This is a genomic window from Variovorax sp. PCZ-1, from assembly GCF_018413605.1.
In the GTDB taxonomy this organism is placed as follows: Bacteria; Pseudomonadota; Gammaproteobacteria; order Burkholderiales; family Burkholderiaceae_C; genus JANMDU01.
Map to the genome: position 1 here is coordinate 115089 of NZ_JAHCDN010000002.1, position 56459 is coordinate 171547.

53 protein-coding genes (2 of these 53 cut by a window edge) are annotated in these 56459 nt (G+C 55.7%); 29 read left to right on the forward strand and 24 right to left on the reverse strand.

From position 1 onward, the window contains the following. The 6 genes from KIH26_RS10660 to KIH26_RS10685 all read right to left on the reverse strand — a co-directional run. A protein-coding gene (locus KIH26_RS10660) for a TRAP transporter substrate-binding protein (RefSeq protein WP_213445059.1) crosses the window boundary here: on the reverse strand, window positions 1-674 show its 5' portion. Its footprint begins 427 nt before the window's first position; the window shows 674 of its 1101 coding nt (coding positions 1-674); it begins with the start codon at window positions 672-674; its stop codon lies beyond the left edge, outside the window. A gap of 95 nt (window positions 675-769) precedes the next feature. Continuing rightward, window positions 770-2104 (reverse strand): TRAP transporter large permease, encoded by a 1335-nt coding sequence (locus tag KIH26_RS10665; protein WP_213445061.1) that lies wholly within the window; start codon window positions 2102-2104, stop codon window positions 770-772. Then, complete coding sequence (locus tag KIH26_RS10670; RefSeq protein ID WP_213445063.1) at window positions 2101-2598, reverse strand: TRAP transporter small permease; 498 nt, start codon at window positions 2596-2598, stop codon at window positions 2101-2103. Before KIH26_RS10670 ends, KIH26_RS10665 begins: the two co-directional genes overlap by 4 nt. Before the next feature lie 100 nt (window positions 2599-2698). Further along, window positions 2699-3394 carry a fumarylacetoacetate hydrolase family protein gene (locus KIH26_RS10675; protein ID WP_213445065.1) on the reverse strand — a complete coding sequence of 232 codons (696 nt, stop codon included), beginning with the start codon at window positions 3392-3394 and terminating at the stop codon, window positions 2699-2701. After that, on the reverse strand, window positions 3391-4446 hold the full coding sequence (gene gtdA / locus KIH26_RS10680; protein ID WP_213445067.1) for a gentisate 1,2-dioxygenase: 1056 nt from the start codon (window positions 4444-4446) through the stop codon (window positions 3391-3393). The genes KIH26_RS10675 and gtdA overlap by 4 nt, the downstream gene beginning before the upstream one ends. A gap of 11 nt (window positions 4447-4457) precedes the next feature. Further along, window positions 4458-5660, reverse strand: a complete 1203-nt coding sequence (locus KIH26_RS10685) for a 3-hydroxybenzoate 6-monooxygenase (protein WP_249661160.1) — start codon at window positions 5658-5660, stop codon at window positions 4458-4460. A gap of 117 nt (window positions 5661-5777) precedes the next feature. Here KIH26_RS10685 and KIH26_RS10690 point away from each other — a divergent pair, with 117 nt between their 5' ends. The 6 genes from KIH26_RS10690 to KIH26_RS10715 all read left to right on the forward strand — a co-directional run bounded on the left by KIH26_RS10690 (window position 5778) and on the right by KIH26_RS10715 (window position 10771). Further along, window positions 5778-6209, forward strand: a complete 432-nt coding sequence (locus KIH26_RS10690; RefSeq protein ID WP_213445069.1) for a MarR family winged helix-turn-helix transcriptional regulator — start codon at window positions 5778-5780, stop codon at window positions 6207-6209. Between the two features lie 9 nt (window positions 6210-6218). Further along, on the forward strand, window positions 6219-6755 hold the full coding sequence (locus KIH26_RS10695; protein WP_249661161.1) for a hypothetical protein: 537 nt from the start codon (window positions 6219-6221) through the stop codon (window positions 6753-6755). Window positions 6756-6864: 109 nt separating this feature from the next. Continuing rightward, complete coding sequence (gene miaB, locus KIH26_RS10700) at window positions 6865-8235, forward strand: tRNA (N6-isopentenyl adenosine(37)-C2)-methylthiotransferase MiaB (RefSeq protein WP_213445071.1); 1371 nt, start codon at window positions 6865-6867, stop codon at window positions 8233-8235. Window positions 8236-8250: 15 nt separating this feature from the next. Further along, window positions 8251-9348, forward strand: coding sequence for an elongation factor P maturation arginine rhamnosyltransferase EarP (gene earP, locus KIH26_RS10705; RefSeq protein WP_213445073.1), 1098 nt, complete (start codon window positions 8251-8253; stop codon window positions 9346-9348). A 110-nt stretch (window positions 9349-9458) separates the two neighbouring features. Continuing rightward, complete coding sequence (gene efp / locus KIH26_RS10710; protein ID WP_213445075.1) at window positions 9459-10013, forward strand: elongation factor P; 555 nt, start codon at window positions 9459-9461, stop codon at window positions 10011-10013. A 140-nt stretch (window positions 10014-10153) separates the two neighbouring features. Continuing rightward, window positions 10154-10771, forward strand: coding sequence for a hypothetical protein (locus KIH26_RS10715; RefSeq protein WP_213445078.1), 618 nt, complete (start codon window positions 10154-10156; stop codon window positions 10769-10771). 25 nt (window positions 10772-10796) lie between these two features. Here KIH26_RS10715 and KIH26_RS10720 read toward each other — a convergent pair whose 3' ends face one another. The 12 genes from KIH26_RS10720 to rpiA form a co-directional block, all read right to left on the reverse strand. Next, a complete protein-coding gene (locus KIH26_RS10720; protein ID WP_213445080.1) occupies window positions 10797-11663 on the reverse strand; it encodes an LOG family protein in 867 nt (288 codons plus the stop codon). Window positions 11664-11665: 2 nt separating this feature from the next. Then, complete coding sequence (locus tag KIH26_RS10725; RefSeq protein ID WP_213445082.1) at window positions 11666-12976, reverse strand: dihydroorotase; 1311 nt, start codon at window positions 12974-12976, stop codon at window positions 11666-11668. Continuing rightward, on the reverse strand, window positions 12973-13935 hold the full coding sequence (locus KIH26_RS10730) for an aspartate carbamoyltransferase catalytic subunit (RefSeq protein ID WP_213445084.1): 963 nt from the start codon (window positions 13933-13935) through the stop codon (window positions 12973-12975). The genes KIH26_RS10725 and KIH26_RS10730 overlap by 4 nt, the downstream gene beginning before the upstream one ends. After that, window positions 13935-14432 (reverse strand): bifunctional pyr operon transcriptional regulator/uracil phosphoribosyltransferase PyrR, encoded by a 498-nt coding sequence (pyrR, locus tag KIH26_RS10735; protein WP_213445086.1) that lies wholly within the window; start codon window positions 14430-14432, stop codon window positions 13935-13937. The genes KIH26_RS10730 and pyrR overlap by 1 nt, the downstream gene beginning before the upstream one ends. Then, window positions 14429-14857, reverse strand: a complete 429-nt coding sequence (gene ruvX / locus KIH26_RS10740; RefSeq protein WP_213445088.1) for a Holliday junction resolvase RuvX — start codon at window positions 14855-14857, stop codon at window positions 14429-14431. Before ruvX ends, pyrR begins: the two co-directional genes overlap by 4 nt. Next, window positions 14854-15621, reverse strand: a complete 768-nt coding sequence (locus KIH26_RS10745; RefSeq protein WP_249661162.1) for a YqgE/AlgH family protein — start codon at window positions 15619-15621, stop codon at window positions 14854-14856. The genes ruvX and KIH26_RS10745 overlap by 4 nt, the downstream gene beginning before the upstream one ends. Before the next feature lie 9 nt (window positions 15622-15630). Then, a complete protein-coding gene (guaD, locus tag KIH26_RS10750) occupies window positions 15631-16923 on the reverse strand; it encodes a guanine deaminase (RefSeq protein ID WP_213445996.1) in 1293 nt (430 codons plus the stop codon). 28 nt (window positions 16924-16951) lie between these two features. Further along, a complete protein-coding gene (locus KIH26_RS10755; protein ID WP_213445089.1) occupies window positions 16952-18037 on the reverse strand; it encodes a BMP family ABC transporter substrate-binding protein in 1086 nt (361 codons plus the stop codon). Between the two features lie 142 nt (window positions 18038-18179). Further along, window positions 18180-19025, reverse strand: coding sequence for a pantoate--beta-alanine ligase (gene panC, locus KIH26_RS10760; RefSeq protein WP_213445091.1), 846 nt, complete (start codon window positions 19023-19025; stop codon window positions 18180-18182). Between the two features lie 109 nt (window positions 19026-19134). Beyond that, window positions 19135-19506: a hypothetical protein gene (locus KIH26_RS10765; RefSeq protein WP_213445093.1), complete on the reverse strand. Its 372-nt coding sequence runs from the start codon at window positions 19504-19506 to the stop codon at window positions 19135-19137. Between the two features lie 108 nt (window positions 19507-19614). After that, a complete protein-coding gene (panB, locus tag KIH26_RS10770; RefSeq protein WP_213445095.1) occupies window positions 19615-20505 on the reverse strand; it encodes a 3-methyl-2-oxobutanoate hydroxymethyltransferase in 891 nt (296 codons plus the stop codon). Window positions 20506-20657: 152 nt separating this feature from the next. After that, entirely contained in the window at window positions 20658-21329 is a 672-nt protein-coding gene (gene rpiA / locus KIH26_RS10775) for a ribose-5-phosphate isomerase RpiA (protein WP_213445097.1), read from the reverse strand. 18 nt (window positions 21330-21347) lie between these two features. Between rpiA and KIH26_RS10780 the strand changes: the two genes are divergently transcribed. Together KIH26_RS10780 and KIH26_RS10785 are read left to right on the forward strand one after the other, a co-directional pair. Further along, complete coding sequence (locus tag KIH26_RS10780) at window positions 21348-22427, forward strand: quinone-dependent dihydroorotate dehydrogenase (RefSeq protein ID WP_213445099.1); 1080 nt, start codon at window positions 21348-21350, stop codon at window positions 22425-22427. 9 nt (window positions 22428-22436) lie between these two features. After that, window positions 22437-22850, forward strand: coding sequence for a YkgJ family cysteine cluster protein (locus KIH26_RS10785; protein WP_213445101.1), 414 nt, complete (start codon window positions 22437-22439; stop codon window positions 22848-22850). 156 nt (window positions 22851-23006) lie between these two features. Here KIH26_RS10785 and KIH26_RS10790 read toward each other — a convergent pair whose 3' ends face one another. Beyond that, complete coding sequence (locus KIH26_RS10790; RefSeq protein WP_213445102.1) at window positions 23007-23420, reverse strand: rhodanese-like domain-containing protein; 414 nt, start codon at window positions 23418-23420, stop codon at window positions 23007-23009. A 33-nt stretch (window positions 23421-23453) separates the two neighbouring features. On the opposite strand from KIH26_RS10790, the gene KIH26_RS10795 reads away from it, so the two are divergent. The 5 genes from KIH26_RS10795 to KIH26_RS10815 all read left to right on the forward strand — a co-directional run bounded on the left by KIH26_RS10795 (window position 23454) and on the right by KIH26_RS10815 (window position 29063). Next, window positions 23454-23864 (forward strand): YeeE/YedE family protein, encoded by a 411-nt coding sequence (locus tag KIH26_RS10795; RefSeq protein WP_213445104.1) that lies wholly within the window; start codon window positions 23454-23456, stop codon window positions 23862-23864. 55 nt (window positions 23865-23919) lie between these two features. After that, window positions 23920-24366, forward strand: a complete 447-nt coding sequence (locus tag KIH26_RS10800; RefSeq protein WP_213445106.1) for a DUF6691 family protein — start codon at window positions 23920-23922, stop codon at window positions 24364-24366. A 386-nt stretch (window positions 24367-24752) separates the two neighbouring features. Beyond that, window positions 24753-28049: a fused isobutyryl-CoA mutase/GTPase IcmF gene (gene icmF, locus KIH26_RS10805; protein WP_213445108.1), complete on the forward strand. Its 3297-nt coding sequence runs from the start codon at window positions 24753-24755 to the stop codon at window positions 28047-28049. After that, window positions 28049-28438, forward strand: coding sequence for a hypothetical protein (locus tag KIH26_RS10810; RefSeq protein ID WP_213445109.1), 390 nt, complete (start codon window positions 28049-28051; stop codon window positions 28436-28438). Before icmF ends, KIH26_RS10810 begins: the two co-directional genes overlap by 1 nt. A 61-nt stretch (window positions 28439-28499) precedes the next feature. Further along, window positions 28500-29063, forward strand: a complete 564-nt coding sequence (locus KIH26_RS10815) for a GNAT family N-acetyltransferase (RefSeq protein ID WP_213445111.1) — start codon at window positions 28500-28502, stop codon at window positions 29061-29063. Between the two features lie 14 nt (window positions 29064-29077). Here the strand turns inward: KIH26_RS10815 and KIH26_RS10820 are convergent, their stop codons facing one another. The 3 genes from KIH26_RS10820 to KIH26_RS10830 all read right to left on the reverse strand — a co-directional run bounded on the left by KIH26_RS10820 (window position 29078) and on the right by KIH26_RS10830 (window position 33792). After that, window positions 29078-30118 carry a DUF6352 family protein gene (locus tag KIH26_RS10820; protein ID WP_213445113.1) on the reverse strand — a complete coding sequence of 347 codons (1041 nt, stop codon included), beginning with the start codon at window positions 30116-30118 and terminating at the stop codon, window positions 29078-29080. A 105-nt stretch (window positions 30119-30223) separates the two neighbouring features. Beyond that, entirely contained in the window at window positions 30224-32131 is a 1908-nt protein-coding gene (locus tag KIH26_RS10825) for an ATP-binding cassette domain-containing protein (RefSeq protein WP_213445115.1), read from the reverse strand. A gap of 182 nt (window positions 32132-32313) precedes the next feature. Continuing rightward, window positions 32314-33792 (reverse strand): aldehyde dehydrogenase family protein, encoded by a 1479-nt coding sequence (locus KIH26_RS10830; protein ID WP_249661163.1) that lies wholly within the window; start codon window positions 33790-33792, stop codon window positions 32314-32316. A gap of 188 nt (window positions 33793-33980) precedes the next feature. On the opposite strand from KIH26_RS10830, the gene KIH26_RS10835 reads away from it, so the two are divergent. The 13 genes from KIH26_RS10835 to htpG all read left to right on the forward strand — a co-directional run bounded on the left by KIH26_RS10835 (window position 33981) and on the right by htpG (window position 51390). Further along, the gene (locus tag KIH26_RS10835; RefSeq protein WP_213445117.1) at window positions 33981-34475 is read left to right on the forward strand and encodes a (2Fe-2S)-binding protein; all 495 of its coding nucleotides are present in this window, start codon (window positions 33981-33983) and stop codon (window positions 34473-34475) included. 11 nt (window positions 34476-34486) lie between these two features. Next, window positions 34487-36751, forward strand: a complete 2265-nt coding sequence (locus KIH26_RS10840; RefSeq protein WP_213445119.1) for a xanthine dehydrogenase family protein molybdopterin-binding subunit — start codon at window positions 34487-34489, stop codon at window positions 36749-36751. A 33-nt stretch (window positions 36752-36784) separates the two neighbouring features. After that, window positions 36785-38416, forward strand: a complete 1632-nt coding sequence (gene lnt / locus KIH26_RS10845) for an apolipoprotein N-acyltransferase (RefSeq protein ID WP_213445121.1) — start codon at window positions 36785-36787, stop codon at window positions 38414-38416. An 83-nt stretch (window positions 38417-38499) separates the two neighbouring features. Then, window positions 38500-39660 (forward strand): response regulator transcription factor, encoded by a 1161-nt coding sequence (locus KIH26_RS10850; protein ID WP_213445123.1) that lies wholly within the window; start codon window positions 38500-38502, stop codon window positions 39658-39660. A gap of 106 nt (window positions 39661-39766) precedes the next feature. After that, window positions 39767-40672 (forward strand): glycine--tRNA ligase subunit alpha, encoded by a 906-nt coding sequence (gene glyQ, locus KIH26_RS10855; RefSeq protein WP_213445125.1) that lies wholly within the window; start codon window positions 39767-39769, stop codon window positions 40670-40672. Between the two features lie 8 nt (window positions 40673-40680). Continuing rightward, window positions 40681-42825, forward strand: coding sequence for a glycine--tRNA ligase subunit beta (gene glyS, locus KIH26_RS10860; RefSeq protein ID WP_213445127.1), 2145 nt, complete (start codon window positions 40681-40683; stop codon window positions 42823-42825). 9 nt (window positions 42826-42834) lie between these two features. After that, complete coding sequence (gmhB, locus tag KIH26_RS10865) at window positions 42835-43461, forward strand: D-glycero-beta-D-manno-heptose 1,7-bisphosphate 7-phosphatase (RefSeq protein WP_213445128.1); 627 nt, start codon at window positions 42835-42837, stop codon at window positions 43459-43461. A gap of 3 nt (window positions 43462-43464) precedes the next feature. Then, window positions 43465-44211, forward strand: coding sequence for a lysophospholipid acyltransferase family protein (locus KIH26_RS10870; RefSeq protein WP_249661166.1), 747 nt, complete (start codon window positions 43465-43467; stop codon window positions 44209-44211). A gap of 75 nt (window positions 44212-44286) precedes the next feature. Then, the gene (locus tag KIH26_RS10875) at window positions 44287-46398 is read left to right on the forward strand and encodes a DUF4139 domain-containing protein (protein ID WP_213445130.1); all 2112 of its coding nucleotides are present in this window, start codon (window positions 44287-44289) and stop codon (window positions 46396-46398) included. Window positions 46399-46513: 115 nt separating this feature from the next. Next, window positions 46514-47770, forward strand: a complete 1257-nt coding sequence (locus KIH26_RS10880; protein WP_213445132.1) for a DNA polymerase Y family protein — start codon at window positions 46514-46516, stop codon at window positions 47768-47770. Window positions 47771-47906: 136 nt separating this feature from the next. Beyond that, complete coding sequence (locus KIH26_RS10885; RefSeq protein WP_213445134.1) at window positions 47907-48845, forward strand: adenylate/guanylate cyclase domain-containing protein; 939 nt, start codon at window positions 47907-47909, stop codon at window positions 48843-48845. Window positions 48846-48921: 76 nt separating this feature from the next. After that, on the forward strand, window positions 48922-49314 hold the full coding sequence (locus KIH26_RS10890) for a rhodanese-like domain-containing protein (protein WP_213445136.1): 393 nt from the start codon (window positions 48922-48924) through the stop codon (window positions 49312-49314). 84 nt (window positions 49315-49398) lie between these two features. Further along, on the forward strand, window positions 49399-51390 hold the full coding sequence (gene htpG, locus KIH26_RS10895; protein ID WP_213445138.1) for a molecular chaperone HtpG: 1992 nt from the start codon (window positions 49399-49401) through the stop codon (window positions 51388-51390). A gap of 40 nt (window positions 51391-51430) precedes the next feature. Here htpG and KIH26_RS10900 read toward each other — a convergent pair whose 3' ends face one another. Beyond that, a complete protein-coding gene (locus KIH26_RS10900) occupies window positions 51431-52045 on the reverse strand; it encodes a gamma-glutamylcyclotransferase (protein WP_213445140.1) in 615 nt (204 codons plus the stop codon). A gap of 45 nt (window positions 52046-52090) precedes the next feature. On the opposite strand from KIH26_RS10900, the gene KIH26_RS10905 reads away from it, so the two are divergent. From KIH26_RS10905 to eda, 3 genes are all read left to right on the forward strand, one after another. After that, window positions 52091-52612 (forward strand): OmpA family protein, encoded by a 522-nt coding sequence (locus KIH26_RS10905; RefSeq protein WP_213445142.1) that lies wholly within the window; start codon window positions 52091-52093, stop codon window positions 52610-52612. A 129-nt stretch (window positions 52613-52741) separates the two neighbouring features. After that, window positions 52742-54562: a phosphogluconate dehydratase gene (gene edd / locus KIH26_RS10910; RefSeq protein WP_213445144.1), complete on the forward strand. Its 1821-nt coding sequence runs from the start codon at window positions 52742-52744 to the stop codon at window positions 54560-54562. Further along, window positions 54553-55209, forward strand: a complete 657-nt coding sequence (gene eda, locus KIH26_RS10915) for a bifunctional 4-hydroxy-2-oxoglutarate aldolase/2-dehydro-3-deoxy-phosphogluconate aldolase (RefSeq protein ID WP_283770147.1) — start codon at window positions 54553-54555, stop codon at window positions 55207-55209. Before edd ends, eda begins: the two co-directional genes overlap by 10 nt. Before the next feature lie 61 nt (window positions 55210-55270). Here eda and KIH26_RS10920 read toward each other — a convergent pair whose 3' ends face one another. Further along, window positions 55271-56459: the 3' portion of a solute carrier family 23 protein gene (locus KIH26_RS10920; RefSeq protein WP_213445146.1), read on the reverse strand. Its footprint extends 101 nt past the window's final position; 1189 of the gene's 1290 nt are visible here — the last part of the coding sequence; its start codon lies off the right edge, out of view; it ends in the stop codon at window positions 55271-55273.

The following is a 56459-nucleotide window of genomic DNA, read 5'->3' on the forward strand; positions in this document are numbered from 1 at the left end:
GTGAGCTCGTGCACTTTCACGGAGGGCACGACTTCCCAGGGAATCACTGCGCCATTGATCGTGCCTTTGGAGAGGGCGTCGGGGATGGCTGGCAATGGCATGCCCACAGGCGTAGCGCCGAGGAAGCCCATGAGCTTGTTGACTTGGCGCGTGGGGGCGCGCATTTTGAGGCCTTTGAGATCGGCCACGGTTTTGATTTGCTTGTCCACCGTGTGGATCACACCGGGGCCGTGCACTTGCAAGGCAAGCGGTACGATTTCCTTGAATTCGTCAACGGCAACTGTCTGCACATACTCCCAATAAGCCTTGGAAGTGGCTTCGGCATTGCTCATCATGAAGGGAAGCTCAAACACTTCCACGCGTGGGAAGCGGCCTGCGGTGTTGCCGGGCAAAGTCCAGGTGATGTCGGCCACGCCATCGCGTGCCTGATCGTAAAGCTGCACGGGTGTGCCGCCGAGTTGCATGGCAGGGTAGCCTTCAAACTTGATACGGCCGCCAGAATCTTTCTCGACCTTCTCCATCCACGCTTTGTGCATGGTGAGCCACACATTGGATTGCGGGGCCATGAAGGTGTGAAACTTCAAGGTGACTTGGGCTTGTGCGAAGCTGGAATAGCCAGCGCCGCCCAGGGCTGCAGCGACGCCAGTTTTGATCAGGCTACGACGTTGAATCATGAAAAACTCCTTGAAAATAATGGATCAGATAATAAGTCATCGTATTAATTTTGGTTGAGCGGGCTTACCCTGAGGAAAGCCGCGGAACTTAGCTTCTAAGTTTGCACAAAGCGCAGCGCCCACAATGAAATCATGGGGAATGCGAGCACCAAGAGGGCGCGGATCGTGTCAGCGGCCAAGAAGGGCAGAACACCGCGATAGCTCTCAGCAATCGGCACGGCATCGCCTTTGTTTTTGGTCATGCTGTTGACAACGTAGACATTCAGGCCGACTGGTGGCGCCAGCATGCCAAAGCCTACTGTCATGAGCACCATCACGCCAAACCAGATGGCGGTGTATTCTTTGCTCATACCGAAATCCAAGCCCATGATCATGGGGAAGAAGATGGGGATGGTGAGCAAGATCATCGAGAGCTCATCCATCACCGCGCCGAGCACCACGTAAAACAACATGATGCAAGCCACCACCATCACGGGTGATAAGCCCCAGCTGCCAACGACTTCTGCGAGTTGACCAGGCACTTGCGTGAGCGCGAGGGCGGCGTTCATGATGTCTGCGCCTAGGAAGATGAGGAAGATCATGGCCGAGCTTTCTGCAGTGGCGTAGAAGCAGTTTTTAAACTTCGTCCAGTTCATCTCACGTTTGAGCAGAGATGCGACAAAGGTACAGAATGCGCCGACCGCTGCGCCTTCGGTAGGTGTGAACAGGCCGCCATAAATACCGCCAAAGACGATGACGAAGATCACAGCAATCGGCAAAATACCTGCAAGTGCCTCACTCATCTTCTGCTTTGCAATCACATCTTTCTCAGGAGCGTGACCGGGCACGAAGCGCACATACAGCGCAATCGCAATCATGTACATCAACATCGCCAAAATGCCAGGCACCATCGCAGCCATGAAGAGCTTGGCGATGTTTTGCTCGGTAAGAATCGCGTAGATCACGAGCGGCACCGAGGGCGGAATCAGAATACCCAGCGTGCCGCCAGCGGCCAGTGTGCCAGTGGTTAAGCGACCGGAGTAGCCATGCTTGCGCATTTCGTCGTAGGCCACATTGGTGATCGTGGCTGCTGTGGCCACCGATGATCCGCAGATTGCGCCAAAGGCTGCGCAGGCAAACACGGCTGCCATGGCGAGCCCGCCTTTGAAGCGCCCCATCACGCCGGCTGCGAAAGCGAAGAGTGCTTTACTGATACCGCCTTGCGTGGCGAAGTGGCCCATGAGGATGAACAAAGGAATGACAGATAAATCGTAGCTCGCAAAGCGCGCATAGGCTTGTGAATTGAGAAAGCTGGCCAAAGGCGCCCAGCCGCGTTGCATCAGATAGCCTGTAACACCGGCAACAAACATGGCAATCGCAATCGGCACGCGCAGCGCCATGAGAGCGAGCATTGCGCCAAAAATCAACAGAGCAAGTTGTAGGCCGCTCATACTGCCAGCTCCGGGTTAGATTCCGCTTCTTCTTTAGCGAAGCCTTGAACAGCTTGTGTGAAAGCAATCACGGCCGTGAGCGCGAGGCCGGGCACGATGGCGCTATACACGATCCACTCAGGAAAACCGAGCATCATGGTGCCGGAGTTGGAATTGAAAGCGCTGATGCCGCCCAGCGTGGTGCGCCAGGCGAGCACGGCCATCACGATGCCCAATATCAAAGCTCCTGCGCGATCTAGAAAACCTACAGTTGCTTCGCCAGCCTTCGCGGTGAAGAAATCCACAATGATGTTGCCGCGCTTGTATTGACACCAAGGCATGAACAGGCCGACTGCCGCGCCGCAGGCCGCGCCCGACAATTCAAAATCGCCTGTGATGGCTTTGCCTATCGTGTCGCGCCCGATCACACTGGTGACGGTCATCAAGGTGATGAAGACCATCAGCAAGCCGGCCACGATGGCGCAGAATTTGGCTAATTGCCCGAGTAATTTCATGCAAGCTCTCCAGAGAATTTCATGAGATAGATACTATATTTTTGATAGCACTTTGCGCAGATTCTATGCCGGCAAAGTGCTGTTTTTGCTTATAAAACGCTCAAGAAACGGAGACTTTGAGATCTGGCAGGCCTGCGACTGTGCCGACCATCAGATCTCCGCTCACCACCGCACCCACGCCCTCGGGCGTACCGGTATAAATCAAATCGCCAGGTTGCAGCTCCCAAGCAGCAGAAAGATATTCAATCGTTTCAGCCACATTCCAGATCAGCTTGGCCACTGTGCTCTTTTGGCGATGCGCGTCATTGACCGTGACGGCCAATTCAGCGTTGTTGATATCACCCGCTTGCGCTGCGGGTACGATGGGGCCAATCGGTGCTGAATGGTCAAAGCCTTTGCCGATGCACCAAGGACGGCCTTGCTTTTTCATATCGCTTTGCAAATCGCGGCGCGTCATGTCCAAACCTACGGCATAGCCGAAGATGTGCTTGGCTGCGTCTGCGGCTTTGATGTCTTTGCCACCTGTGCCAATCGCCACCACGAGCTCGATTTCGTGATGGAAATTCTTCGTGAGGCTGGGGTAGGGGATGCTGCCGGTTTCGCCGGCGTTGACGACCACGATGGCATTGCTGGGTTTCAAAAAGAAGAATGGTGGCTCACGGCCTGTGAAACCCATTTCCTTGGCGTGATCTTCGTAATTGCGACCCACACAATAGACGCGATTCACAGGAAATCTCTCGGCACGGCCCTGCACGGGGACGCTCACCACGGCGGGAGGATTGAACACATAGCTCATGAAACTAACCTTTCTTCTTTGTGAATGCCCAAGGCTTGTTGAATTGGGCGGTCGGAGTAACTGAAGAGTACGCAGCCCTCTTGCGAGAGCAAGCGCAGAGTGTGCCACGAGGGCACGACGAAATGATCACGCTTTGAGAACTCAAACGTATAGCTGCCATGATGCGATTCGATAAGCGCTTGGCCTGAACCTTCGACAACACTGAACACCGCGCCATCGGTTTGGCGATAAGGCGAGCCTTTGAAACCTGGTGGCAGCAGCTGCATGAAGGTCTGCATCGTGGGCATGGGCGAGCCGCCGGTGAGCGGATTCGTGTAGCGCAGCTTGAAGCCATCCCATGCATCCATCTTTTCGCTGCGCTCCAGCGTGTGCAGAGCCTCGCGGGTGCGGGCATACGGGTAGCTGAAGATGGGGCTGGTGTTGCCAAACGGAGAGTCTCCACGCACGGGCGCCATGTTGTGGCCGTAGGCGGCGAAGCTAGCGCCCTCTGGCTTGCTGATCTCTTGCGAAGAGCGGCTGTCGTTTTCTGCGAAGCCTGCATCGAAGAAGCGGATCGTGGGAATATCAAGGCCATCCAACCAGACCATCGGATCGCTTCCCTCATGGCCATGATCGTGCCAAGTCCATTTCGGTGTGATGATGAAATCGCCGGGCTGCATGGTGGTTTTTTCGCCATCCACAGCCGTATAAGCACCCGAGCCTTCCACGATGAAACGCAGTGCACTTTGCGTGTGGCGATGGCTAGGCGCGACTTCGCCGGGCAAGATCAGCTGTAAGCCCGCATACAAAGATTGCGTGATGCAGGACAAGCCCCGCAGGGCTGGGTTCTCTAAAATCAAAACGCGGCGAATCGCCTCTTCTGCAGTGATCGCCGCACCTGCGCGCATGAGGAAAGGGCGTACTTCGTCGTATTTCCAATGTGCAGGCACGCAGGGCGTTTTCGGCTGCTGAGGCACGAGTGCATGCAACACCTCCCACAGCGGCGTGAGGTTGTGCGGCGACATGTCTGCGTAGAGCTGGGCACGATCGGGGTGAGTGGTTTTGGTGAGCATGGACGCTTTCTTCAAAACAAGTTGTGAGGATCAATGCCCTCATACATCCACTTGAGGCCTGCAAAGCCTGCCGCATCTTTGCCGCCCTGGAAAATGGAATTGCGCAACTCGCGCGTGACGCCGCTGGCATGGTAAATGTCGCCATAAAAGCGAGCCGTGAGTTGAACACGCGCTGTGCGCAGATAGCGCTTCTCTTGATAAGCGAGGAAAGCCATTTCAAAATCGCCTTTGAAATGTTCAATCGCTTTGCCCAGCACCACGGCATCCTCAATCGCCTGCCCTGCGCCTTGCGCGAGGTATTGCAGCATCGGGTGTGCAGCATCGCCCAACAGCGTAGCTCGGCCTTGACTCCAGTTTTTCACGGGCTCGCGGTCACAGAGCACCCACATCTTCCAAGTGTTGATTTTGGCGAGCAGCCCGCGCACCGTGGGGTGAGCATCTGCAAAGCGCTCGGTGAGTTCGTTGTTGTCGCCAAAGGTGTCCCAGCCTTCATCGTATTTGTTGCTGTGAAAGACGGCAACGAGATTGAAGAGCTCTCCGCGGCGCAGCGGATAAGTCACCAAATGCGTTTTTTCGCCACCCCAGAGCTGTACTTCATCGCTCCACAGCTCAGGTGGTACATCCTCTCTCCTGAGCACAGCGCGATACGCAATATGCCCACTCACACGCGGCTTACCATCGCCTACGATGGTTTGGCGAATCCCACTCCAGAGGCCATCTGCGCCAATCAGCGCTGCGCCTTTGATACTCTCGCCATTCTTGAGCTGCGCGGTCACACCGTTAGCATCCTGTGCAAACGATGCCACGCCCGCATTCGTGCGCAGCGTGATGCCCGCTTGCGCACGGCAAGCATTGAGTAGCACATCATGCAAATCCTTGCGATAAATCACGCCATATGCAAAGCCGCCATAAGCGGCCCGCGCCGCATCGCCCATCTGCACGCGCACCACCTGCTCACCCGTGCGCACATCGCGCATGCCCATCGCGGGCGGGAAGTAGGCGACTTTGTTGATCTCTTCGGTCAGCCCCAAATAATCAAACATACGAAAGATATTGGGGCCTAGCTGGATACCCGCGCCGATCTCGCCAAACTCCGCCGCTTGCTCCAGCACTGAGACGGCATGCCCGCTGCGTGCCAATACAAAAGCCGCTGCCAAGCCGCCAATGCCGCCGCCTGCGATCAAGATCGGTTGTGATGCAGCAGCAAACATCATGACGAAGACTCCGGGTTGATAAGCTCACAAATTGTATGTATGCTTATTAATTCTCGTGCTGCGTGTTTACCCTAGTAATATGCATGCTTACAATCATGACTGTTATTCATTACTTCAATGGCCACCTCTTTTGACTTCTCCCAAGAACCCGGTTACCTGATCCGCCGTGCGCACCAAACCTCGATGGCAATCTTTGCTGAAGAGTTGGGGGAGTACGAGGTGACATCATTGCAGTTTGCTATTCTGCAAGCCTTGGTGGATGAGCCGGGAGCTGACCAAATCACCGTGGCGCAGCGCGTGGCGCTGGATGCTGCCACTTCTGGCTCCATCATCATGCGCCTAGAAGAGCGGGGCTGGTTACGCCGAGAAGCCTCACCATCTGACAAACGCCGCAAGCTGCTCTGGCTCACGCCTGTGGGCGAGAAGATGGCCATGGATATGAAAAAACACGCCCGCAAAGTGCAGCAGCGCCTGCTTCAGGCCTTGAGCGAGCAAGAGCGCGTGCAGCTGGTGGCCTTGCTCAAACGGGTCAGCGGCATAGAAAGTTAGAATACAGCTATGTTCCACAGCCTCTGGATGTTTACCATGAACCGCTGTTTCGTCGCTTTGCTCGGTGTGATGCTGAGTTCTTCTGTGTTGGCTCAAGGCCAACTCTCTGCACCTCTGCCGGTGGATGAAAATGTTGTGCAAACGGGTACGCCCGGTATGCGTAAATTTCCTGCGAATGCTTTGCGTGGGAAACTGAAGGTGGTGCAAGCCCCCGAAATTTTGATCGATGGCAAGCCAGAGCGACTTTCGCCCGGCTCGCGTATCCGCGATGTTCAGCAGCGCTTGGTCATGTCGGCCAGCATCACAAATCTGGAATTCGTGGTGAACTTCACCCGCAATTCCCTGGGCGAGGTGCATGAGGTGTGGATTCTGAACGAGGCCGAGGCCAAGCAAAAGATCAAGACGAACACGCCTGCGACCAACTTCAACTTTGCCTCTGATGGCAATGCCAAGAAGCAAGACGATGGCAAAACGCCTTTCAACCAGTTGCCCAGCTTTGAGCAAGTGGGTCGTCAGCAGCGCGAACAGCAACAGCCTCTGCGCTGATTTTTCACTGGCCGCCAGCGGCCAGGTGTTGACCTATTTTTCAAGCCTTTTGAGCATATCGCCGGCGTATTTATTGCGCAGAGTGCTCCTAAATTTATAGTATTTGACCATGAGCAAAAAAGTTTTTATCCGCACCTTCGGCTGCCAGATGAATGAATACGATTCCGACAAGATGGTGGATGTCCTCCATGCTGCGGATGGCTACGAGAAAACCGACAACGTGGATGAAGCCGATCTGGTGCTGTTCAACACCTGCTCAGTGCGCGAAAAAGCGCAGGAGAAAGTGTTTTCTGATCTGGGCCGCATCAAGCATCTGAAAGCCAAAGGCGTGAAGATTGGTGTGGGCGGCTGTGTGGCCAGTCAGGAAGGCGATGCGATCATCAAGCGTGCGCCTTATGTGGATGTGGTGTTTGGCCCCCAGACTTTGCACCGCTTGCCTGAGCTGCTTTCTACGCAAAGGCAAACCAACAAATCGCAAGTGGACATCAGCTTTCCAGAAATCGAAAAGTTTGATCATCTCCCGCCTGCGCGCCGCGAAGGCGTGAGCGCTTTTGTGAGCATCATGGAAGGCTGCTCTAAATACTGCAGCTATTGCGTTGTGCCCTACACACGCGGCGAAGAGATCAATCGCCCGCTCGACGATGTGCTTCTGGAAGTGGCCCAACTCGCAGGCCAAGGTGTGCGCGAGATCAATCTGCTTGGGCAAAACGTGAATGCCTATCGTGGCACGATGGGCGACACCAGCGAGATTTGCGATTTCGCCACCTTGCTCGATTACGTGAGCGATATCCCCGGCATTGAGCGCATCCGCTACACCACCAGCCACCCCAATGAATTCACACCTGCTTTGATTGAGGCGTACGCAAAGCTGCCCAAGCTCGTGAGCCATTTGCATCTGCCCGCGCAGCATGGCTCGGATGTGATCTTGGCCGCCATGAAGCGCGGCTACACCAGCCTGCAATACAAAAGCATCATCCGCAAGCTGCGCGTGATTCGCCCTGATTTGCATCTCTCCACCGATCTCATCATTGGCTTTCCGGGAGAGACAGACGCTGATCACGCCAAAACGATGAAGCTGATTGAAGACATGCAGTTTGACAACAGTTTCAGCTTCATCTACAGCCCACGCCCCGGCACGCCGGCTGCGAGTTTGCAAGACGACACGCCGCATGATGTGAAGCACAAGCGTTTACTGCAAGTGCAAAAAGCGATCAATGACAACACGCATGCTCTCTCTGATGCTTTCGTGGGCAAAACCGCACGCATCTTGGTCGAAGGGCCTTCGCCTCGATCAAGAGCAGAATCTCCTGAGCTGATGGGGCGCACGGAATGCAATCGTGTGATCAACTTTGCAGCGAGCACGCAAGCCATGACACGCCTGCCCGGACAGATCATTGATATCGCCGTGACGCAGCGCATGGGCTTTTCCTTGCGCGGTGAATTGGCGCTGACCGATGCGCCGGAATTGGCTGCCGCCTAAATCTTGCTGCATCCCATGAGTCAAACTCTGCGCTGGGATATCTTTTGCCGCGTCATTGATAACTTTGGCGATATTGGTGTGTGCTGGCGGCTCTCGTGCGCGCTTGGCTGCCGTGGGCAAGTGGTGAGGCTGTGGGTCGATGATGCATCAGCGCTGAGCTGGATGGCTCCGCAGGGATGCGTGGGCGTTGAAGTGCGATCATGGCAGCCCGAGCAGCCCATACCCAGTGATGCGCTACCTGCTGATGTGGTGATGGAGGCTTTTGGTTGCGAGATCGATCCCTCTTGGGTTGCTATGAAGAGAGTAGCACTTCGCGCAGATTCTACGCCGGCGGAAGGCCGAAAAGGCTTTAAAAATACGGTGTGGATTAATTTGGAATACCTCAGCGCTGAAAGTTATGTCGAGCGCAGCCATGGCCTACCTTCGCCGGTGATGGCTGGCGCGGCGCGCGGCATGACGAAATGGTTTTTCTACCCCGGATTCACACAGGGCACAGGCGGTTTGATCCGTGAACCCGAAGCGCTTTCTGATCAAATTGACACACCCGCCACGCAACGCATCAGCCTGTTCTGCTACGAGCCGCCAGCCCTGAGTGAGCTGATCGAGCAACTCGCCCATGACGATCAATCTACGGCGCTGATGGTGATGCCAGGGCGTGGGCAGCAGGCTTTGCAGAGAGAAATTTTAAGTAAAAATGCCCAATCGCCGGCATGGAATCTGCGCAAAGTGCTATCAATACATGAGCAACCATACATGCCGCAGCAGCACTACGATACGCTGCTCAGAAGCTGTGATTTGAACTTCGTGCGCGGTGAAGATTCTTTGGTGCGAGCGCTCTGGGCTGGCCGCGCCTTCGTCTGGCAGATTTATCCGCAAGCAGACGGCGCACATGCAGACAAGCTTGAGGCCTTTTTGGATTGGCTGAAAGCGCCTGCCGATTTACGCGAATTTCATCGGGTCTGGAATGGACTCAAGCGCGCCGCGCTGCCACGTTTTGACCTTTGTGCTTGGCAAAACTGTGTCCGAAATGCCCGAGCCGAGCTTTTGATGCAGCCCGATCTGGTAACGCAACTGCTTGATTTTGTTGAAGAAAAGAGGAGTCAGACTGTTTAGCTCACCTGTCAAACGGGTCTTTTCGGGTTAAAATCATAGGCTTTGCTGCAAACTGCAAGCAATTCTTCTTAGCTGGACTGGTTCCAGCCCAGCCCCTAGAAAGCTCACCCATGAAAATCGCTCAAGAAATGCGCGCCGGCAACGTGATCATGCACGGCAAAGATCCGATGGTCATCCTCAAAACCGAATACAGCCGTGGTGGCCGCAACTCTGCCACCGTGCGCATGAAGCTCAAGAGCCTGATCGCCAATTTCGGTACGGAAGTCGTCTTCAAGGCCGACGACAAGATGGAGCAAATCATTCTGGACAAGAAAGATTGCACCTACTCTTACTTTGCTGACCCGATGTATGTGTGGATGGATGGCGAGTACAACCAGTACGAAGTTGAAGCCGAGAACATGGGCGACTCCATGAACTACCTCGAAGAAGGCATGGCTGCTGAAGTCGTGTTCTACGACGGTAAAGCCATCTCGGTGGAATTGCCCACCAGCGTTGAGCGCGAAATCACTTGGACTGAGCCTGCCGTGAAGGGTGACACCTCTGGCAAGGTCTTGAAGCCTGCCAAGATTGCTACCGGCTTCGAAATCGGCGTGCCGATCTTCGTGGCACAAGGCGACAAAGTGGAAATCGACACCCGCACCGGCGAATACCGCAAGCGCGTCTAATTTGTTACGTATAGCAATGTAGGCATACGCCTCGTTGTATTTGCGCAAAGGCTCCATGGATAACAACCATCGGAGCCTTTTTTGTTGGCTCAAGTTGCTATGATTCGCGCACAAATCAAAACGCATATCAAGTAGCATCTATGGCGTACAAATACAGTCTTTTCGTCAACGGCAAGCCGCTCGGTCCTTATGAGCGCCGCATGATTGTGGGCATGCATGTCAAGAAAATAGTGTTTGACGATCAGATGGTCTGGCGTGAAGATGGTGTGGAGATGAGTGTTGCAGAATTGTTGCAAGACCGAGACGAATCCACACCAGCCAGCGTGGCTCACGACCACATGGCGCTGAGCACCTTGGGCGCACCCTCCAGCGGCATGTGGCCGCAATTCAATGTGCGTTACGGCGGCAGCGCGGCCAAACCAGGCGCTTGGGGTTTTTCTGGCAACGGGCAGGTGAGCTATCACGGTGATGAGCTGCGCTTCAAAGGCCAGCGGCGCAACAAGAATTTAGGCATGAGCCGTCAAGAAGAAAGCCTGCCGCTGGCGGCCATGGCCGATTCGCGATGCATGGATTGCATTTTGCAGATCAGCTTGCAGCCGGGGCTCACTTTCGATACGAACTCGGAAGATTCGCAACTCCATTTGGAGTTTGCTACACCGCAAGAAGCGAATGAGCTCTGGGAGTTGCTGCACTTAAAGCCAGGCCAATTGCCGCCATCACTCTCGTATGCGAACACAACGCGAAGCGAACTGAGATAAGTCTTGGCGCGCGCTACGAGCAGAGTTAGCTCAAGTTGTAAAAGCGTTTGATCGCATCCCAAGCCGTTTGCGCATCATCCACATAGCTGAAGAGCTTCAAATCTTCGTGAGAGATCGCGCCTTCATCGGCCAGCGCTTCGAAGTTGATCACCTTCTTCCAATACGCTGAGCCATACAGAAAAATTGGCACAGGCTTGGCTTTACGTGTCTGCACCAAGCAGAGCACTTCAAAGAGTTCATCCAATGTGCCGAAGCCGCCGGGGAAAGCCACGAGCGCTTTGGCGCGCATCATGAAGTGCATTTTGCGCATCGCGAAGTAATGGAATTTGAAGCTCAGCTCAGGCGGCACATAAGGATTGGGCTTTTCTTCATGCGGCAAAGCAATCGACAAACCTACTGATGGCGCGCCCACATCATGCGCGCCACGATTGGCCGCTTCCATCACGCCAGGCCCGCCGCCTGTGCAGATGAAGAGCTTGTCTTGCGCAGGGCAGTTTTGGCTGTATTGCGCCACGAGTTTTCCAAACTCGCGCGCTTGGGTGTAGTAAGGCGCATTGCGCATGAGACGCTGTGCTTTGGCCAAGCTTTGTGCATCACCACTGGCTTGGGCTTTTTCTAAGGCCGCTTGTGCAGCTTCCGGGCTGCAAAAACGTGCCCCGCCAAAGACGACGATGGTGTTTTCCACACCTGCAGCGCTTTGCCCCAGCTCTGGCTTGAGCATCTCAATTTGCATGCGTACGCCCCGCAGCTCCCGGCGCAGCAAGAATTCTGGGTCTGCAAAAGCAATTCGATTCGCATCAGGCGGTAATTTGTCGGCGTGCTGCCCGTGCGCTTGCAATACGGCCCAAGCATCGGCCAAGCGTTGTTCGGTGAGATTGATGGTGTTTTCCATTTTTAATTCAAACCGTCAAAAGCGATTTGTCCGTTCACTACCGTCATCTTCACACGCGCAGGCATGAGGCTGCCGCTCATGTCATGCGCAAACGGCGTGTGCTTACCTTGGCTGCGCAATGCATCGCTGGTCACACTCCATTCAGCAGCAGGATCAAAAATGCAGATATCTGCAGCACCACCGACATTCAAGCGGCCAACGCTGCTAGCCAATGTGCCTAAGCTGCTCTCAAGCACTTGCGATGGTTTGCTGGTGATGCGAGAGAGCGTGTCGCTCACGCTCGCATTGTGCTGTTGCCCCCACTTGAGTGCGAGGCTGAGCAGCAGTTCCAAGCCAGTTGCGCCAGCTTCAGCTTCGCCAAAGGGCAGGTTCTTCGCATCGGCTTCCACAGGGTTGTGATCACTGACCAGCGCATCAATCGTGCCATCAAGCAGCGCGGCTTGCAGCGCATCGCGATCACGCTGCTGGCGCAGCACGGGCGTGAGGCGGGCGCGGCTGTCGAAATAGCCGATGTCGTTGTCCGTCAAGTGCAGCGAGTTGATGCTCACATCGGCTGTCACAGCCAAACCTTCTGCTTTGGCGGCACGAAGCAAAGCCACGCCAGCTGCGCTGCTGATACGGCACAAATGCACGCGAGCACTGGTGGCACGCATCAATTCAAAAATCGTGTGCAGGGCAATTGTCTCTGCGGCTACTGGCACGCCTGACAAGCCGAGTCGCGTGGCCAACGCACCACTGGCGGCCATGCCTTTGCCCAAGTGCAATTCCTGCGGGCGCAGCCAGGCGGTGTAGCCAAACGTGGCCGCGTATTGCAAAGCGCGTTGCAGCACTTGCGTATTCGCCAGCGGCACTTCCGCTTGGCCGAATCCCACGCAGCCGCTTTCAGTAAGCTCGGCCATTTCAGTGAGCGATTCACCCGCCAAGCCTTTGGTGAGCGCGCCAAGTGGAAACACACGCGATTGATGCAGCTTCTCAGCGCGGTATTTCAGCATCTCCACGAGGCCGGGCTCATCGAGCACAGGATCTGTGTCGGGCGGGCATACGAGCGAAGTGACACCGCCAGCCACTGCAGCAGCCAATTCGCTCTCCAGCATGCCTTCATGTTCATAGCCCGGCTCACGCAGGCGAGCACACAAGTCCACCAAGCCTGGCGCAACGATCAAACCCTTGGCATTCACCGTACGCGCCGCCGAAAAATCCGCTGGCGCTTTGCCCAGAGCCACAATTCGCCCCGCTGCAATCGCCACATCACCCACCGCATCCATGCCAGATGCCGGATCCACAATTCGCCCGCCTTGAATCAGTATTTTCATGCCTCATTCCCCGCCACAATGCTCATCACCGCCATGCGCACCGCGATGCCAAAAGTCACCTGCGGCAAGATCACGCTTTGCTTGCCATCGACGACTGCTGAATCAATCTCTACGCCTCGGTTGATCGGCCCCGGATGCATGACGATGGCATCGGGTTTGGCCAATTGCAGTTTCTCTGGCGTGAGGCCAAAGCTCTTGAAGAATTCTTGGCTCGATGGCAACAGCGCGCCGCTCATGCGTTCGTTTTGCAAGCGCAGCATGATGATCACATCGGCGCCTTTGATACCTTCTTCAAGTGAGTGACAGACACGCACACCCATCTCACGCAAATCACCGGGGATCAAAGTGCGCGGGCCGACAGCGCGCACTTCTGCGCAGCCCAGCGTGGTGAGCGCATGAATATCTGAGCGCGCCACACGCGAATGGAGCACATCGCCTACTATCGCCACGGTGAGATTAGAGAAATCACCTTTGAAGTGGCGAATCGTGTACATATCCAGCAAGCCCTGCGTGGGATGCGCATGCCGGCCATCGCCCGCGTTCACCACATGCACATGCGGTGCGACGTGTTGGCTGATCAGATAAGGCGCACCTGATTCGCTGTGGCGCACCACGAAGATGTCTGCTGCCATGGCTGACAAATTCGCAATCGTATCGAGCAGAGATTCGCCCTTGCTCGCCGATGATTTAGCAATATCGAGATTGATCACATCAGCTGAGAGGCGCGTCGCGGCAATCTCAAAGGTCGTGCGTGTGCGGGTAGAGTTTTCAAAGAAGAGGTTGAACACGCTCTTGCCGCGCAGCAGCGGCACTTTTTTCACTTCTCTATCGCTCACGCTCACGAAGCTGGCAGCAGTATCCAAAATCTGCGTGAGGATGGCCTTCGGCAAGCCCTCGGTGGAGAGCAAATGGATCAGCTCGCCATTTTTATTAAGCTGGGGGTTGCGTTTATAAAGCATCAAGCCTCCTTGATCTCAAAACTGAAGATGCCGGCCTCGCTGCGCGCGAGTGCCAGCGATTGCACGGCTGGCAAGCTCACGCGAGCCGCTGCAAAATCTGCTTGCACAGGCAATTGCCGCCCGCCACGATCCACCAGCACCGCGAGGCGCACGCGCGCTGGCCGGCCATAGTCAAACAATTCATTGAGCACAGCGCGTATCGTGCGTCCGGTGTAGAGCACATCGTCGATCAATACGATGTCTTGCCCGTTCACATCGAATGGCAGCTGCGTTTGCACGCTATGTGCCAAACCGCGCTTGGAGAAATCATCGCGATGCATCGCTGATGAAATCACGCCTGCTTTGCCTGCGAGCTTCAGATCGGTTTGCAATTGCTGTGCGAGCCACACGCCGCCCGATGCAATCCCGATCAGTTGTGTGTTCGGCTCTATTAAATTCTTCACGCCCTTCAACAGCTCTTGGTAGAGCGTCGGGGCGTCCAAAGACAAACTACTCATTCTTCGATCTCACTAAAAAACTGTTCCAAAATAATTGCAGCCGCTTCAGCGTCTATATCTTTCGCGCCGCGTGATTCGGCCTCGACGCTGCTGTAGCGCTCATCCACCTCATGCACAGGTAGATTGAAGCGGCCATGAAGTTGCCGCGCAAAGCGCTGGGCGCGTTGCGTCATCTCATGCGCTGCACCATCAGGATGCGTGGGAATGCCAACTACGAGCGCATCAGGCTGCCATTCACGTAAGATTTTCTCAATCGCTGTGAAGCGCTCATCCATCACAGCCGTGTGAATCGTTTGCATCGGCGTAGCCGTAGCGGTGAGTCGCGTGCCGGATGCCACGCCTGTGCGCTTGACACCGAAATCAAAAGATAAAAAGCTTTGCTGCTGCGGGGGAATGGATCGTGCTAGCCTGCCAGCCACGATCATGCGCGCCCCACATCACGAGAAATCATCCACTCTTGCAAGCCGAGCAAGCCTAATGCCTTGGTGTAGCGCTCGCTCACAGGTGTGTCGAAAATTACTTCAGGGCTGGCCTTCACGTGCAGCCATGTGTTTTCAGCAAGCTCAGATTCGAGTTGACCCTTCGCCCAGCCTGCATGGCCAAGCGAGACGAGCACTTTGCGTGGCCCGCCGCCGCTTGCCAAAGCTTCGAGCACGTCTTTGGAAGTCGTCATCTCCAAGCCATCAGAAATCGTGAGCGATGAAGCGTAGAACGTGCTCTCTGGCGCATCTTGACCGGCTTCTTCATGCAAGGCCTCCATGAGCTGCTGCTCTAAGCTCATGGCAGCTTTCACCTTTTCTGTCAGCTCAGCAACAGGCTTGGTATCAGAGAGAGGCTCAGCCTTCATGTCTGCAAACGTGACGGCAGTCGCCACTTGCTTTTCATGCAACACAAAGCCGCGCTCGGTATGCAAAGGGCCGCCGCCAAACACGGGGGATTCTTGCAAATCCTTGCGCTCTAAAGGCAGATCGACTTTGGCAAACAATTTTGGCAGGGTGAGCTCGGTAGGCTTGTTGATCACAATGCCCAAAGCGCCGCGCTCGGAATGCTCACACAGGTAGACCACAGATTTGGCAAACGTCTCGTCTTCCATGCCTGGCATGGCAATCAAGAAATGCGCCGAGAGATCAAATGCGGCATGCGCCGATTGAGCAAAAGCGGCTTTGTCGTTTGTATCTGGGCTGGGCATACTGAGATTTTAACTGGTCGCTAAATGGGTTTGTTCTATCACGCGATCATCGCCCAACACGATCAGGGCGAATAGCAGCTCTGCCAAATTTTCTGCTCGGCCGGTGCGTCTGGCTAGGAGTGGCGTGGCTTGTGGGTTGAGGATGACGAAGTCTGCATCGCAACCGATTTGTAAATTGCCAACCACGCCTTCCAAGCCGAGCGCTCTCGCTGCGCCTGCGGAGTGGAGCCACCAGAGTTGTTCGGGCGATAGCGTCATCGCCTGTTTAGCCAAACCAGATGTGCGCGAGCTGCTCCTAGAAACATAGTACGCGGCGAGCATGTTTTTGAAAGGGGAGAACGATGTGCCGCCGCCAACATCGCTCGCTAAGCCGTGCAACATGTTTTGGTTGGCAGCGTCGGCAAAATCAAAATTCCCGCTGCCCAGAAACAAGTTACTGGTCGGGCACACAGCCGCTGCCGCGCTGCGCGCTTTCATCAAAGCTCGGTCTGCATCGTCAAAATGGATGCTATGGGCGTAAATGCTTTTGTGACGTAACAGGCCAAAGCGGTCATACACCGCAAGGTAACTCGCATCCTGCGGATACAACTCCTTCACCCAAGCGATTTCATCCACGTTTTCGCTCACATGCGATTGAATCCACACATCGGGGTATTTCGCAGCGAGCTCACCCATGCCGCGCATCTGCGCATCGGAGCAGGTGGGCGCGAAGCGCGGCGTGATGGCGTAGCCAAGCTGGCCTCTTGTGCCTTTGCCGTGCCATTGCTGGATGAGGCTCTCGGTATCGATCAGCGATTGCTCCGTCTCATCGCGCACACCATCGGGGCAGTTGCGATCTTGCAGGCATTTGCCAGTGATGATGCGCAGGCCTGCCACATCGGCCGCTTTAAACATCGCGTTGACTGAAGCCACATGCGATGTGGCGAAAGTGAGTGCTGTGGTGACCCCATTGCGCATCAGTTCCGCTATAAAAAACGTAGCTGTTTGCGCACTGTATTCCTGGGCTACAAAGCGTTTTTCTTCTGGAAAGGTGTAATTCTCAAGCCAAGGTAACAAACCATCTGCTGGCGAGCCGATCACGTCGATCTGCGGGTAATGCACATGCAAATCCACAAAACCGGGCGCGATGATGCGGCCGGGCAGATGCTGTGTGGGCACATGGACGAATTGCGATTTCAGCTGAGCGAAATCGCCAGCAGCGGCTACTTTGCCAGCGGCATCGACCACCAGCAGGCCATCGGTATCCAACACCGCGCTGCCCGCCGCATCGAAACGCAACAGGCTGGCGCGGTAAGCGCTGATCGGTGGTGAGGCAGGAGTATTCACCCCGCTATTTTGCAATCTTTCCTTGCACACCTGCGACAAGTGCATTCATTTTGAGAATTTGCGCGTCTGTCAAGGCCGTGCCACGCGCAATCATGATGCCGCCTTCGTTGTCCAATATGTCCTGTTTTGCCGTCGCCATGAAGGGTTTGAGCTTGCCTGCCCCGATGGCTTTCTGAGCCGCCTGGACTTCATTGACGACGGCCTTCGGCACTTTCGCGCCAAAGCTATCGACGCGGATCATGCCTTCTTGGATGCCGCCCCAGACATTGCCGCTCTTCCACGAGCCATCTTGCGCGGCGCGAACTCTGGCTGTGTAATACGCACCCCATTGATGCGTCACCGCAGCAATTTGCGCATCCGGCGCGACTTTGCGCATATCGGAGTGATACGCCACGGCCATCTTGCCGCGCTCCTGCGCGGCGATCATCACGGCGTTCGACCCGGTGTGGAATGCGAGCACATCGGCCTCTTGATTCATCAAGACAAGAGCTGCATCGCGCTCTTTGGGAGGGTCAAACCAGGCATTGAGCCAGAGCACTTTCACCTGAGCTTTCGGGTTCACCGAGCGCATACCTAAGGTGAAAGCATTGATGCCCTGCAACACCTCAGGAATCGGAAAGCCAGCCACGTAGCCCGCCATATTCGTCTTCGTCATGCGGCCGGCGGCTATGCCGGCGAGATAGCGGCCTTCGTAGTAGCGGGCGTTTGCAACAGCGACATTAGGCGCTGTTTTGTAACCCGTGATTGATTCAAAGCGCACATTCGGAAATTCTGCAGCCACGCGTAGGGTGGGCTCCATGTAACCAAAGCTAGGTGTGAAAATAATTGTGTGGCCTTGCGCCGCCAGATCGCGAATCACGCGCTCGGCATCCGCACCTTCAGGTACGTTTTCCACATAGGTGGTTTTCACCTTGTCGCCTAAAGCGGCCTGAACGGCCTTGCGCCCCTCATCATGCTGGCGCACCCAGCCCGCATCGGTGAGCGGGGCAACATACACCCAAGCGGCCTTGAGGGGCTCATTGGAGTTTTGTGAAAAAACGGGGGAGAAAAAACTGATCGCCGCGAGCGCGGCAACGAGGTTTTTATACATGGTAGTCCTCTACATGGCTGCGGGGTTGAACACAATGGGCGTTGCGCAGCGCAACAGCCTCTATTTTAACGGATCATCTGCTATTAAATAAAGAGCAATCCGCGCAATCTGTATGCCGGCGACATGCCAAAAATGCTTTCAATCAGCATTCCATATTGTCAATCAAGCGTGTCTTGCCCAAACGCGCTGCCCCCAGAGCCACCAAGCTGCCGGCCGTATCCTGCGCACTCGGCGCTTGCAGATCAGCGCGGCGACGCAGCGTCAAATAGTCGGGCTGCCAGCCGCGTGCAGCGAGCGCAGCCAGGGCTTGAGCTTCGAGCGCGGCGATATCTTGCCCACCAGCTGCATGCGCCGCAATCAAAGCTTTCAAAGCGCGCGAGAGATGTACGGCCTCTGCGCGCTCGGCTTCGCTCAAGTAACCATTGCGTGAACTCAGCGCCAAGCCATCAGCAGCGCGCTCAGTCTCATGGCCGATGATCTCGATAGGCATGGCCATTTGGCGCACCATATTTTTGATGACCATGAGCTGCTGATAATCTTTTTTGCCGAAGATGGCGATGCGCGGCTGCACGATCTGGAAGAGCTTCATCACCACCGTGCTCACGCCGACGAAGAAGCCGGGGCGAAAATGTCCTTCGAGGATGTCTGCCAGGCCTGCGGGCGGATGCACTTTGTAGCCTTGTGGCTCGGGGTACATGTCTTTTTCCAAGGGCGCAAACACCACATCACAGCCTGCGGCCTCCAGCTGCGCGCAATCGGGCTCGAAAGTGCGCGGGTAGCTGTCGAAGTCTTCATGGGGGAGGAATTGCAGGCGGTTGACAAAAATGCTGGCCACGGTGGCATCTACTCGGTCCGCTTGTTTTTGCTTGAAGGCCAAGTTCATCAGCGCGATGTGGCCGCTGTGTAGATTGCCCATGGTGGGCACGAAGGCGCTCTTTTTGCCATCGAGCGCGCTGCGCAGTTCGTCTATGGTTTTGCAGATTTTCATGAGACTCCCGCTTCATCCTTTGATTCGTCATGTCCAGCTCAGGCTGGATTTGCGCAGGATGATAACGCGGCGCGTGCAAGCCAACTAGAGAGTTGCGTCAAGAGCGAGCTCAGGACGACTTGCTAATCGCACGCTTTTTGTGCCATAAGATGGCAGCGAAAGTAGCCACGCCAGCGAGCGCGAGCAAGATCAAAGCGCCGATGGCCCAGATCACGATCAAGATCACAGGAAGCGCACCACCTGCAAACGACAAGAGCCCTTGCAAAATCGGCAGGCTGAATTGCAAGACAGGCGCCATGAGATCAACCGTGAACGCCCACCATGCGCCAAACGGCTCTGGCGGGCTGATGCCTTTGAGCTGGCTGAGCAATTGCTCCCAAGGCGCACCTGCGAGCATGCCCAGCAGCGCATGTGTCATCCAAGCAAACGCGCTCCATAAGAGCAGCAGCAAAAATGCCAGCAGCCAAATTGCAATCACCATGATATCGATCTTTCTCCAAAGTTGAAGTCAAGTTTAGAGCGAGGTGAGCGCAATGGTTCCCCTGAAAAAGGATGCCCTTTTAAGTTGTATGGACTGCTTGAGTAGAAGTTACCAAGCGTGTTTGGCGTTATCAGGAAACGCGCCGCTCTTCACCGCGCTCACGTAATTGGCAAAAGCTTGGCGTACATCGCCTTGCGTTTCTGCCAAAAAGTTGTGAACGAATTTGGGCATGCGGCCGAGATTGATGCCCAGCATATCGTGCAACACCAGCACTTGGCCAGCGCAGCCCTTGCCTGCGCCGATGCCGATGGTGTGGCAGGTCTTCAGCTCTTCGGTCAGCGATGTGGCCAATGGCTCTGGCACCATTTCTAGCACCAGCATTTGCGCGCCTGCATCTTGCAGCGCGTGCGCATGGCGACGCAGTGTGGCTGCCGCTTCATCGCCCTTGCCTTGCACACGATAGCCGCCCAGCGCATGTACGGTTTGTGGTGTGAGGCCGAGATGCGCGCAGACGGGGATGCCGCGCTCCACGAGGAAGCGTACGGTTTCCGCCGTCCAGCCGCCGCCTTCGAGCTTGACCATGTGCGCGCCTGCCTGCATGAGTGCGGTGGCGCTGCGCAGAGCCTGCTCTTTGCTTTCGTGGTAGCTGCCAAAAGGCAGATCGCCCACGAGCCAAGTCGTGCCGTTGCTCCTTTGCAAACCGCGATGCACGCTTTCGACGTGATAGCACATGGTCTCTAAGCTCACATGCACCGTGCTGGGCAAGCCTTGGCAGACCATACCAAGCGAATCACCCACCAAAATGCAATCTACTCCAGCGGCATCCATCACACTGGCGAAAGTTGCGTCATATGCGGTGAGCATGGTGATCTTCTCGCCGCGAGCGCGCATCTCGGCCAAGCGCGGCAGGCTGATGGGCTTACGCGGCGCGTCAATGCTTTGCTTGCCTGCGCCATAAACAGCGTTCGTGGCCGCTGTCGTGTCATTGGATGTGGCCATATGAATCCCTTGTCCGTTTGCAAAGCGCGAAGATAACTTACTTTTTGCGTTTTTGCTCGCTGGTATTGAAGCGTGCACTCTAGTTGAGTTGGTTTACTACAAAATAGATAGCACTCCGCGCAGCTTATACGCCGGCAAAACGCCAAAAACACTCAAAATTCGAGCGTCTTCACACCTGTTGAAGTGCCCAGCAAACACACCTGCGCCTTTTGATGCGCAAACACGCCAACGGTGACTACGCCCGGCCATTGGTTGACTTCGCTCTCAAATGCCAATGGGTCTGCAATCTGCAAGCCCGTTACATCGAGGATGTGTTGGCCGTTGTCAGTGACGAGTGGTGCGCTATCTTTCATGCGCAGCTGGGCAGAGCCGCCTTTCGCAGCAAACAATGCAGAAATGCGCTGTGCCGCCATGGGAATCACTTCCACAGGTAGAGGAAACGCGCCCATGGTCTTGACGAGCTTGCTCTCATCGGCAATACACACAAATTTTTTAGACAGAGAAGCCACGATTTTCTCGCGCGTGAGCGCAGCGCCGCCGCCTTTGACCATGTAGCCAGAGTGATCAATCTCGTCTGCGCCGTCGATGTAAACGGAGAGCTCAATCACCTCGTTCGCGTCGAAAACTTTGATACCTAAAGCCTTGAGCCGCTCCGTGGATGCGACTGAGGAGCTCACCGCGCCTTTGATCTCCGATTTGATGGCTGCGAGGGCATCGATGAATTTATTGACGGTGGAGCCCGTGCCCACGCCTACAATTTCACCTTTGACCACATATTTCACAGCGGCTTGGCCTACGAGGGTTTTGAGTTCGTCTTGTGTCATAGCTGTAGATTATCTCCAATGTCTTTGATCCCTTACCCTCTCGCCCGTCCATTTTTATTTGGCCTTGACCCTGAAGCCGCGCATGATCTGACGATCAATTCGCTGGCTGCCACGCAATGCACGCCTTTGAAAATGGCCTACGCACAAAAGCGCGTGAGCGATTCGGTCACGGTTGCTGGGTTGACGTTTCCCAATCGCGTCGGCCTCGCAGCAGGCTTGGATAAAAACGCACGCTGCATCGACGCTTGGAATGCGATGGGCTTCGGCTTTGTGGAAGTGGGTACTGTGACGCCGCTGGGCCAAAGCGGTAATCCGAAGCCGCGCATGTTTCGTATTCCTGAGAAAAACGCGCTGATCAACCGCCTGGGCTTTAACAACGAAGGTTTGGAAGCCTTTGTGAAGAACGTCAAACGCTCTGAATTTCATAGCATTTCGCGCTCGAATTCATTGGTTAAAACGCCTAATACGCTTGAAAATCGAATGATTTTAGGACTCAATATCGGTAAGAACGCTGCCACGCCGATGGAGCGAGCCGTCGATGATTATTTGATCTGTCTCGCAGGCGTGTACCCATACGCGGACTACATCACGGTCAACATCTCTTCGCCTAATACGAAAAACCTTCGCGCCTTGCAAAGCGACGAGGCATTAGATGGTTTGCTCGGCGCAATCGCACAGCGCCAAGCAGAACTCGCGCAAGAGCATGGCCAACAAAAGCCCATCTTCCTCAAAATCGCGCCTGACCTTGATGAAACCCAAATCAAAGTTATCGCACTCACTTTGCAGAAACACCAGATCGACGGCGTGATCGCTACCAATACTACGCTCGCCCGTGATGCGGTGCAGGGCCTGAAGCACGCCGAAGAAACAGGCGGTTTGAGTGGCGCGCCCGTACTGCAAGCGAGTAATGCTGTGATCGCTCAACTGCGCGCAGCCTTGGGCAAAAACTACCCCATCATCGGCGTAGGCGGCGTACTCTCGGGAGAAGATGCGCATAGCAAAATCAAAGCCGGCGCGGATCTCGTGCAAATCTACACCGGCATGATCTACAAAGGCCCCGCGCTCGTGAGCGAAGTGGCCAAAGCTTTAGCAAAATAAGTCACCTGTATGGCGCGAACGATCCCCATCCGCTCCGTCGATGTTGATCGACCTGAGAGCTGGACGCGCTATCGAAATGGTTTATGCGACAGCTGCAACGCCAATTGCTGCACCATGCCATTGGAAGTAACGCTCCCTGAATTAGTGCGGCTCGGATGGGTCGATGCGTTTGAGGCCGAACACGAGCCGCCCAGCCGCATTGCCAAGCGCCTCATGAAAGCCAAGCAAATTGATCACTTCAATCACAAGCAAAGCATGTTCACGCTTGCGCGCCGCGCCAGCGGAGATTGCATGAATTTAGATGCAGAGTCGCGCCGTTGCACCGTGTATGAGCGCCGCCCGGATATTTGCCGCTTGCACCCGCAAACGCGCAGCCCGCGCCCGGGCTATTGCGCTTACGGCGCGAAAGCAGGGAAGCTCTGAATAAGTCGTTGGGATGAAGCAGGCTTGATTTCGGGATGGGATGCTAGAAGAAAAACGTAGCTTTAGCGGTGCTAAAGCGAGGCTTTTCAACGACGCAGACCGCCCGAAAACAAGCTTGATTCGCCCGAATCGACTTGTTCAGGGCTTCCCTAAGATTCAGTTCTGCGCCCAAGGCAGCCCACGGGCGCGCCAGCCGCCAATCGTGTTGCGGTGCGCGTTGCCGTCTGGATCACCTTCAAAGCCTTCTAAGATGTTGTAAGCCTCAAAGCCCAGCGCTTGAGCGCGTTGTGCGGCAGGAATAGAGCGGATGCCTGAGCGGCAGAGCAGCATGACTTTGCTGCCCTTGGCCTTGCCCTGCATCGCGGCAAGCAGCTGCTCTTCATAAGCAGGATTGATTGCCATGCCCGGCCAGATTTTGAATTCGATACCCGGCACATTCGGAATGAAACCCACCCAGGCGCGCTCGGCGTGTGTGCGAATGTCAATGAGCACGGCCTCGCCGCTTTGCCACCAGTCGTGAGCCTGCTGAGGTGTGACGTCGCCAGCGTAGCCTTTTTGCGAATTTGTCATACTCTTCCCCTTTGCTTCAGTATTGGAGATTTTATGCAACTGCTCTCATCCCTGCCTTGGGCTGCGCCGCTGCTCGGCGGCATTTTGATTGGCTTGGCTTCTTGGCTGCTACTGGCCTCTTTGGGCAAAGTGGCTGGGATCAGCGGTATCGCTTCTTCAGCGCTCACCAGTAAAGAAGAGGGCGCATGGCGCTGGGCTTTTCTCATTGGCTTGATCGTGGGAGGCGTGTTGTTTGCCGCGTGGCTTTCGCCGCCTGTGATCGCACAGCGACCCTTGCCTTTGCTCATCATCGCGGGGCTGCTCGTGGGCGTAGGCACGGTGCTGGGCTCGGGCTGCACGAGCGGGCATGGTGTGTGCGGCCTCGGGCGGCGATCCTTACGTTCATTAGTCGCCACTTGTGTATTCATGGCAACAGGCATGCTTGTTGTATTTGCTATGAAATAAGTAGCACTCTGCGCAGTATGTATGCCGGCGATATGTTCAAAACACTCTAAAAATCATGAAAAAAATCATCTACGCAAGCCTCTCAGGCATCTTGTTTTCTCTAGGCCTCGTGCTCTCTGGCATGACGCAGCCCGCCAAGGTCTTGGGCTTTTTAAACATCACTGGTCTAGCGCAAGGCGTCTCTTGGACGGCAGAAGCTGGCCGCTGGGATCCATCGCTCGCATTCGTGATGGGTGGGGCGCTGATGGTGACTTTGATTGCATTTGCTATTACACCTCAGAGAGCCAAGCCTTGGGCAGAAGAACGCTTTGATTTGCCGACGCGAAACGATATTGATGCACCGTTGCTTGGTGGAGCTGTGCTCTTTGGAGCAGGCTGGGGAATGGCAGGCTATTGCCCAGGGCCCGCGCTGGCTTCTGTATTTGTGTCTTGGGATGCTGTGATTTTTGCTGCGGCGATGTTGGTGGGGATGTTTGTTGTTCGACGTGTTGCTTCGCCATAGAGCGGCCACGTCTGCGCTTGGGCTGTTCCCCTTCGCGACTGTCCCCCGCGCTGGCCTTCGGCGTGCGCTCCTCCTTTATGTCGCTGCGGTGAACAACCCAATCACAGCCGTGGCCTCATTGGCGTGCTGGAATCTTTGTGCTCCAAAAATTACTTCGAGAAAATCGCCTGTGATGATGCTATCCAACGCAGTGAAATAAAGGAGGAGACGGCAAAGCCGGCGGGGGACATTCGCGGAGTTGGGTAGCGTCAGCGCAGGTGGTTTTCTTCGCACGAATGGCGGAGATCAAACAATACCCATAAAGTCAGCCAAATGTCATCAAATCGTGCAAAATGCGATAATTGACGTTTACGTAAACGTCAATCACAACCGAAGCAGAGACAAGCATGACCGAACTAAGCGCCGATTACAAAGCCCTGTCTGAATACCGCCCAAAGAACAAGGTGCGTTTTGTCACGGCGGCATCACTTTTTGATGGGCATGATGCCAGCATCAATATCATGCGGCGCATCTTGCAAAGCTTTGGTTGCGAGGTGATTCATCTGGGGCACAACCGCTCGGTGGATGATGTGGCGACGGCTGCGCTGCAAGAAGATGTGCAGGGCATTTGTGTTTCGAGTTACCAAGGTGGTCACGTCGAGTACTTCAAATACATGGCGCAGCTCTTGAAGGAACGCGGTGGCTCGCATATCAAGGTGTTTGGCGGCGGCGGCGGCGTGATCGTGCCCTCCGAAATTCGTGAATTGGCGAGCGTGGGCGTGCGCGTGTTCAGCCCGGAAGACGGGCAGCGCATGGGGCTGATGGGCATGATCGGCGAATGCGTGATGAATTGCGATTTTGATTTGGCGGGCTTTGCGCCGACTAAGCTGGAGGAGATTCAGGGGCATTCTGAAGCTTCGTGGCGCAAGCTGGCTCAGTTGATCTCAGGGATTGAGAATTCAAAGGAAAAACCACCACTCGCCGGCGTAATATCAGCGCAAGCAGCTACTAAAAAGATAGCAATTCCTGTGATCGGTATCACGGGCACGGGCGGTGCAGGCAAGTCATCGCTCACAGATGAGCTGATCCGTCGCATCCGTTTGGATCAAGGTGATGCGCTGCGCATGGCGGTCATCTCGATTGATCCGTCGCGTCGTAAATCCGGCGGTGCATTGCTAGGTGATCGCATCCGCATGAACGCGATTGCGCCGTGGAGCGCGGGCTCGCGCGTATTCATGCGAAGCCTCGCCACGCGCGATTTCGGCAGCGAAATCTCCCAAGCTTTGCCCGATGTGCTCGCCGCATGTAAAGCTGCGGGTTTTGATTTGATCATCGTAGAGACCAGCGGCATTGGCCAAGGCGATGCGGCCATCGTGCCGCATGTGGATGTGCCGCTGTATGTGATGACGCCGGAGTTTGGCGCGGCCTCGCAGCTTGAGAAGATCGACATGCTCGATTTTGCCGAGTTCATCGCCATCAACAAGTTTGACCGCAAGGGCTCGCAAGATGCGCTGCGCGATGTGGCCAAGCAGGTGCAGCGTAACAAGGAAGCCTGGAGCAAGCAGCCCAGCGAGATGCCCGTGTTTGGCACCATGGCCGCGCGCTTCAATGACGATGGCGTGACGGCGCTGTATCAAGCGATGAAGCCTCGCTTGGCTGAGCTGGGCTTGAAGTTCAAAGAAGGCAAGCTGCCTGTGGCCAACACGCGCCACAGCAGCAACCAAAACCCCATCGTGCCCGGTGCACGTTCGCGCTATCTGGCCGAGATCACCGACACCGTGCGCGGCTACAAAAAGCGCGTGGCAACGCAGGTGAAACTCGTGCGTGAAATTCAGCAGCTTCGCTCCAGTGCCAAGATGCTTCAACTCGAAAAGCCCGAGCGCTCCCGTGCTGCAGAAGCGACGATTGATTTGGCGCAACAGCGCGAATTGCAGCTCGATAAAGATGCCACCAAGCTCTTACAGCAATGGCCGCAAATGCAGCAAGCCTATGCAGGCGATGAATATGTGGTGAAGATTCGCGATAAAGAAATCCGCACCCAGCTGACGCACAAAACCCTGTCTGGCACAACCATCCGCAAAGTCGCACTGCCAAAATTTGAAGACCACGGCGAAATCCTCAAATGGCTGATGCTGGAGAACGTGCCCGGCAGCTTCCCCTATGCCGCTGGCACCTTCGCCTTCAAGCGCGAAGGCGAAGACCCGACCCGCATGTTCGCCGGCGAGGGCGATGCCTTCCGCACCAATCGCCGCTTCAAAGTGGTGAGCGAAGGCATGGAAGCCAAGCGCCTGTCCACCGCGTTTGATTCCGTCACGCTCTATGGCGCAGACCCAGCGATTCGCCCCGATATTTACGGCAAAGTCGGCAACAGCGGCGTGAGTATCGCCACGCTGGATGACATGAAAGTGCTCTACTCCGGCTTCGATCTCACGCAGCCTGCTACCTCCGTGAGCATGACGATCAATGGGCCCGCGCCCACGATCCTCGCGATGTTTATGAACACCGCGATTGATCAGAATTTAGAAAAATTCAAATCAGACAACAAACGCGAACCCACAGATACCGAAGCCGCCAAAGTCAAAGAATGGACGCTTGCCAATGTGCGCGGCACAGTGCAAGCCGATATCTTGAAAGAAGACCAAGGCCAAAACACCTGCATCTTCTCCACCGAATTCAGCCTTAAAGTGATGGGCGATATCGCGCAATATTTTGTGCATCACGATGTGCGCAATTTCTACAGCGTGAGCATCAGCGGCTATCACATCGCCGAAGCCGGCGCGAACCCAATTTCGCAGCTCGCGTTCACGCTCAGCAACGGCTTCACCTTCGTGGAAGCCTACCTCGCTCGCGGCATGCACATCGACGATTTCGCACCGAATCTGAGCTTCTTCTTCTCCAACGGCATGGACCCTGAATACACCGTGCTCGGCAGAGTGGCACGCCGCATTTGGGCTGTGGCCATGCGCGATAAATACGGCGCAAACGAACGCTCACAAAAACTCAAATACCACGTGCAAACCAGTGGCCGCAGCCTGCATGCGCAAGAAATCCAGTTCAACGACATCCGCACCAGCTTGCAAGCCCTGATCGCGATTTACGACAACTGCAACAGCCTGCACACCAACGCCTTCGACGAAGCCATCACCACGCCCACCGAAGACAGCGTGCGCCGCGCCATGGCCATCCAGCTCATCATCAACCGCGAATGGGGCTTGGCGAAAAACGAAAACCCCAATCAAGGCGCCTTCATCATCGACGAACTCACAGAGCTCGTCGAAGAAGCCGTGCTCACAGAATTTGAGCGCATCAGCGAGCGCGGCGGCGTGCTCGGCGCGATGGAAACCGGCTACCAACGCGGCAAAATCCAAGACGAGAGCATGCACTACGAAATGCTCAAACACACCGGCGAGCTCCCCATCATCGGCGTCAACACCTTCCGCAATCCGCATGGCGACAACACGCCGGAGACGCTGGAGTTGGCTCGCTCAACAGAAGAAGAAAAACAGTCTCAACTCAAACGATTGGTAGACTTCCAAGAGCGAAACAAAGCACTAGCTCCAGCGATGTTAGAGCGTCTGCAACAAGCAGTCATCGCCAATGCCAACGTCTTCGAAGTGTTAATGGACGCCGTGCGCGTCTGCTCACTCGGGCAGATAACGAATGCGTTATTCGAAGTGGGCGGGCAGTATCGAAGGAATATGTGATGAGCTATGGGCGTTCGATTGTTATTTTCTTTTTACTCAGTACAGCCCAACTTGCATACGCTTGTGCTGACGCGCAAGTAGCAAAGTATGAGGACGCTGCTACTAGCCTGAAAGGCAAGATTATCTGGATATCTGTAATGCATCCGAACGGCACAAATCAGCGCCTATCCATTCTTCGCTTGCAGAAACCCATCAACGTCTATGAAAATCGCGACGGCGGCAATCAGTTCGATCAGACTGAGTTATGCGTGAAGGAGATTCAGTTGATTTTTGCTGATACTGCTACTCAGAAAAAATTGAAGCATCAATCGAACTATGTCGCGGTGGGTAAGCTGTTTCATGAGCATACCGCTTGGCATCGACGAAAAATCCTTATGGATGTTCAGTAATTGCCTCAGCGGCTTGGTGTGAGAGCGTAGTCGAGGACACGATCTATGTAAACTTGGCTCAATGAGTTTTTCACTTGTCACACCCAGTTTGCACTACTTGCCTTCCTACATTGCCGCATTGCGCAAAGGCTGGTTGCCTAACAACATGCGCCAGCAATCAGCAATAGAAGAGCTGGAACGCATTGAGCGCGATGCGCAAGGCTATATTGATTGGCTAGATAGCCGAAACGCTCAAGGAGAGGTGATTCCCTTGCCCGATGGCACGTTCGTGCCGCGTCTGCCTGGCTTTCGGCAGTGGATGTGGGATGGCGAGTTTTGCGGATCGATTGCGCTGCGTTGGCAAGCAGGCAGCAATGAATTGCCAGACTTTTGTCTCGGGCATGTGGGCTATAGCGTCGTACCTTGGAAACAACGATTGGGTTATGCGACGCAAGCGCTCAAGCTACTGCTGCCGATGGCGCGAGAGCAAGACTTGGCGTATTTGGTGATTTCTACACAACCAGAGAACACTGCTTCGCAAAAAGTGATTCTGAACAACGGCGGTCAATTCTTGGATGCCATCAAGCCACCCGTGTTTTACGGGCACGGCGAGGAGTGGCGCTACCGTTTGGAATTGATGCGTTGATCGTAGAAGCGGCTCTACTGCTTTTGAGCAAAAGGTAAATTCAAGAGCAAATTCTGTGGCTTGAGCTTGAGTAAGCCTTGCTCGTTCATCGCCAGGCCAAGGTAGGTAGGTTTGCTGCGCATCTCAGGGAGGCAGTCTGCGGCATCTAGAAAATCTAAGCGGAAGAGGGTGATGAGGCGTTTGAGCTGGCTCTCTGCCAAGGGCTGCTGTTGGTAGAGCGTGTTGAGGAGCTCGGTGGATTGCGCGTCTAGGCCGGTGTGCCAGCGCCAGGCGGGGTCTTCGATTTTTGATAAGGGCGTGATACGGACTCGCGTGCCTTTGAAATGCTCGATCCAGAGTTCGAGGACTCGGCTTAAGGCGGCTAGGCCGCTGTCTTTGCGGGCTAGGCGGATTTCGAAGCTGTGGTGGTCTTGGCCGACTTGGGCTGATTGCTCATGGGTGAGGTCTAGGAGCCAGGTGTGCCGGTAATTCGGCTGCGTGGATTGTTCTTGAAAAGTGAGTGCGTGCTCTGGGTTTAAGACTCGCAGGGTTTGTGCATCGTTGCCAGCCACATTGATTTTATTTTGCAGAAGCAGGCGGCCTAGATCGCCTAGGCCGCCTGTGTCTTTTTCTGTGTCTAGCGCTGTCTGATCGCCACTCAAGATGCGGCCTTCGTGGATCGTGATGCGCTGCGGGCGGTAGAGGAGCTCGGCGGCGCGAAGCATGAAGGCATCGGATTCAGCAGGTAAAACTTCACGCAGGATTTCTTTGACGGCGATGTCGATGAAGAGTGGGGCGAGGGTGATTTTGCCGCTCGTGAAAAGTTGCGCATACCAAGCAGACAAGCTGCCTGCTTTGACTACACCATCGCGGAATTGCAGCAGCATGGCGTAGTTGGCTCGGGCGTCTTCATCGCGGATGGCGGCGAGCTCTTCGGACTTGACGGCTCGCAGAGGCTTCAATGCGAGCGCATCATGCAAGCGACGTTCATCGCGGCAAGACTCAGGCACGATGGCCAGCTCTGGCCGCGCCATCAGGCTTTGCCAAAAATCGTCAGTGGGTGGAGTGGCTTGCATGATGAGAAGTAAAGGCAGCGTACGTTCGCCCTGAGCTGGTCGAAGGGTATACAGGCTTCGACCAGCTCAGCCTGAACGGAATGGGGGTATCGACCAAGAAGATGCCTAGCTCAGCGCTTCCTGCCGTTCCAAGCATATCAAAAGCTCATCATCGATTGCTGCGGAGCGCTGCGCAAGCTGTGTGGCGAGCGCAGGATCGTTGGCGTAAAGCGAGCCGTCTTGCAGGCGCTTTTGAATGCTAGCTTGCTCGGTTTCGAGTGCTGCCATTTGCGCGGGCAGCGCATCAAATTCCCGCTGTTCTTTGAAGCTGAGCTTGCGGGCTTTCTTCGCTGGGGCAGCGGGAGTAGAAACTATTTGCTCTGAATTTGATAGCTGCTCACGCACATTCTCTGCCGGCGAAGTGCTACTTTGGCTTGGTTTTTTCGCATCCCGCATCCGCTGCGCCCGCTCGCGCTGCGTGATCCAGTCTTGCACACTGCCTTCGTATTCGCGCCATTGGCCGGGGCTCTCGTCGCCTTCCCAAGCGATGATGCTGGTGGCCACGTGATCCACAAAGGCTCGATCATGGCTCACGAGGAAGACGGTGCCGGCATAGTCTTGCAGCAGCTCTTCCAACAGTTCGAGCGTGTCGATATCCAAATCATTGGTGGGTTCGTCGAGCACGAGCACATTGGCTGGCCGCGCAAACAGGCGCGCCAGCAGCAAGCGGCTGCGCTCACCACCCGAGAGGCTTTTCACCGGCGAGCCTGCGCGCGCGGGGCTGAAGAGAAAGTCTGTGAGATAGCTCTTCACATGCCTCTTCTGCCCATTGATCTCCACCCATTCGCTGCCGGGGCTGATGAAATCTTCCAGCGTGGCTTCCAAATTGAGCGCATCGCGCATTTGGTCAAAATAGGCGATTTGCATGTTCGCGCCTTGCTTGACTTTGCCTGTATCAGCGGCCAGCTCGCCCAAAATCATTTTGAGCAGGGTGGTTTTGCCAGCGCCATTGGGGCCGAGCAGGGCGACCTTATCGCCTCGCACAATCGTTGTGGTGAAGTCTTTGACCAAGACTTTTTCGCCATAGGCCTTGCAAGCGTCTTCCAGCTCGGCCACGAGCTTGCCGCTGCGCTCGCCCGCATCCAGCTCCAGCTTCACGCGGCCTTGGACATTGCGCCGCGCCGCATGTGCGCTGCGCAGCTCTTCGAGGCGCGTGATGCGCGCTGTGGCCCTCGTGCGCCGCGCTTTCACGCCTTGGCGAATCCAGATTTCTTCCTGCGCCAGCACTTTGTCAAACTTCGCATTCATCACCTCTTCCATCGCGAGCTGATCAGCCTTCTGCGTCACATAGGCTTCAAAATTGCCGGGATAGCTTCGCAAAATGCCGCGATCCAGCTCGACGATGCGGGTACATACTGCATCCAAAAAAGCGCGGTCATGGCTGATGGTGACGACTGCGCCTTCAAAGCCCGAGAGCAGCTCTTGCAGCCAAATGATGCTGCTCAAATCCAAATGGTTGGTGGGCTCATCGAGCAGCAGCACTTCAGGCCGCGCGACCAAAGCCTGCGCCAAAGCCACGCGTTTTTTCATACCGCCGGAGAGCTTGTTGATATGCGTTTCAGGGTTCAAAGACAGGCGCTCAATCGTCTCGCCCACGCGCTGTTCCCAATTCCAGCCGTCTAAATGCTCAATCTCCGCTTGCAGCGCATCCAGATCGCCTTCGCCCGTGGAATATTGGTCGATTAGCTCCTTAGCCCGCGCTACACCTGCGCTGACTGCTTCGAAAATTGTAGCGTCGCCATCCAGCGGCGGTTCCTGCGCCACATAGACGATACGCACGCCGCCCTGCACATTCAAATCACCATCATCAGGCTTTTCTAGGCCAGCGATGATTTTGAGCATGGAAGATTTGCCTGTGCCATTGCGGCCAATGAGGCCGACGCGTTCGCCAGATTCGAGGGAGAAATCAGTGTGATCGAGCAGGGCAACGTGGCCGAAGGCGAGTTGCGCGTTTTGAAGAGAAATTAAAGCCATGAGAAGGTGTACCGTAACCCTTGATTGTCGTTGATGGCTGTGACAGGTTCTTTTAGAACGCAAAAGACGCAAAAATTACGCAAAAGACGCAGAAAAGAAATAACCAAATTTGGTCTTCTTTTGCGAATTTTGCGTAATTTCTGCGTCTTTTGCGTGCAATCGACTCGTTTGCCAACCAGCTATCAAAGAGCCGGCAACCTCATCGTATCCACGATCTGCTTGATGAGCTTGAAGCGCATCGCTGTGTAAGGCGGCGCGAAGAGTTTTTCCAAGCGCAGGCGGCCGGCTGTAAGCACGCTGCGCTCGTGGGAGAAGGCTTTGAAGCCGTGGTAGCCGTGGGTGCTGCCGATGCCGGAATTGTTTACGCCGCCGAAGGGTAAGTTTCCTTGCACATTGTGCATCATGCATTGGTTCACACATGCGCCGCCTGAGCTGGTTTGCGCGATGATTTGGGCTGCGCGCGCTTCATTGCTGCTGTACACATACAGCGCGAGCGGCTTAGGATTCGCGTTGATTTGCGCGATCACTTTGTTGATATCGCTGAATTCCACGATGGGCAGCACGGGGCCGAAAATTTCTTCTTGCATGATGCGCATGTCTGCATTCACGCCATCGAGCAAGGTGGGTGCGACCATGCATTCAGCGATATCGACTTGCCCGCCCACAATGATGCGCGCGCCGCGCTTCTGAGCATCGGAGAGCAGATCAGAGAGGCGCTGCGTATGGCGTGTGTTAACGATATGCGTCAGATCCGCATTGCTCATGCGCTTGGCAGGCGCGCCATAGTATTTTGTGAGCGCAGCTTGGCAAGCTTTGATGAATTTGGCTTTGACCTTGGCATGCACATAGATGTGATCAGGCGCGATGCAGGTTTGGCCGCTGTTGATGAATTTGCCCCAGATCAGGTTTTCGGCGGCTAATTTTGTGTCTGCCGTTTCATCCACGATGGTGGGTGATTTACCGCCGAGCTCCAATGTGATGCTCGTCAAATGCTTGGCGGCAGCGGCCATCACGAGTTTGCCCACTGCTGGGGAGCCGGTGAAGAAGATGTGATCGAAAGGCAAGGCCAGCAGAGCGGTTGATGTGGCTTGGCCGCCTTCAAAGTAAGCCACCTGCGTGGCATCAAACACCTCGGCGATGATCACGCCCATGAGTTTGGAGACGGTCGGTGTCATCTCCGAAGGCTTGAGGATGACGGTGTTGCCCGCAGCGATGGCACTGATCAACGGACAAAAGCATTGGTTCAGAGGATAGTTCCAAGGCGCGATGATGAGCACGCGGCCACGGGGTTGCATTTGAATTTGTGCTTTGGAGCCTACGGAAGTGATCACGGGCGTGACGGATTGCGGCTTCATCCAGCGCTTGAGGCTACCGATGGCATGGCGCATTTCATCGAGCACGGGCATGAATTCTGCGCCTTCGACTTCGGCCTTGCTCTTGCGCATGTCTTGCGCGAAGGCTACATAAAACTCTTCGCGACGAGCGAGCATGGCAGTGCGTAATTTTTTGATCAGGGCGATTCGCTCAGCAGCCGTGGATTCCCGCAGACGAAGCGCTTGCGGGGCCTGTGCCTCGAAAGCAAGGCGCATGACGGGCGCGGGTGTCTCGGTCGCGGTGACGATTTGAAGATGAGAGCGAGGGGATTTTTTGAGGGCAGACATGGCATGCTTTCAGAGCAGATGCACCACTGTAATGTGCGAATCAAGCGCTTTGAGTGGGCGGGGTGCTTTCAGAGGGAAACCTCTAAGCGACTTTAGAGACGCTATTCCATGCCCAAATGCAATAAATTCTGAACGCATCTGCGCTGCCGCATGGGCTATATTTGCCACTACCTCAAGAGGAAGACGCTATGGATTTGCAAATCAACGGAAAACCAGTGGCGGTGCAAGATGCTGCTGCGATGGATGGCACGATGCCGCTGCTGTGGGTGTTGCGCGATGTGCTGAACATGACGGGCACGAAATTTGGCTGCGGTGTGGCCGCCTGCGGCGCATGCACGGTGAGAGTGGATGGGCAGGCGGTGCGCTCTTGCGTCACGCCAGTCTCCACCGTCGTAGGCAAGCAAGTGCAAACCATCGAAGGCTTGGGTGCTGATAAGCTGCACGCGGTGCAGCAAGCGTGGATTGCCGAACAAGTGCCGCAATGCGGCTATTGCCAGAGCGGCATGTTGATGGCAGCTGCTTCTTTGCTAGAAAAGTACCCAGCGCCCACGGATACGCAGATTGACGAAGCCATGACGAATATCTGCCGCTGCGGGACGTATCAGCGTGTGAGAGCGGGGATACATCGCGCAGCCAAGGCTTTGGCTGCTTCTCCTGCGGCATCTGATGCCAAAGCCGCTTGAGGAGAAAAACGATGAAACGCAGAACCATGATTTTGACCGGTTTGGGTGTCACGGGCACATTGCTGGTGGGCTGGGGTGTGATGCCTGCTCGCTCGCGCTTAGGCACTGGCGAGATGCTGCTGCCGACCCAAGGCGAAGTGGCTTTGAACGGCTGGATCAAGATTGCGCAAGATGGCACCGTGCTCATGGCCATGCCGCGCAGCGAAATGGGGCAGGGCATTCATACCGCGCTGCCGATGCTCGTTGCGGAAGAGTTGGATGTGCCGCTTTCTCAAGTGCGTCTCGTACCAGCGCCTATTGAGAGCATTTATGGCAATGTGGCCATGTTTGTCGCGGCTTTGCCATTTCACCCGAACCAAGATGGCAGCACGCTGGTGAGCACGGGCGAATGGATGACTGGAAAATTAGCACGCGAGCTGGGCGTGATCGTCACTGGCGGCTCATCAAGCGTCGCCGATGCTTGGGGCTCGGTGCGCATTGCTGCGGCTACGGCGCGTGCGCAATTGGCGCAGGCAGCTTCTGCGAAGCTAGGCGTGTCTATCGAGCAATTAATATTTGAAGGCGGCAAGATTTCTGGCGGCGGCAAGTCCATCAACTTTGCTGCGCTAGCGGCTGATGCAGCAGCTGTGAAAGTGGGCGATGTGAAGCTCAAAGATGCTAAGTCTTTCAAACTGATCGGCACGAGCGCAGCGCGCGCTGATGTGCCCGCGAAGGTGAATGGCACAGCGCAATTCGGCCTGGATGTGCGCCTGCCTGGCATGGTGTATGCGGCTGTGAAGCTCTGCCCCATGATTGGCGGCTCGGCTGGTAGCTTTGACAGCAGCGCCGCGCTAAAGATCAAAGGCGTGGAGCGCGTGGTGCAGCTTCCAGCTCTGGGCGGTGGCACAGCCGGCTTAGCCGTGGTGGGCGCAACCACTTGGCACGCACGCCAAGGCGCGGCGGCTTTGGATGTGCAGTGGCAACAGCGCCCTTTGGGTGCTTTGGATTCAGCAAACATTGAAAAAGAGTTGGCGGCGATTGCCACACAAGGAGATGGCTTCACGTTTCACAGCCGAGGCGATACGGATGCGGCCGAAAAAATGGGTTCGCGTACGGTAGAAGCGCTCTACAACGCGCCCTATCTCGCCCACGCCACGCTCGAACCGATGAATTGCACGGCGCAATTGAAAGATGGCAAGCTCACGCTCTGGGTGCCCACACAAGTGCCGAAGATGGCGCGAGATATGGCAGCCAAAGCAGCAGGTTTGAGTAATGACGATGTGACTGTGAATGTCACATTGGTCGGCGGTGGCTTTGGTCGCAGGCTGGATGTAGATTTTGTGTTGCAGGCCGTGATGGTGGCGCAGCACTGTGGTGGCCGCCCGGTGCAGCTCGTGTATTCCCGTGAGGAAGACATGACGCATGATTTCTATCGCCCTGCGCATGCTGCGCTCGCTCGCGCGACAATTGATGTGAATGGCCGCATTGCCAGTTTGCGCATTCAAAGCGCAGGTGATGCCATCACACCGCGCTGGTTTGAACGCGCCTTGCCTCTGCTGGCTGGCCCGGTGGATTCGCCGGATAAAACCACGGTGGAGGGGTTGTTTGATCTACCGTACGACTTTGCGCACCAACACATGAGCCACACAGCCACGCGCATGGGCGTGCCCGTGGGCTACTGGCGCAGTGTGGGGCATTCGCATAACGCGTTTTTCTCTGAGAGCTTTGTGGATGAGCTCGCGCATGCCACGCAGACGGATCCGCTCGCGTTTCGTAGGCAGCATCTCACGGGCAGTGAGCAGGCCAAGCGGCATTTGGCTGTGCTTAACCTCGTGGCTGAAAAAGCGCAGTGGGCGGGCAAACTTCCCGCAGGTCGCGCACGCGGCGTTGCCTTGCATGAATCCTTTGGCTCGGTGGCGGCGATGGTGGTGGAGGTTTCCATGGAAGGCAATCAGCCGCGCGTGCATAAAGTGGTTTGCGCGGTCGATTGCGGCCAAGTGGTCAACCCCGGTATCGTGGCGCAACAGGTCGAAGGCTCGGTGGTGTACGCGCTGACTGCGGCGCTTTGGGGCAAGATTGATATTGAGGGCGGCGCAGTGAAACAAACGAATTACCCGCAATACCGCATGCTCAAGCTGGCCGAAACGCCCGTTGTAGAAACGCATCTTGTGCCGAGCACGAATGTGCCCACAGGCATCGGCGAACCCGCCGTGCCGCCGCTCGCGCCAGCTTTGGCGAATGCTCTGTTTGTACTCACGGGAAAGCGGGCGCGGAGTTTGCCGCTGATGGCAGCTTGAGTAAGTGACTCATATTGCCGCGACAATAGGCGGATGAGTTTTTTAACTTCCGCTATCGGTCGAATCAATGCTTACCTAGGTTTCTTGAGCTTGCTTGCTGGCTACGCACAAGCTATTTCGATTGCCGCGCCTTGGAATGGCCAACCGCTGTGGTGGCTGCAGATGCTCTCGTTGGCTGCCTTGGTGATGCTCATCGAGCGCGCCAGCTCAGCGCGACACGCAGCGTTTCTGGGCTGGCTGTTTGCCACAAGCTGGCTCTGCGGCACGGTGTGGTGGCTCTTTATCAGCATGCATGTGTATGGCGGGCTGGCGGCGCCGCTGGCGGTGTTGGCCATTTTTGCATTGTGTGGATTCTTGGGGCTGTATTACGCTGCTGCGAGCTATTTTTATAAGCGTTTTAGGCAAATCGCCGGCATATATCCTGCGTGGAGTGCTATTGTTTTTGCATCTGCATGGATGTTGGCTGAGTTGGCGCGAGACAGTTGGTTTACGGGCTTTCCGTGGGGCGCGGGCGGGTATGCGCATGTGGATGGGCCGCTTCGTTGGCTAGCAACGGACGTTGGAGTGTATGGAACCGGTTGGTTTTCTATAGCAATAGCGTCTTGGATGGTTCTTAGCATAATTTCCCGCACGCGTCAGAGATGGAAATCATGGTTGGGCGTTGTTCTGATTTCGGCGGCTGTTGTTGGCTTTGGGTATTTGGGGCAAATGGCTACATTCATTGACTACTATTTCCCCGATGGAAGAGCAAACATCTATGCTGAGCAAATACCTAGAGCCGACATCGCACTCCTCCAAGGTAACATCCCACAAGGCGAGAAATTCGATCCTACGACAGGCGTGAAAGCATCATTGGATTGGTATCGGGAGCAGTTGCTGGGTATAAATCTACCATTTGTGATAACACCAGAGACAGCAATTCCACTACTACCTCGCCAGCTCCCTGAAGATTATTGGGAAGCCATTCAAAAGCGCTATGGGTCTGGCTACAGAGCTGCACTGATTGGCATCCCCTTAGGTGACTTCGAGAAGGGCTACACCAACTCGGTGCTTGGCTTAAAACCGAATCAAGCCCAGCCCTATCAATACGACAAACACCATCTCGTGCCTTTCGGTGAATTCATCCCACCGCTGTTCAAATGGTTCACGCAGATGATGAACATCCCGCTGGGTGATTTCAATCGCGGCGCTGTGGGGCAGGCGAGTTTTGAATGGGCGGGCCAGCGCTGGGCGCCAAATATTTGCTATGAAGATTTGTTTGGCGATGAGCTGGCGCGGCGCTTTGTGGATGAAAAAACAGCGCCGACGGTGATGGTGAATGTGAGCAACATTGGCTGGTTTGGCAACACGGTGGCGATTGATCAGCATTTGCAAATCAGCCGTATGCGTGCGCTTGAGCTTGGCCGCCCGATGGTGCGCGCGACGAATACGGGAGCGACGGTGATCATCAATCATCGCGGCGAAGTCACGCAAAGCTTGCCGCGTCACACGCGCGGCGTGCTCACAGGAACAGTGGAAGGTCGCCAAGGTCTCACGCCATTTGCTTGGTGGGCTGGGCGATTTGGTCTGTGGCCTTTGTGGATTCTAGGAATTACTATACTTTTAATAGCATTTCGCGCAGTATCTACGCCGTCAAATGATACAAAAAGCTTCAAAAATCAGTGAATGATGATGCTCTTCGTGGGGTTGTTCTTATCGCATAATGTGCGCTGCCCTAGCAGCGAGCAGCTCAAAAACGACGAGACAAAATGGCAAAAATTGTAGTATTGGAAGACGAGGCCTCCACGCGCCGCTTGATCACTGCTGTGCTCAAAAAAGCTGGCCATGAAGTGACCGATGTTGACAATGGCGCTGAGGGTTTGCTTACCGTGCTGGCTGAACTGCCAGATTTGGTGGTGAGCGATGTGGAGATGCCCAAGATCAATGGCTTTGAGGTGCTCAGCGATATCCGCAACACCCCCGAAACCGCGCAAACGCCAGTGATATTGCTCACTTCGCGCAGCAGCGAAGAAGACATCAGCCATGGCATGAGCCAAGGGGCAAATGCTTATCTCACGAAGCCCTTTGATCCGAACAAACTGCTGGCCGCAGTGCATCAACAGCTTGAATTACTGGTGTCTCGATCAGGCCAAGCTTCGCAGCCAGGGGGTACAGGTTTTGAAGCGACCGCGCCAGCGGAGTTATTGCTCACGCCATTTCCAAGCCTTGAATTGGAGCCCATGCAAGCGCCAGCGCAGGCCGCAGATTCAGCAACTGAAGGGAGGGTGGTGCAGCCTCCCCGCCAGCAGTTTGCAGCAGCTTGGGCTGTGAGCATGGAAGTGCACAACGATCAGGCGTTGCGTCAAGCGCTGCCGATCCAAGCTTGGCGCACGCTGCTGCGGCAGCTTTTTTTGCCCGTGAGCAAAGATGCCGCCTTGCGCTCGGCAGATTATTTGGATTTGCATGAAAGCCGCTTGACGCTGTATTTCTTGGATCAAGCCTTGGAGGGCAAGCCTGGCTATGTGCGCGCGGCGCAAGCAGTGCAGGCCATGCTGCGATCAAGTGTCCAAGCCAAACAATGGATCACCCAACAGCCGTCGGTGGTGGGCGCGCCACCATTGCGCGTGCTCACGAGCCTACATTTGGGCCCGATTGAGGTGGTGCGTATGCCGCTGGATTTCGGCGGCACGCGCGATACGGTGGTGGGCGATACGGCAGAGTTCATGCAGCGCTTGCGTGATGGCGAGCCGCGCGTGGCATGGCGTGTGCTGGGCACAGCGGCGGCGGTTGCGGCATCGCCGAATACTTATCGCCTCGGTGCGCAGATAGATATCAGCGTGGGCAGCCAAGAGGTTCAGGTGCATGCGCTGCAAGACATGAATCCCGCCTTGGCACAAGGCGAGCCTTTGGATGCCTCCGCTTGGATTTGAGCCCACAGTCAGCGCTGGGTTCTGCAGCTGCCAAAGCCCCGTAAAATCAAGGGTTTACGCCAGTTCTGGCGCGCTTCGCTTTTGCATTTCGCACGATACCCACAGCATGCTCACTTTTCAACAGATCATCCTCACCTTGCAGTCCTATTGGGACAAGCAAGGTTGCGCCCTTTTGCAACCCTACGACATGGAAGTGGGCGCAGGTACATCTCATACCGCGACATTTTTGCGCGCCATCGGCCCGGAGCCCTGGAAAGCCGCTTATGTGCAGCCCAGCCGCCGCCCCAAGGATGGGCGCTATGGTGAGAATCCGAATCGCTTGCAGCACTACTACCAATACCAAGTGGTGCTCAAGCCCGCGCCTGCAAATATTTTGGAGCTGTATCTGGGCTCGCTCGAAGCGCTGGGCTTTGATTTGAAGAAAAACGATATCCGTTTCGTGGAAGACGATTGGGAGAATCCCACACTCGGCGCATGGGGCCTCGGCTGGGAAGTCTGGCTCAATGGCATGGAAGTCACACAGTTCACCTACTTCCAGCAAGTCGGCGGCATTGACTGCAAACCCGCTACCGGCGAGATCACCTATGGCCTAGAGCGCTTGGCCATGTATTTGCAAGGCGTGGACAACGTGTACAACCTGAAGTGGACAGACACGATGAGCTATGGCGATGTGTACAAACAAAACGAGGTCGAGCAATCTACCTACAACTTTGAACACTCAGACGCAGACTTTTTATTCACGGCTTTCAACGCGCACGAAAAACAAGCCAAGTATTTGATTGAGCAACTGCTTGCGCTCCCTGCATATGAACAAGTGCTCAAAGCTGCCCACAGCTTCAACCTGCTCGACGCACGCGGCGCGATCAGCGTGACCGAGCGCGCTGCTTACATTGGCCGCATCCGCAACCTCGCGCGTAGCGTGGCGCAAAGCTATTACGACTCTCGCGAGCGCTTGGGCTTCCCGATGGCGCCACGCGAATGGGTGGCACAGATTGAGAAGAAGGCTGCTTGAGAATTACTATGACTACTAAGAATCTTCTCGTTGAATTGTTTGTGGAAGAGCTGCCGCCCAAGGCTTTGAAGAAGCTTGGGCAAGCTTTTGGTATTGAGCTTGTTGCGTCTTTGAATGCTCAGAATCTAATAAGTCTGAGAGCTGAAACTGATGACGATCAAGAAAGTACGCAATTCTTTGCCTCACCACGTCGATTAGCTGTCTGGGTCAAAGATGTACTTGTGCAAGCGCCGGACAAAGCCGTATCGCAAAAGCTCATGCCGGTGGCGGTTGGATTGGATGCTGCGGGCAGCGCCACGCCCGCCTTGCTGAAAAAATTGCAAGCTCTTGGCGCTGACGCAAGTGCAGTGAGCGGCTTGAAGCGCGTGATGGATGGCAAGGCTGAAGCTTTGTTCTATGAAAGCACAGCCAAAGGCGCGATGCTCGCAGAAGGTTTGCAAAAAGCACTGCTTGAGGCCATTGCCAAGTTGCCGATTCCGAAGGTGATGAGCTATCAGTTGGAAAGTGGCTGCGAGTTGCCCGGTTGGAGCTCGGTGAGCTTCGTGCGCCCTGCGCACTCTCTGCTAGCTTTGCATGGTTCGGAAGTCGTGCCAATTTCAGCGCTGGGCTTGAAGGCGGGCAACAGCACGCAAGGGCATCGCTTTGAAGCAGCCAAATCAACTGTAGTGGTTGCGGATGCGGATGCTTACGCCAACACGCTGGAGAAAGACGGAGCGGTAATTGCGAGCTTTGAAGCACGTAAAGCAGAGATCGTGAAGCAACTCGCCGCTGCGGCTGCCAAGGTGGGCGGAGGTGTGAAGCCGATTGAAGATGATGCGCTGCTTGATGAAGTGACCGCCTTGGTCGAGCGCCCGAATGTGCTCATCTGCGAATTTGAAAAGCAGTTCCTCGATGTGCCGCAGGAATGCCTGATTCTCACGATGAAGGCGAATCAAAAGTATTTCCCCATGCTGGATGCCAGCGGAAAGCTCACCAACCAATTCTTGGTCGTGAGTAATATTTCTCCCGCAGATGCCAGCGCCGTGATCGGCGGCAACGAGCGCGTCGTGCGCCCGCGCTTGGCCGATGCGAAATTCTTCTTTGATCAAGATCGCAAGAAAACGCTCGAATCGCGCATTCCGCAACTCGCTAAAGTGGTGTATCACAACAAGCTCGGCTCGCAAGGCGAGCGCGTGGAGCGTGTACGCGCGATTGCTCGTGCTATCGGCCAGCAACTCGGCGGTGATCTGCTCGCTAAACAAGCGGATCGCGCTGCGTTGCTCGCTAAAGCCGATTTGCTTACCGACATGGTGGGCGAATTCCCTGAGCTGCAAGGCATCATGGGTGGCTACTACGCTTTGAACGACAAAGAAACGCCTGAAGTGGCTGCAGCCGTGGAAGATCACTACAAGCCACGATTTGCGGGCGATGAATTGCCGCGTAATCAAGTGGGCGTGGTTGTTGCGCTCGCAGACAAACTCGAAACCCTAGTTGGCATGTTTGGTATTGGGAATTTGCCGACGGGTGACAAAGATCCATTTGCATTGCGTCGTCATGCCTTGGGTGTAATACGGATGTTGGTGGAAAAAGCACCGACACTGCAAATCATTGATTTGATCGCTAGATCAGTACCAGCTTTCGGATCGCTCATCCAAGATCAATCAAGCGCTTTGAATGACTTCATCTATGACCGCTTTGCTGGCAGTTTGCGCGAGCAAGGCTACAGTGCGCAAGAAGTAGATGCAGTGATCAGTTTGCGTCCACAAAAACTGGCCGAGGTCGCGCAACGCCTAGCCGCAGTGAGAGCATTTGCACAACTCCCAGAAGCGCCAGCCTTAGCTGCCGCCAACAAGCGTGTGGGCAATATCCTGAAAAAAGTCGAAGGCACAGTCGAAGCCAAGATCAATTCAGCGTTGCTGCAAGCTGGGGAAGAGCAAGGCTTGGCTGATGCTCTCAAATCAGTAGCTGCTCGCGCAGATTCTGCCTGGGCTAACGGCCAATTTGAAGAAAATCTGAAAGCACTTGCAGCGCTGAAAGAGCCTGTGGATGCCTTCTTCGACAAAGTAATGGTCAATCATGATGATCCAGCGATTCGCGCTAATCGCTTAGGCCTCTTGGCAAGCTTGCATCAAGCCATGAACCGCGTGGCAGACCTTTCCAAACTCGCTGCTTGATCTATCCCAATGAAACTCATCATCCTTGACCGCGATGGCACGATCAATTTTGATCGGGATGACTATGTGAAATCGCCGGAGCAATGGCAGCCTTTGCCTGGAGCGCTGGAGGCGATTGCGCGGCTCAATCAGGCGGGCTGGCATGTGGTGGTGGCGACCAATCAATCCGGTCTGGGGCGGGGTCTGTTTGATGCGGCTGCGCTCAACGCCATGCATGCCAAGATGCATAAATTGCTCGCTGCAGTGGGCGGGAAGATTGATGCGGTGTTTTATTGTCCGCATACGCCGGAGGATCACTGCGATTGCCGCAAGCCTGCACCGGGATTGTTTGCGCAGATTTTGCAGCGCCACGGCGTGGATCCAAAAGACACCACAGTTCATTCTGTAGGCGACACACCCCGCGATTTACAAGCTGCAGTAGCGGCGCATTGCCAGCCGCATTTGGTGCTCACTGGTAAAGCCGAGCTTTTGCGCGGCACATTGCAAAACGGCCAACTCCTTGGCGCTGCGACAAATGTGAAAAAAGAAGAAGATGAAGCCATGACGATGACGCGGGTGAATGTTGCTGAATTCCCATCAGGCACACGCGTGCACACCGATTTAGCCGCTTTTGCTGATCACTTGCTCTCCGCTTAAACCATGACCTACGCTATCAATTTCCTGCGGTCTACGCTTCACATGCTCTGGATGATGCTCACAGTGATTCCATGGGCGACCTTTGTGATCATTGCTTCGCTCTTTGTGAGCCCTACGCGCATGTATTGGATGTGCGCTGGCTGGCTCAAATGTGCGATGTGGGGCTTGAAGGTGATTTGCGGCGTGAGTTGGCGTGTGCAGGGGCTGGAGAATTTACCGCAGGGCGATAAGGATGGCGCGATTTTGCTTTGCAAGCACCAATCCACGATGGAAACTTTTTTACTTCCTTGCATCATGCCGCACCCGCTGGCTTATGTGTTCAAGCGTGAGCTGCTGTATGTGCCGTTTTTCGGTTGGAGTATGGCGCGGATGGACATGATTCATATTGATCGCAGCAAACGCGCGGAAGCCTTTAATAAAGTGGTGGCGCAGGGCAAACGGGTGATGAATAACGGCGTGTGGGTGATCATGTTTCCTGAGGGCACACGTATTCCGCGTGGGCAAAAGGGCACTTATAAAACGGGCGGTACAAGGCTGGCTTGTGAGACGGGCCGCCCCGTGGTGCCGATTGCTGTGAACTGCGCCAAACATTGGCCACGCAAGGCTTTTGTGAAAACGCCAGGTGTGATTGATGTGGTGATTGGCAAGCAAATCAGCAGCGTGGGGCGAGAGCCAGAGGAGATGATGCGTGAAGTGGAAACTTGGATTGAAGCCAAGACGCGCGAGCTTGATCCTGCAGCTTATAAATAAAGTTAAAGCGCTTTAACCCCTTTTCTGTGGGGGCCCCGTTAAACAAGATTCAGATCCTTGTTTAACGGAGAAAACATGACTTCAAAAATAACGCAGCGCACTTTTGTGATGTGCGCTTTCGCTTTGGCCGCGCTTCCTGCACTGGCTAGCGTCTCGCCCGCCTTGAATCTCAAGCGTGTCACGCTCTCGTCTTCAGGTGTAGGCTATTTTGAGTATGAGGCTCAAGTGGAGCGCGATGGGGTGTTGCGTTTGCCAGTGAAATTAACCCAAGTCAATGATGTGCTGAAAAGCTTGGTGGTGTTTGACGGCAAAGGGCAGATCGCAGGCGTGAGCCTGCCGGGGCGCGAGCCCTTGGGCGAGATGCTGCGGCAATTGCCTTTTGATGCAGGGGCGCTTGAGAGCATGCCGCAATTGCTCAAGGCCTTGACGGGCGCTGCTTTGCGCGTGGATACGCAGGGCGGTACCTTGGAAGGGCGCATCATGGCGGTGGAAGCGTTCATGCAGCGCTCGGAAAAAGGCATGGAGATCACGCGCCACCGCGCGAGCTTGCTCACGGCTTCTGGCCTCAAGCCATTTGTGATTGAAGAGGCGAGAAACATTCAATTCCAAGATGCCACGCTGCGCGAGCAAATCGCCTCTGCGCTGATGGCCATGCATGACAACCGCGCCAAAGATGGCCGCACGGTGGAGATCATCACGCGCGGCAACGTGGCGCGCACAGTGCGCGTGGGCTTTGTGACGAGCGCGCCGATTTGGAAAACGGCCTATCGCTTGACTGTGCCTTCTATGGACGCGGCTGCAGGAGCCAAAAGCAATCTCCAAGGCTGGGCTGTGATTGAAAACATGAGTGGTCAAGATTGGCGCGGCGTGGAGCTCACGCTGACCACAGGCAAGCCAGTGGCCTTTCAGCAGAATTTATACGACAGCGTGTTTAACGAGCGGCCTCAGGTGCCGATAGAGATGCCGGGGCGCATTGTGCCGCGTGCGGATACGGGCGCTGTGCAAGCGCAGGTCTTCAGCCAAGCGCCAGCGTTTGAAGCGGCGAAGGCGAATATGCTTGCAGCGCCAGCTGCGGCTCCCGCGCCTGCTCGAGCTGTCGCAAGGCCGGCTCCTGCACCTGCACCTGCTCCGGCTCCCGCTGCGCCGTCACCTCGCTATGCGGCAGCAGATGCTAGCCCTCCTGTGCTCGCGCAAGTCGCTGATTTAGCGGGCAACCAAGATCAAGGCACGCAAGTGAGCTACAAGTTTCCGCTGCCGGTGAGCGTGGGCAATGGGCGCAGCTTATCGGTGCCGATCATCGTGCAAGAGCTCTCTGGCCAGCGCGTGGCGCAATATCAGCCGCAGGTGAGCAGCCAGTTTCCGCTGGCAGCGATTGGCTTGGCAAACACCACGGCTCATGGCTTGCCGCCCGGTGCAGTCACGGTGTATGAGCAAGGCAAAGCGGAGGCGAGCTTCTTGGGCGATGCGCAACTGGCCGCGCTGCCAGCTGGGGAGAGCCGCATGCTGGCTTTCGCGCTGGATCAAAAAATCAGCATCAGCTCCAGCGTGAGCAATAGCAATACGACGACGCGCGCCAGCGTAGAGCGCGCCACGCTGGTGGTGGAGAGCTTGCAACGCCAGATTCACAGCTTCAGCGTTAAGAGCAATCATGCAAGCGATCAAAGCGTGGTGGTCGATGTGCCGCGCTACATGGGCTATACATTGCTTGCGCCCAGCGGCGAGGCACTTGGTGAATCGCAAGGCCAGAATCGGACGAATTGGCGCGTGAAGCTGCCCGCGCCTGCAGGCACAGCGCGCGTACATGAGGTGACGCTGGAGCAACCCATGCCGCAGCGCTTGCCATTGCAGAATTTGAACGCGTATCAGTTGCAGGAATATCTGCGCATCGCCAAGGATGAAGCCAGCGTGAGTACCTTGCGCCGCTTGCTGGGGCTGCGACAAACGGTGGAAGCGCAAAGTGAGTTGTTTGCGCAGGCCAATGCCACCGTGAGCGAGCAGCAGGTAGAACAAGCGCGTTTGCGGGAGAACTTATCTACTGTGAGCCGCGGCTCCGAGCTGTACAAGCGTTACAGCGAAGGCTTGAATGAGGCAGAGAACCGAATTTTGGCGGCGCTCAAAGCGCGCGATGCCGCAGCGGCTTTGCGTGATACGGCGCAGGTGCAGGTGCGGCAAATGCTGACTTTTTAAGAGAAATTTCAAGCATTTTGAGCAGTTTGCTGGCGTAGATATTGCGCGAAGTGCTATTGAATTTATAGCGTGCAAATACTGTTTATAAAAACAGTAAAAACGCTAAAATAAGGGCATGCTTCCCAGTTTTTTCGTCGATTTCAACTCCTTCTTTGCTTCCGTCGAGCAGCAGCTGGATGTGAATTTACGTGGGCGGCCGGTGGGAGTCGTACCGGTGATGGCTGAGACGAGTTGCTGCATTGCGGCCAGCATCGAGGCGAAGAAGTTTGGTGTGAAAACCGGCACTGGCGTACGCGATGCGCGCAAGCTGTGCCCGGAAATTGTGTTTGTGCACGCGCAGCATGAGAAATACGTGGCGGTGCATGAGAAGGCCGTGGTGGCGGTAGACCGCATCTTGCCTGTGAAACAAGTGATGAGCATTGATGAGATGGAATGCGAGCTGCCGCTGCGCTTCCAAACGCGTGAACACGCCACGCGGCTATCGGGTTTGGTGAAGCAAGAAATATTGGATTCGGTGGGCGATCAGTTGCAAGTGAGCATCGGTGTGGCACCCAACACCATGCTGGCCAAGCTGGCCTCGGACATGATGAAACCCAATGGCCTGGTGATCATCGAGCAGCATGAAATCCCTGAGAAGCTATTGCATCTGAAACTGCAAGACATCACCGGCGTGGGCAGGCGCATGCTGGTTCGCCTCAATGATTGCGGTATTCACAACATGGCAGATTTGTATGCCGCGCCACGCGACTTGCTGCACACGGCTTGGGGTGGTGTGGCAGGTGATGAGATGTATGACAAACTGCGCGGCGTGGCCTACGGGCCGCGCAAAACAGAATCGCGCAGCCTCGGGCATTCGCATATGCTGCCGCCCGCGATGCGTAACCCCACTGACGCGCTGGCTGTGCTCCATCGGCTCACGCAAAAGGCGGCAATGCGGCTGCGCAAACAAGGTTTTTATGCCACGGCTTTCAGTGTGAGCGTGCGCTGCGGCCATGGGTATTCTGATCATGGCGGCGGCCACCGCGAGGCGCGTATGGGGCAGACGCAAGACACAGCCATCTTGCTGCACACGCTGGATTTGCTTTGGCACAGTGGGCTGCATTTGCTGATGCGCCCCAAGGCCGTGGGCATGGTGCTGCATGGCCTTGTGCCAGCGAGTCAACATACGCCAGGCTTGTTTGATGCGCCTCCACAGGATAAGGCTAGCAAAGCACCCATCAGAGAACGCGCCAAGCTGCTCCATGCACTGGATGGCATCAATCGCCGCTACGGTAAAAACGCCCTGTATTTCGCCACCGCGCATGGCGCGCTGGATCATGCGCCGATGCGGATTGCTTTCAATCGCATCCCTGACATCGAGACCGAGCGTTAACCCGACTTAGGTTGGGTACTCCTAATTCAATAGCGCTCTGCGCAAATTCTATGCCGCCTGTATCCGCATTTCTTGCCAATTTCTTCACGGAAAATGTCACACTTTCAGCCTACAATGGTTTTAAAACATCATTGCTATGCCAACCGTTGTCTTCTGTGATCTTGTGGGCTCCACAGGGCTTTTTGAAAAGCTCGGTGATGCCACGGCCTCGCATCTGGTCACGCAGCTCAATCATGCTTTGGGACGCGCTATTACCCAGTACGAAGGGCGCGTGGTGAAAACCTTAGGCGATGGCATTTTTGCTGTGTTCCCAAAGGAAGAACAAGCCGTCAGTGCCTGCTGCGAAATCCAGCGCGAGCTGATGGAGCGGCCGTTGATGCTGTTTGCTGATGAAAAACTCGCCGTGAGCTCGGGCACGTTCCGCAGCCTGCGGATTGAGCTGCAAATCGGCATGGAATCTGGCGAAGTCGTGGAGATCAATGGCGATTGTTATGGCGATGCGGTCAACAGCGCTGCCCGCTTGGCTGATTTGGCCGGCGCGCGGCAAATCCTCACCAGCCAGCGCGTGTATGACGCGCTTCCCCCCAGCCGCCACGGCGAACTCAGTAGCTTGGGCCCCATGTTTTTACGCGGCAAGGAAGAAACGACCACGGTCTACCGCATCAATTGGCAGAAAAAATCCGAGATCGATCCCGATGCCACGATGCTAGGCGTCTCTTTCAAGGAAGCGCTGCGCACACAGCAGCTGCAATTGAGCTTTGGCGGCAAAACCGTCAAACTCCAGCAATCAGGCAGCGCCATCAAGGCCGTGCAAATGGGGCGAGCCACCACATGCGAGCTGGAAGTGAGCGATCCACGCGTCTCGCGCACGCATGCCAGCGTGCAAGTGCGAGGCAACCAGTTTGTGCTCACCGATGCCTCCAGCTACGGCACGTGGGTGTATGTGGGCGGCCAGAGCGAGCCGCTGGTGTTGCGCCGCACGGATTGCGTGCTCGTGGGTGAAGGCGAGATATCGCTGGGCTGCGAGCGTACAGCTGAGAATGCGGCCATTGTCAAATTCAGCGTGCAAGGCTGAATGGTCAATACATGTTGCTGTTTACGCGACAATACTGGGTTTGAGTCTTAAAAGGCCAAGGAAGGCCTGATCTTTTATGAAACACCTTGACCCCCGCGCCGCCTGGGAAGCCATCAAAAGCAATCCTGATGCACTGTTTGTGGATGTGCGCATGGAAATTGAATCGCTCTACGTCGGCCGCCCGCCAGGTGTGGTCAATATTGCCTGGTATGAGTACCCCGAGCTTACGCCGCAGCCGAATGCCTTCGTTGCAGCTGTGGAGCGCGAAGCAGGGCGCAAAGATCGTGCGATCTACTTGATCTGCCGCAGCGGTAAGCGCACCGTCGATGCGGCCAAAGCACTGGATGCCGCAGGCTTTACCGATGTGACCAATATCAAAGAAGGCTTCGAAGGCGAGCTGGATGAGAAATTCCATCGCTCAACTCAATCTGGCTGGCGTTTTCACGGCCTGCCTTGGGAGCAAATGTAATTTCTCCCTCTTGAAATTCTGCGAGCGAGCCACAATTTCGTGACTCTTTCTTGCCCGTTTTGTTTTTTAGTTTAACGACACACCATGAGCAAACAAACTCTTTCCTTCCAGGCCGAAGTTGCCCAACTGCTGCACCTCGTCACGCACTCCCTGTATTCCAATAAAGATATTTTTCTGCGCGAGCTGATTTCTAACGCATCCGATGCTTGCGACAAGCTGCGCTTTGAAGCCATCCAAGATGGCAAGCTCTATGAAGATGCGCCCAATTTAGAGGTGCGCGTGAGCTTCGACAAAGAAGCCAAGACGCTGACTATCGCCGACAACGGTATCGGCATGAGCCAGCAAGAAGCGGTGGACAACCTCGGCACGATTGCCAAGAGCGGCACCAAAGAATTCGTGGGCAAGCTCGCTGATGCTCAGAAGTCGCAGGCCAAAGACGAAGGCTCGCTCATTGGCCAATTCGGCGTGGGCTTCTACTCTGGCTTCATCGTGGCTGACAAGATGGTGGTCGAGACGCGCCGCGCTGGCTTGAAGCACGAAGAAGGCGCACGCTGGACGAGCGGCGGCACGGGAGACTTCGAAATCGAAACCATCACCAAGCCTACACGCGGCACAAGCATCACCTTGCACCTGCGCGAAGATGCGCTGGAGTATGCAGGCACATGGAAGCTCAAAGAAATCATCAACAAATACTCTGACCACATCAGCTTGCCCATCTTGATGGAAAAAGAAGAGTGGAAAGAAGGCGAAGCCATTGATCCAGCCGACCCGAGCAAAGGCACCAAGGGCGGCGGCATGGTCAAAACCGGCGAGTGGGAAAAAATCAACGCCGCTGCCGCGCTGTGGACGCGCGCGAAGAAAGATATCACGCAAGAGCAGTACAACGATTTTTACAAGAACATTTCCTACGACCAAGAAGCACCGCTGGCACATACACACAATCGTGTCGAAGGCAGCACGGAATACACGCAGCTGCTTTATGTTCCTGCCAAAGCGCCGTTTGACTTGTGGAACCGCGACAAAAAAGCCGGTATCAAGCTCTACGTCAAACGCGTCTTCATCATGGACGATGCCGAGAGCCTCATGCCTACGTATCTGCGCTTCATCAAAGGCGTGGTGGATTCAGCAGACTTGCCACTCAATGTGAGCCGAGAAATCCTGCAAGAAAGCCGCGATACGCGCACCATCCGCGAAGGCAACACCAAACGTGTGCTCTCTATGCTGGAAGATTTGGCCAAGCATGACAGCCATGCTGCTTCTACTGACAGCAAAGAAGTCACGGATATCGTCGATGAAGCCGACAAAGCCAAAGAAGGCAAGTTCACCGCCTTCTACTCAGAATTCGGCTCCGTGCTCAAAGAAGGCTTGGGCGAAGACTTTGCCAACCGCGAGCGTATTGCCAAGCTGCTGCGCTTTGCGTCAACGAGCTTTGATACCGTGACGGTGAGCCTTGCTGACTACAAAGCCCGCATGAAAGAAGGCCAAGAAGCGATTTACTACATCACCGCCGACACGCTGGCCGCCGCCAAGAGCAGCCCGCAGCTCGAAGTGTTCAAGAAAAAAGGCATCGAAGTGCTGCTCATGACCGATCGCGTCGATGAGTGGGCGCTCTCGCATCTCAATGAGTTTGATGGCACGGCCATGCAGTCTGTGGCCAAAGGCGCAGTGGATTTAGGCAAGCTGCAAGATGAAGAGGAAAAGAAGAAAGCTGAAGAAGCCGCTGAAACTTCCAAAGAGCTGATCGCCAAACTCAAAGAAGCTTTGAAAGGCAAGGCTGATGATGTGCGCGTGACGACTCGCCTCGTGGATTCACCTGCCTGTTTGGTGGTGAAAGACGATGGCGGCATGAGCCTGCAACTGGCTCGCATGCTCAAAGCAGCTGGCCAGACTGCGCCAGAGGTCAAGCCCGTGCTGGAGGTAAACGTCGATCACGCTCTAGTCAAACGTCTAAACACCGATGGCGTGCATTTCAACGATCTCGCACATATCGTGTTTGATCAAGCCCTGCTGGCCGAAGGTGGTCTGCCTGATGATCCTGCAGCCTATGTGAAGAGGGTGAACGCGCTGCTGGTGTGATGTATCGCGTGATGCTACTTGCTGGCGCTGATCGTTGACTCTATTTGCCAGCAAGTTTCAGTAAGCGCGCTAGGGCATGGTCGTCGATGCCTTCAGCCAAGAGGCTCTCGTAAGTGCGTTGCGCATAGTCCAGCGTGGTGCCGTAGCGGCCGCACGATTCAGCAAAGATCTGGCGGTATTGCTGCATGTCGAGCTGCCCGCAGTAGCTGGGGCTGCTCTGCGACAGAGTAAAGGCCAATGCATGGACATCGCCTTGCGCCGTGGCGCAGCGAAGCCAGCGCGGGTCATACACGCCCGTGGGCATTTCTCTGAACCACAGATCTTTCAGGGCCTGCTCCGCTTGCGCAGCAGGAATACGAAAGACCACGCCTTGGCAACTGCCACCGCGCAGCAGGGCGAAGACAAGGCCAGGGCAGTCGGGAGTGCCTCGGTTGATGCGGCTCCACATCTCCAATGCACGATGCCAACCATGCACTCGCGCCGCGCGGCGCTCTGTGAACTCAAACTCTGGTCGCCAGATTAAGGAAGCGTAGCCAAATATCCATAAATCGCTTTGTTGATCCTGCCATCGCACCAAGACCTGGTCGAACATCCTTGCAGGGTCTCGTTGGCTGCTGGTTTCAGGAAGGGGGTGTGCAGGAAAAGCGATAGACATGCTGACAATTTACAATAGAAGCTGTTCAATAAAGGAATGTAGGTTATGAATACTGATAATGATCAAGATAGCCGCTTTGCGCTAGGGTTGGTTTTTGTATTGATTGCAATCGTGGTGGCTTCTGTGTTGGGTTTTGCCGTGATGCGAAAAGGCGACAAGGACAGCAGCAAGCCTGCTGTTGCCGCTGCAGCTGCAGCACCCGCAGCAGCGACGCCTGCGGCAACACCTGGCACTGATGGCGCTAGCGTGACGGTGGAAAACGGTGTGGTGAAGTTTTACTTCGCATCCGGCAAGGCTGAGTTGGCACAAGGCGGTGTGAATGCGCTGGCGGATATTGTGGCTGCTGCCAAAACAGGCAAAAAAGTAGGGATCAGTGGATTTGTGGATCCATCGGGCAATGCGGCTCAAAATGCTGAGTTGGCCAAGCAACGCGCCTTTGCTGTTCGTGATTTGCTCACCAGCTCCGGTGTACCGGCTGATCAAATCGTCTTGGTGCGCCCGAACGATATCAAAGCAGGTGCAACATCTGCAGCCGAAGGCCGTCGCGTTGAAGTGTTCATGATCTGAGCTTCGTTGCGTTCTCAAAAAAGCCGCTCTTCGAAGCGGCTTTTTGTTGCTCGCATGTAACTGGGCGCTGGCTAAATCTGAGCCATCGTCGTATGATTGCGTAATTAAGTTACATCAATTTAGTGATTCATGAAACTCCATCCTGTCATTGAAGCCGTCACTCAGCGCATCCGCGAGCGCAGTGCGCCCACGCGTAGCGCTTACCTCGCGCTGATCAAAGCGGCTGCATCGCGTGATCGTGGTGCCGATCGTATGGGCTGCGCCAATGTGGCGCATGCTTTTGCTGCATTGCCTGCCAACGATAAGTTCAAAGTCGTGGCTGAGAAGGCACCCAACATCGCCATTGTCAATGCCTACAACGACATGCTCTCCGCGCATGCACCGCTGGCGGGTTTTCCCAGCATCATCAAAGACGAGTTGCGCAAACATGGCGCAACCGCGCAAGTGGCGGGCGGCGTGCCCGCGATGTGCGATGGCGTGACGCAGGGCACAGCAGGCATGGAGCTCTCGCTCTTCAGCCGAGACAACATCGCCCAAGGCACGGCGATTGCGCTCTCGCATGATGTGTTTGATGGCGCGCTGATGCTTGGCGTGTGCGACAAGATCGTGCCTGGCCTGCTCATCGGTGCTTTGCATTTTGGGCATTTGCCAATGGTGTTTGTGCCAGCAGGGCCGATGACGTCGGGACTGTCGAACAACGAGAAGGCCAAAGTGCGTGAGCAAGCGGCGCAAGGCTTGGTAGGCCGCAAAGAACTGCTCGAAGCAGAAAGCAAGGCTTATCACGGCCCAGGCACTTGCACTTTTTACGGCACAGCCAATAGCAATCAAATGCTCTTGGAAGCCATGGGCTTGCATGTGCCAGGTACGGCGTTTGTGAACCCAGATGAAGCGACGGGTGGAAATCTGCGCGAACTGCTCACACGCGAGGCTGCGCGCACCGTGCTCGCAGCCACCAAGCAAGCCAAGCGGATAGGCGAGCTGGTCGATGAGCGCTGTATTGTGAATGCGATGGTGGCATTGCTCGCCACGGGCGGCTCCACGAATCACCTGATTCACTGGGTGGCCGTGGCGCGCGCTGCGGGCATTATCATTGATTGGAATGATTTCTCGCAACTCTCCGATTGCGTGCCGCTGCTCTCGCGTGTGTATCCGAATGGCAGTGCAGATGTGAATCAGTTCCAAGCTGCTGGCGGGCCGGGCTTTGTGATTCGTGAGTTGATCGACGCGGGCTTTATGCATGCCGATGTGGCCACCGTATCGAGCAGCTTGCGCGAGTTCACCAAGATTCCTACGGCGAGCGACAACAAGCTGGTGTGGAACGATACTGGCGTGAGCAAAGACACGAGCGTGGTGCGGCCAGCCGCCGAGCCGTTCAGCGCCACGGGCGGCTTGAAGCTCTTGCAAGGCAACTTAGGGCGCAGCGTGATCAAGGTATCGGCCGTTCCAGAGGATCGGCACATCGTCGAAGCGCCTGCACGGGTGTTTGACAGCCAAGAGGCCATGCTCGCTGCATTCAAAGCGGGTGAAATGGAGCGAGACATGGTGGTGGTCGTGCGCTGGCAAGGCCCGCGCGCGAATGGCATGCCTGAGCTGCACAAGCTCACGCCACCACTCGCGGTGCTGCAAGGTAAGGGCTTCAAAGTGGCACTCGTCACAGATGGTCGCATGAGCGGCGCATCCGGCAAAGTACCGGCGGCAATTCACGTGAGCCCCGAAGCTTTAGGCGGCGGGCCTCTTGCCAAGTTGCGCGATGGGGATATCGTCCGTTTGGATGGCGTGGCCGGCACGCTACAAGCTTTGGTGAGCGAGGCCGAGTGGGCGTCGCGACCTTTGGCGCAGATGCCTGTAGATTTAACGCATGGCAATGGCTTGGGTATGGGGCGTGAATTGTTCGCGGCCTCGCGCCGAAATGCTTTGTCTGCAGAAGAAGGAGCATGCTCATGGCTTTAAGTCAAACACTGAAGGCTTTACCCGCGAAACTCACATCGCTTGATGTGATGCAAGATGCACCAGTCATCCCGGTGATCGTATTGAATGATGTGGCGCATGCCGTGCCGATGGCGCGTGCCTTGGTGGCGGGCGGCATCCGCATGCTGGAAGTCACGCTGCGCACGCCTGTGGCATTGGAATGCATCGAGCGCATCGCCAAGGAAGTACCTGAAGCCGTCGCCGGCGCGGGCACGGTGCGCACGCCTGCAGAGGCGCAAGCGGCTGCGCGTGCGGGCGCGAGGTTTGCCGTGAGCCCTGGTTTCACGAATGCTGTGGGCCAAGCGTGTCGCGATCTTGGCTTGCCGCTGCTTCCTGGCGTGGCCACGGGCAGCGAGATCATGATGGCTAGCGAGGCCGGTTATCGCGAACTCAAGTTTTTCCCTGCGATGCAAGCAGGCGGCCCTGCCATGCTCAAAGCTTGGAGCGGTCCGTTTTTTGATGTGAAGTTTTGCCCCACTGGGGGCGTGAGTGTAAATAACGCAAAAGAGTTTTTGAGTCTGCCTAATGTGGTCTGTGTGGGCGGCTCATGGCTCGTGCCGGGCGATGCGCTGGCCACGGGTGATTGGGAAAGCATCACGCGTTTGGCTGCTCAAGCCGCTTCATTTTGAAGCCTTTTGAGCAGTTTGCCGGCGTAATTACTGCGCAGAGTGCTATTTAATCAATAGCAGATTATTTGTTATCGCGATTAAGCAGCGCATACAGCAAGATGGCGCCAAAGGTGGCTGTGCCGATGCCGCCGAGTGCGAAGCTGCCGAATTTGAGCGTGAAATCACCTGTGCCCAAAATCATGGTCACGGCGGCCACGATGAGATTTTTGTTTTGAGAAAAATCGACGCGGTTATCCACCCAAATCTTCGCGCCCGCCGCAGCAATCAAGCCAAACACCACAATGCTCACGCCGCCCATCACAGGCAACGGAATTGCTTGAATCAGCGCGCCGAATTTCGGCGAAAAGCCGAGCACCACGGCCAGCACGGCAGCCACCACAAACATCGCAGTGGAATACACCTTGGTCGCGCCCATCACGCCAATGTTTTCGGCATAGGTCGTCACGCCTGTGCCGCCTGATGCGCCGCTGACCATCGTGGCCACGCCATCGCCGATGAAGGCGCGCCCCATGTATTGATCGAGGTTCTTACCTGTCATGGCAGTCACGGCTTTGATGTGACCTAAGTTTTCTGCGACCAGAATAATCGCGACAGGCGCAATGAGCAGCATAGCGTTTGCGCTAAACACGGGCGCTGAAAAATTGGGCATGCCTACCCAAGCTGCACTCATCACGCCGCTCAGATCCATCGGTTTGCCCATGCCCAGACCGTTCGCAAGAATGGCATAAATGATGCTCGCGATGATCAGGCCTACCAAGATCAGCAAGCGTTGCACCATGCCACGCGTCATCACAGCCACCAAGCCCACACAAACAAATGTCACGGCTTGCATCCACGAATCGAAATTACTCGACGCCATATTTTTCACTGGCACACTGGCCAGATTCAGGCCAATCACCGCCACCACAGCGCCAGTGACGACTGGCGGCATGAAACGCTCGATCCAGCCTGTACCTACAGCTTGAACGATCACACCGATCAAGGTGTAGAGCACGCCGCAGGCAATGATGCCGCCGAGCGCCACACCAATATTGGCATTCGGCCCTTTGCCCGCATAGGCCGTCGCAGCAATCACCACACCAATGAATGCAAAGCTTGATCCCAAATAACTGGGCACTTTGCCGCCGGTGATGAAGAAGAAAATCAAAGTGCCGATGCCACTCATGAGAATGGCCACATTCGGATCAAAGCCCATCAGAATCGGCGCCAGCACAGTTGCGCCAAACATCGCAATCACGTGTTGCACGCCC

What these genes read in the sequence shown, in the direction of transcription:
- panC (WP_213445091.1), bottom strand. Translation starts at nt 19,025, where the DNA reads ATGAAAATCTGCAAAACCATAGACGAACTGCGCAGCGCGCTCGATGGC.
- efp (WP_213445075.1), top strand. Translation starts at nt 9,459, where the DNA reads ATGAAAATCGCTCAAGAAATGCGCGCCGGCAACGTGATCATGCACGGC.
- KIH26_RS10830 (WP_249661163.1), bottom strand. Translation starts at nt 33,792, where the DNA reads ATGTCTGCCCTCAAAAAATCCCCTCGCTCTCATCTTCAAATCGTCACC.
- glyS (WP_213445127.1), top strand. Translation starts at nt 40,681, where the DNA reads ATGACTACTAAGAATCTTCTCGTTGAATTGTTTGTGGAAGAGCTGCCG.
- KIH26_RS10790 (WP_213445102.1), bottom strand. Translation starts at nt 23,420, where the DNA reads ATGACAAATTCGCAAAAAGGCTACGCTGGCGACGTCACACCTCAGCAG.
- gmhB (WP_213445128.1), top strand. Translation starts at nt 42,835, where the DNA reads ATGAAACTCATCATCCTTGACCGCGATGGCACGATCAATTTTGATCGG.
- KIH26_RS10875 (WP_213445130.1), top strand. Translation starts at nt 44,287, where the DNA reads ATGACTTCAAAAATAACGCAGCGCACTTTTGTGATGTGCGCTTTCGCT.
- panB (WP_213445095.1), bottom strand. Translation starts at nt 20,505, where the DNA reads ATGGCCACATCCAATGACACGACAGCGGCCACGAACGCTGTTTATGGC.
- gtdA (WP_213445067.1), bottom strand. Translation starts at nt 4,446, where the DNA reads ATGCTCACCAAAACCACTCACCCCGATCGTGCCCAGCTCTACGCAGAC.
- pyrR (WP_213445086.1), bottom strand. Translation starts at nt 14,432, where the DNA reads ATGAGTAGTTTGTCTTTGGACGCCCCGACGCTCTACCAAGAGCTGTTG.
- KIH26_RS10840 (WP_213445119.1), top strand. Translation starts at nt 34,487, where the DNA reads ATGAAACGCAGAACCATGATTTTGACCGGTTTGGGTGTCACGGGCACA.
- ruvX (WP_213445088.1), bottom strand. Translation starts at nt 14,857, where the DNA reads ATGATCGTGGCTGGCAGGCTAGCACGATCCATTCCCCCGCAGCAGCAA.
- KIH26_RS10725 (WP_213445082.1), bottom strand. Translation starts at nt 12,976, where the DNA reads ATGAAAATACTGATTCAAGGCGGGCGAATTGTGGATCCGGCATCTGGC.
- KIH26_RS10785 (WP_213445101.1), top strand. Translation starts at nt 22,437, where the DNA reads ATGGCGCGAACGATCCCCATCCGCTCCGTCGATGTTGATCGACCTGAG.
- lnt (WP_213445121.1), top strand. Translation starts at nt 36,785, where the DNA reads ATGAGTTTTTTAACTTCCGCTATCGGTCGAATCAATGCTTACCTAGGT.
- KIH26_RS10810 (WP_213445109.1), top strand. Translation starts at nt 28,049, where the DNA reads ATGAGCTATGGGCGTTCGATTGTTATTTTCTTTTTACTCAGTACAGCC.
- KIH26_RS10720 (WP_213445080.1), bottom strand. Translation starts at nt 11,663, where the DNA reads ATGGAAAACACCATCAATCTCACCGAACAACGCTTGGCCGATGCTTGG.
- KIH26_RS10835 (WP_213445117.1), top strand. Translation starts at nt 33,981, where the DNA reads ATGGATTTGCAAATCAACGGAAAACCAGTGGCGGTGCAAGATGCTGCT.
- edd (WP_213445144.1), top strand. Translation starts at nt 52,742, where the DNA reads ATGAAACTCCATCCTGTCATTGAAGCCGTCACTCAGCGCATCCGCGAG.
- KIH26_RS10675 (WP_213445065.1), bottom strand. Translation starts at nt 3,394, where the DNA reads ATGAGCTATGTGTTCAATCCTCCCGCCGTGGTGAGCGTCCCCGTGCAG.
- KIH26_RS10800 (WP_213445106.1), top strand. Translation starts at nt 23,920, where the DNA reads ATGAAAAAAATCATCTACGCAAGCCTCTCAGGCATCTTGTTTTCTCTA.
- earP (WP_213445073.1), top strand. Translation starts at nt 8,251, where the DNA reads ATGAGTCAAACTCTGCGCTGGGATATCTTTTGCCGCGTCATTGATAAC.
- glyQ (WP_213445125.1), top strand. Translation starts at nt 39,767, where the DNA reads ATGCTCACTTTTCAACAGATCATCCTCACCTTGCAGTCCTATTGGGAC.
- KIH26_RS10870 (WP_249661166.1), top strand. Translation starts at nt 43,465, where the DNA reads ATGACCTACGCTATCAATTTCCTGCGGTCTACGCTTCACATGCTCTGG.
- KIH26_RS10755 (WP_213445089.1), bottom strand. Translation starts at nt 18,037, where the DNA reads ATGTATAAAAACCTCGTTGCCGCGCTCGCGGCGATCAGTTTTTTCTCC.
- KIH26_RS10765 (WP_213445093.1), bottom strand. Translation starts at nt 19,506, where the DNA reads ATGGTGATTGCAATTTGGCTGCTGGCATTTTTGCTGCTGCTCTTATGG.
- KIH26_RS10780 (WP_213445099.1), top strand. Translation starts at nt 21,348, where the DNA reads ATGTCTTTGATCCCTTACCCTCTCGCCCGTCCATTTTTATTTGGCCTT.
- KIH26_RS10685 (WP_249661160.1), bottom strand. Translation starts at nt 5,660, where the DNA reads ATGATGTTTGCTGCTGCATCACAACCGATCTTGATCGCAGGCGGCGGC.
- KIH26_RS10815 (WP_213445111.1), top strand. Translation starts at nt 28,500, where the DNA reads ATGAGTTTTTCACTTGTCACACCCAGTTTGCACTACTTGCCTTCCTAC.
- KIH26_RS10745 (WP_249661162.1), bottom strand. Translation starts at nt 15,621, where the DNA reads ATGCCCAGCCCAGATACAAACGACAAAGCCGCTTTTGCTCAATCGGCG.
- KIH26_RS10690 (WP_213445069.1), top strand. Translation starts at nt 5,778, where the DNA reads ATGGCCACCTCTTTTGACTTCTCCCAAGAACCCGGTTACCTGATCCGC.
- eda (WP_283770147.1), top strand. Translation starts at nt 54,553, where the DNA reads ATGGCTTTAAGTCAAACACTGAAGGCTTTACCCGCGAAACTCACATCG.
- KIH26_RS10715 (WP_213445078.1), top strand. Translation starts at nt 10,154, where the DNA reads ATGGCGTACAAATACAGTCTTTTCGTCAACGGCAAGCCGCTCGGTCCT.
- KIH26_RS10880 (WP_213445132.1), top strand. Translation starts at nt 46,514, where the DNA reads ATGCTTCCCAGTTTTTTCGTCGATTTCAACTCCTTCTTTGCTTCCGTC.
- rpiA (WP_213445097.1), bottom strand. Translation starts at nt 21,329, where the DNA reads ATGACACAAGACGAACTCAAAACCCTCGTAGGCCAAGCCGCTGTGAAA.
- KIH26_RS10730 (WP_213445084.1), bottom strand. Translation starts at nt 13,935, where the DNA reads ATGCTTTATAAACGCAACCCCCAGCTTAATAAAAATGGCGAGCTGATC.
- KIH26_RS10850 (WP_213445123.1), top strand. Translation starts at nt 38,500, where the DNA reads ATGGCAAAAATTGTAGTATTGGAAGACGAGGCCTCCACGCGCCGCTTG.
- KIH26_RS10890 (WP_213445136.1), top strand. Translation starts at nt 48,922, where the DNA reads ATGAAACACCTTGACCCCCGCGCCGCCTGGGAAGCCATCAAAAGCAAT.
- icmF (WP_213445108.1), top strand. Translation starts at nt 24,753, where the DNA reads ATGACCGAACTAAGCGCCGATTACAAAGCCCTGTCTGAATACCGCCCA.
- KIH26_RS10665 (WP_213445061.1), bottom strand. Translation starts at nt 2,104, where the DNA reads ATGAGCGGCCTACAACTTGCTCTGTTGATTTTTGGCGCAATGCTCGCT.
- KIH26_RS10905 (WP_213445142.1), top strand. Translation starts at nt 52,091, where the DNA reads ATGAATACTGATAATGATCAAGATAGCCGCTTTGCGCTAGGGTTGGTT.
- KIH26_RS10825 (WP_213445115.1), bottom strand. Translation starts at nt 32,131, where the DNA reads ATGGCTTTAATTTCTCTTCAAAACGCGCAACTCGCCTTCGGCCACGTT.
- KIH26_RS10885 (WP_213445134.1), top strand. Translation starts at nt 47,907, where the DNA reads ATGCCAACCGTTGTCTTCTGTGATCTTGTGGGCTCCACAGGGCTTTTT.
- htpG (WP_213445138.1), top strand. Translation starts at nt 49,399, where the DNA reads ATGAGCAAACAAACTCTTTCCTTCCAGGCCGAAGTTGCCCAACTGCTG.
- miaB (WP_213445071.1), top strand. Translation starts at nt 6,865, where the DNA reads ATGAGCAAAAAAGTTTTTATCCGCACCTTCGGCTGCCAGATGAATGAA.
- KIH26_RS10695 (WP_249661161.1), top strand. Translation starts at nt 6,219, where the DNA reads ATGTTCCACAGCCTCTGGATGTTTACCATGAACCGCTGTTTCGTCGCT.
- KIH26_RS10820 (WP_213445113.1), bottom strand. Translation starts at nt 30,118, where the DNA reads ATGCAAGCCACTCCACCCACTGACGATTTTTGGCAAAGCCTGATGGCG.
- KIH26_RS10795 (WP_213445104.1), top strand. Translation starts at nt 23,454, where the DNA reads ATGCAACTGCTCTCATCCCTGCCTTGGGCTGCGCCGCTGCTCGGCGGC.
- KIH26_RS10900 (WP_213445140.1), bottom strand. Translation starts at nt 52,045, where the DNA reads ATGTCTATCGCTTTTCCTGCACACCCCCTTCCTGAAACCAGCAGCCAA.
- KIH26_RS10670 (WP_213445063.1), bottom strand. Translation starts at nt 2,598, where the DNA reads ATGAAATTACTCGGGCAATTAGCCAAATTCTGCGCCATCGTGGCCGGC.